The organism is Salinisphaera sp. LB1 (assembly GCF_003177035.1).
GTDB lineage: Bacteria > Pseudomonadota > Gammaproteobacteria > Nevskiales > Salinisphaeraceae > Salinisphaera.
In genome coordinates this window covers 2,985,726-3,042,170 of sequence record NZ_CP029488.1, presented here as the reverse complement: position 1 = coordinate 3,042,170, position 56,445 = coordinate 2,985,726, and the positions used below count along the sequence as shown (strand labels likewise).

Here is a 56,445-nt window from a genome sequence, read left to right as displayed (position 1 = left end):
CGGGTGCGGCCAGCGCGCTGGCCCTGGCTTGCGTCGCCGCCCAGCGACCGGGGCTGACCGTGGCCGTGGTCGCCGACGAGCATCGCGCCTACCGGCTGGAAGACGAACTGAAGTTCTTCGCGGCGGCGGACCTGCCCGTGCATCATTTCCCGGACTGGGAAACGCTGCCCTACGACGTGTTCTCGCCGCACGCCGACATCGTCTCGCAGCGACTGTCGCTGTTGTTCCGGCTGCCGTCCATGGGCCGCGGCATCGTGATCGTGGCCGCGGATACCCTGCTCCAGCCCCTGCCGCCGCACGCCTTCGTGGATGGCCGCGCGATGGCGTTCGCGGTCGGCGAACGGCTGGACTTCCATGCCCTGCGCGAGCGCCTGGAAGCCGCCGGCTATGCCGCAGTGTCCGAAGTCCGCACGCACGGCGAATTCGCCATCCGCGGCGCGGTGATGGATCTGTATCCGACCGGGTCGGACCAGCCCTACCGGCTGGATCTGTTCGACGACGAAATCGAGACCATCCGCGCCTTCGACCCCGAAACCCAGCGCTCGACCGACAAGATCGACTCGATCCGCCTGCTGCCCGCGCGCGAGTTCCCGCTCGATGACGACGCCATCAAGGCATTCCGCCAGCGCTATCGACAACGGTTCGACGGCGATCCAGGCGCGAGCGCCATCTATCGCGACGTCTCCCGCGGCCTGCCACCGGGCGGGATCGAATCCTATCTGCCGCTGTTCTTCGATCAGGTCTCGGCACTCACCGATTACCTGCCGGGCGACGCCTGCGTGGTGGAACTCGGCGATGTCGCGACCGCGCTGGACTCGGCCTGGCGCGCGATCGCCGATCGCTATGAACAGCGCGGGGTGAATCCGGAACGCCCGATCCTGCCGCCCGATGAAGCATTCATCGAACCGGCCACCCTCAAGTCTGCGTTCGACGCACTCACCGGCGCGCGTATCGTTGACGACGATGATGGCGATGCCGTATTCGCCGCCCAACCCGTACCCAGGCTGGCCGGCGCCGACGTCGCGGCGACCGGGCGTGCATTGCAGACGTTTTTCGAATCGTTCGAAGGCCGCGTGCTGATCACCGGCGATTCCGCCGGCCGCCGCGAAGCCATGCGCGACTGGCTCACCCAACTCGGGCTGGCCCCGGCGCGCGTCGAGGACTGGGACGAATTCACCCGCGGCAACAAGCGCATCGCGGTGACCGCCGCGCCGCTGGAGGCCGGTTGCGTGCTGACCGCCGATGGCCTCGCGGTGATTGCCGAAAGCCAGCTCACGGGTGCCAGGCCGCCGGCCAAGAAACGCCGCCGGGCGCCGGTGCGCGACCCGGAAACCGCAATCCGCGAGCTCACCGATCTCGCGCCCGGCGCGCCGGTCGTGCATCAGGACAACGGGGTCGGGCGCTATCAGGGCTTGATCAAGCTCGCCGCCGGTGGCGTCGAGAATGAATTCGTCACCATCGAATATGCCGGCGGCGACCTGCTGTACGTGCCGGTGGCCTCGTTGCATCTGGTGCATCGCTTCACCGGCGGCGATGCCGAAACCGCGCCGCTGCACCGGCTCGGCAACGACCGCTGGTCCAAGGCGCGCAAGAAAGCGGCCCAGCAGGCGCGTGACACCGCCGCCGATCTGCTCGAGATTCAGGCCAAGCGCGAATCCGCCCCCGGCGTCGCGATGACGCCGGACGAGGCCGATTACGCCAAGTTTGCCGCCCAGTTCCCGTTCGAGGAAACGCCGGACCAGCAGCGCGCCATCGACGAGGTCATGGCCGATCTGTCGCGCGCCACACCAATGGACCGGGTGGTCTGCGGCGACGTCGGCTTCGGCAAGACCGAGGTCGCGCTGCGCTCGGCGTTCGTGGCCGTGTCGTCCGGCTACCAGGTGGCAGTGCTGGTGCCCACCACCCTGCTCGCCCAGCAGCATTACCAGAGTTTTGCCGACCGCTTCGCCGACTGGCCGGTGAGAATCGGCGCGCTGTCGCGCATGCGCACCTCCAAGCAGCGCGACACCCTGCTTGAGGAGATGACCGACGGCAAGCTGGATATCGTGATCGGCACGCATCGCCTACTGGCCAAGGATATCCGCTTCAAGAAGCTGGGGCTGTTGATCGTCGACGAGGAGCATCGCTTCGGCGTGCGCCACAAGGAGCGCATCAAGAGCCTGCGTGCCCAGGTCGACCTGCTCACGCTCACCGCGACGCCGATTCCGCGCACGCTCAACATGAGCCTGTCGGGCCTGCGCGATCTGTCGATCATCGCCACGCCGCCCGAGTCGCGGCTGGCGATCGAGACATTCGTGTCGAAATACGACGGCGTGCTGCTGCAGGAAGCCGCGCGCCGCGAGATGCGTCGTGGCGGCCAGATCTATTACGTGCACAACAAGGTGGCCGATATCGAGCGCAAGGCCCGCGATCTGGCCGAGCTGCTGCCCGAGGCGCGCATCCGCATCGCCCACGGCCAGATGCACGAGCGCGAACTCGAACAGGTGATGCTCGATTTCTATCACCGCCGCTTCGATATTCTGCTGTGCACCACGATCGTGGAGTCCGGCATCGACGTGCCGAGCGCGAACACCATCATCATCGACCGGGCCGACACCTTCGGCCTGGCCCAGCTGCATCAGTTGCGGGGCCGGGTCGGGCGCTCGCATCACCGGGCCTATGCCTATCTGCTCACGCCCGACGATGTCTCAATGACCGCCGATGCCCAGAAGCGGCTCGACGCCCTGGCCTCGCTGCACGATCTGGGCGCCGGTTTCGCGCTCGCCACCCACGATCTCGAGATCCGCGGCGCCGGCGAATTGCTCGGCGAAGGCCAGTCCGGCCAGATCCAGGAAATCGGCTTCGATCTGTATCGACAGATGCTGGAGCGCGCGGTGGCAGCCTACAAGCGCGGCGAAGTGCCGGATGCCGATGCCGACGAGCTCATGGGTGCCACCGAGGTGGAGTTCAGTGCGGCCGCCCTGTTGCCCGAAGACTATATTCCGGATGTGCACATGCGCCTGGTGTTGTACAAGCGCATCAGTGCGGCCAAGGACGGCGCCGCCCTGCGCCAGCTCAAGATCGAATTGATCGATCGTTTCGGATTGCTGCCGGAGCCGGCGGAGAATCTGTTCGCGGCGACCGAACTCAAGCTCCAGGCCGCGCCGCTGGCCCTGTCCAAGCTCGAGGCCGGCCCGGACGTGGGTCGCCTGCATTTCGGCAAGGCCAGCAAGGTCGACCCCGGCACGCTGATCACGCTGGTCCAGGCCGACCCGAAGGCCTACCGGCTGGAAGGCGACGCCAAGCTCGTGTTCTTCCGCGACATGCCCGATATGGCCACCCGCGTCGAGCGCGTGGCCGAACTGCTGGAGAAACTGGGTGCGCCGCGGGTCAACGAAACCGAGGAAGCGGTCGCCGGTTAGATCGCTTGTTGCGCAACGAAAAAGTCCGCAAATGGACGCCGATAACCGCCAATAAGCACGCTTTTATTTTCGGCTTGAACAGGACAGCAGCCGTCGACGCGCCGTACACACAGACACGCCAGAGGCGGATTCAGCGCCGAACTCCGGTCATCATTCGCGGGCTTGATTATGTACGATATTCAGCCGGCTCAATAAGCAAGGACATTCTGTCCGCAAATGCACGCGAATGAGCCCAAATAAAAGGAAGATCAAGGCACCGCGGCTGCAGCTGCGTGAACAATCGCGGCGTCAAGCCTCTGACTGAACTTTGTACATAATTTAAGTTAGCGCGCATTTGCGTTTATTTGCGGACTGCCTTCCGAAACAGCCGCGACAAAACCGTCTAGAGCGCCGGCAGCACGGTTTCCAGCAGGCGCTCGATATCGTGCATGCCCTGGGCCAGGGTCGCCTCGATCTCGGCATGAATCGCCAGCCCGCCGGTCCGGCCGGCGGCCTTGTTCACCACCACCGCGGCGCAGGCATAGTCCAGCCCGGCCTCACGCGCCAGCCCGGCCTCCGGCATGCCGGTCATGCCGACGATGTCGCAGCCGTCGCGCTCCATGCGATCGATCTCGGCGGCGGTTTCCAGGCGCGGGCCCTGGGTCACACCATGCACGGCCTGCTCGGCAGGGTCGAAGCCGAGTTCTTCGGCGGCGCGGATCAGCGCCCGGCGCAGCGCTGGCGCGTAGGGATCGGTGAAATCGACATGATCCAGCTCGCCGCGCGCCGGGTCCTCGTAAAAGGTGTGCGTGCGCCCCCAGCTGTAATCCACGATCTGGTGCGGCACCACGATCCGCCCCGGCCTCATGGTGGCGGTAATGCCGCCCACGGCCGCGACGGCGATCACCTGGCGACAGCCGGCATCCGCCAGTGCGCGGATATTGGCGCGATAGTTGATGGCGTGGGGCGCGATCCGATGGCCGGGCCCATGACGCATGACAAAACAGACCTCGCGACCGGCGAACCGGCCGGCGACCCGCGGGCCCGAGGCCCGGCCGAAGGGGGTGTCCGGCGCGTTTGCGTCGGTCGCCGCGCCCTCAACGCCAGCGAGGTTGGCCAGCGCGGTCCCGCCGATGATGCCGATCGGTGCGCTCATCGGGTGTCGTCCGCCTGACCAATCGCCCAGACCCCGGGCAGCTGGCGGTAATAGCCCTTGTAATCCATCCCGGAGCCGAAGACATAGCGATCGGCCACGGTGCAGCCGACATAGTCGGCGCTCAGTCCGGGGACCCGGCGATCGTGGTCTTTCAGCAGCAGCATCGCCGTGCTCACCGAGGCCGCGCCCTGACTGCGGATGGCCTCGAGAATCGCGGCCAGGGTATGGCCTTCGTCGATGATGTCGTCCACGATCAGCACATGCCGGCCGTTCAGGCGCAGGCTCGGGCTGACCTTCCACACCAGTTCGCCGCCTGCGGTGGCGCCGCGATAGCGGGTGGCGTGCAGGTAATCGAGTTCGAATGGAAACGCCAGGCGCTTGCCGAGTTCGGCGGTAGCCTGCAGCCCGCCCAGCATCACGCACATCACCACCGGGTCCAGCTCGGCCAGATCGCGGGTAATCTCGGTGGCCATGCGGTCGTAGGCCGCGTTGATCTCGGACTCGGAGATCAGACAGTCGGCCCCGGCGTACACGGCTCTGGCCTCGTCATAGCGCTGTCGGTCAAAACCGCTCATCGTCATCCTTGGTTCATTGTTCGCCGGCATCGTCCGGCCCTACCTTGCCCTGGTCGCTGGCGCGTTCGCGGGCGACGTCTTTTTTTTCCTCGGATTGTACCTTCTCGGCGTCGATCTCCTGCTGATCGTCATCCGCGCCGCCAGCCCTGCGCGTACGCGCGACCACCAGTTCGTCCGGCACATGAAGCGTCCGGGTCGGGAACGAGATCGCGCCGCCGTGTTCACGGATACGGTCCTGGACACGCTGCAGCACGCCTTGCTTGACGGCCAGATACTCGGCCCAGTCGGTGGTGTGGGTATAGCAGTAGACCAGCAGATCGAGCGATGAGTCGGAAAGCGAATCGAGATAGGTGAGGACGACCTGGTCCGAATCGATGTTCTCGTCCGCCGCCAGCATGGCGCGGATATCCTCGACCAGATCCGGCACGATGGCGGCGTCCTGATAGCGCAGGCCGATCGTCTCGTTGATCAGGCGATGGCTCATTCGCGACGGATTCTCCAGCGCCACGCTGGAGAACACGGCATTGGGCACGTACAGCGGCCGCATGTCGAAACGACGCACCGTGGTCGCACGCCAGCCGATGGATTCCACCGTGCCCTCGATGTCGCGGTCCGGCGAGCGGATCCAGTCGCCGACGGAGAAAGGCCGGTTCATGTACACGGTCATGCCGCCGAAGATATTGGCCAGCATGTCGCGTGCCGCGAAACCGACCGCAATACCGCCCACACCCGAGAACGCCAGCAGGCCCGAGGGGGATACGCCGAACTGATCCAGCAGCACCAGCCCGGCAATGATCAGGGTCACGGCGCGGGCGAGCTTGGCAATGGCGTCGGCACTGGTGGCGTCCAGCTTGTTGTTGCGCCGCGCGGCGCGCGCCAACGCGTTCTTCTCGATCGTGCCGACCAGCCGGAAGAAGAACCAGACCATGGTCAGCGTAATCAGAATGCCGCGGGCGTTCGGCAGGTAGGCGCGCCAGGCCTGGTCCGAGGCGGTGGCCAGCACGATGGCGATGGAGACGCCGCCGATCCAGATGAGAACCTGAAGCGGACCGTTAACGCTGCGATAGAGCGCGTCGTCCCAGAGGTTGCGGGTCTTGAGCACCTTGCGGTGCAGCCAGGCGAACAGGCCGCGCGTGACCAGATCGAGCAGCCCGGTGAGAACCAGGATGCCGGCCACATCGATCACCGTACCCCAGTCGTTACGCAACGACAGGTAGTGCGACATGAACGCCTGATAGGTGCCGACCACATCCATCAGGCGGCGCTCATCAGCTGTGCTGCGGTCTCGCGCGCGGCGTCCAGGCGCACCGGGTCCGGTGCCGACCGCGACGCGGACCGGCCCAATCGGGTTGCCAGTGCTTCGCGCCGTGCCCGGCCACGATCGGGTGCACCATCGGCCACAGCGCGGCGCGCGATCAGCGCCGCATCGCGATCGTTGCACACGGGCAGATAATCGCAGCCGGCCGCCAGGGCCAGCCGTGTGCGATCGGCAAAATGACCCAGTGCCGCCGCACCGCCCATACTGAGATCGTCGCAGAATACGCAGCCCTCGAACCCCAGCCGCCCGCGCAGGATCTCCTCGATCCAGCGCGCCGAAAGACTGGCCGGACGCGCATCATCCACCGCGGGGAAGCGTACGTGGGCCATCATCACCGAGGCCACCCCCTGATGAATCAGGGCCGCAAAGGGCGCCCAGTCGTGCTCCAGGTCTGCAAGCGCGCGATGGTCGACCGGCAATTCGCGGTGCGAATCGGCGGGCACATAGCCGTGGCCCGGGAAATGCTTGGCCGTTGCCGCACTGCCGGCATCGGCCAGGGACGCGGCAAACGCGCCCGCCAGATCGCTCACGCTCTGCGGCGTCGCGCCGAACGCGCGGCTGCCGATGACCTCGGACACCCCGTAGTCGAGATCCGCCACCGGGGACAGCGGCATGTCCACCCCCACGGCCTGCAGCTCGGTGGCCACCAGCCAGGCCAGTTCACGGGCCGCGGCGCGCGCCCGGACGGGATCTTGCTGATAAGCCCGGCCGAGTGCGCGCATGGGCGGAATGGGGGTAAATCCGTCACGAAAACGCTGCACGCGACCGCCTTCGTAATCGGCCACGATCAGCAGATTCGGACGCACGACACGCATGTCCGCGGTCAAATCGGCCAACTGTTCGCGGCCGGCGAAATTGCGCGTGAACAGGATCGCCCCGCCCACGGCCGGATCAGCGAGCAATTCGCGATCGGCGTCCGTGAGCGTCGTGGACTCGATATCGACCAGCAGCGGGCCGGGCGGCGCCAGTGGGCTCATTGTCCGTCACCCCACTGGCTGTACGGTGCAAATGCCAGCGCATGGTTGTAGTACCGCACGTCGTCGGTAATCTCGGCCCCGAGCCAGTCGGGGCGCGCGAACGCCTCGTCGGGGGCGTCAAGCTCGATTTCGGCAACCACAAGCGGTGCATTGGCGCCCACGAATTCGTCGATCTCCCAGACATGCCCGGCATGCTCGAGCCAGTGGCGAGTCTTTTCCACCGGCGGCGTCAGGGTCAGCTGATCCAGGATCTCGCGGGCTTCAGCCAGCGGTATCGGATATTCATATTCGGCGCGCGACGAACCGACGCGGGCCGCCTTGAGATTGAGGTTCGCCTGCTCGCCCTCGATGCGCACGCGCACCGACGCCCGGCCGGTCTGGTTCAGATAGCCCTGGGCGAAGAACTGGCTCGCATGAGCGGCATCCCGCCAGGCATCGCCAACGACGAGAAACTTGCGTTCGATTTCCACTGCCATGGAGGATCCATTGTTTCTGTCGGGAATTCTATCGCACGAATACCGCCATCGATTCGATGTGCGCGGTATGCGGAAACATGTCCATCACGCCGGCGGCGAGCAGACGATAACCATGACGCTCGACCAGGGTCGCCGCGTCGCGCGCCAGCGTCGCCGGGTGGCATGAGCAGTACACGACGCGGGATGCACCGGTCGCGGCCACGTGATCCAGCACCTCGGCCGCGCCCGAGCGCGGCGGATCGAGCAGTACCTTGTCGGCCCGCTCGGGCCGCCATGCCGGCTGCCTCGCCGGCTCGAACAAATTGTCGACATGGGCCGTGACGTTGGTTGCGCCGTTGCGCGCGGCATTGGCCCTCGCCCGCGCGACCAGACCGGCGTCGCCTTCGACCGTGATCACCGCGCCGGCGCTGCGCGACAAGGGTACGGAGAAATTGCCCAGCCCCGAAAACAGTTCGAGCACCGTATCGTCGGGCCGCACGTCCAGCTCCGCGATCGCGGCATCGATCATCCGGCGGTTGATATCGCCGTGAATCTGCACGAAATCGTTCGGCTCGAAATACAGCCGCGCATCGTAGGCCGGCAGATCGTAGTACAGCGGTTCGGGCGCGCCGGCGAGCGGCGCGATCGTGCTTTCGTCACCGGGCTGCAGGTAAATGACGAAGCCCGTGGCCTCGGCGTAGGCCGATAAACGTTGTCGATCCGCCGGCGTCGGCTCTTCCAGCACACGAAAGACGAGCGCCACGTGATTGTCGCCGGCCGCGACCTCGATCTGCGGCACGGCACTTCGAATCGACAGCTCGTCGATCAGCCGGCCGAGTTCGGCCAGCCGCGCGCCGACTTCCGGCACCAGCACCTCGCAGCGTGACAACTGGGCGATGAACGGGGCACCGCGCTCGCGAAAGCCCACCAGCGTACCGCCCTTCTTGGGCACGTGTTTCACGCCGAGACGCGCGCGCCGACGATACCCCCAGCGGGCCCCGGTCAACGGTTCCAGCACGTGTTCCGGCGCCACGCCGCCCACGCGCGCCAGGGCATCGAGGAGCTGGCGCTGCTTGAATGCCACCTGCGCTTGCGGCGTCGCATGCTGCAGGATGCACCCACCGCAGACGCCGAAATGCGCGCAGCGCGGGGTGGCGCGCTGGCTGGACGCCGAGAACAGTGTCGCCATCTCGGCCTGTTCGTAATCGCGCTTGACCTTGACCGGTTTGTACAGCGCCCGTTCCCCGGGCAGCGTATCGGCCACGAAGATCGCCTTGCCGTCGACATGCCCGACGCCGCGGCCGTTGCTGGCCAGATCGGTGATCTCGACCACGCCGTGCTCGGGCGCTTTCCTGCGCTTGCGCCGACGGCTCATGCGCCGTCCCCGATCCTGAGCTCGGCCAGCCGTGCCTCGCGTGCGGCCCGGTCGCCGGCGTCGACCGTGCCGGTCACATACTGCCAACGCAGCCAGAGTCGATAGCGGGCAATCGCCCGGGCCGCCGGCGCTGGCTGATCCGTGGCGCCGAGCCCCGCCATCAAGCGCAGGCATTCCAACTCCAACCGCGCCGATGGCGCTGGATGATCGGCCGGCGCCGGTGCGACGCGCTCGCCCAGCGCACAGGCAGCGGTTGCCGAAAACCCGGCAGGCAACGGCATGTCGTGGATCAGCGCCCGGGCCGCGAGCAGGGCCCGGGCGACCCCGTCCCAGTCCACCACGGCCACCGCTCCCGATGGCCAGGCGTCGAACAGCGCGCCCAGCCGGTCGCGCTCGTGCGCGCCGGCCGGGCCGATCAGGGACAGGGCGTAACCGTCATCGACGACCGCCGCCAGCCGCTCGATCCGACAGAGATGCCCCGGCAGATCAGCCCGGCCCCAGCGCTGCATGTGGACCTGTTCCAGCGCGCGCGCCACGCCGGCATCGTCCAGCGCGCCGTAATCGGCCAGCCGGCGTGCCGCATCCACGTCCAGCGCGGTATGCGCGACCAGTACGACCGTGGCGGTCGTCACGGTTTGTCGTAGACGCCGGTCGACAGATAGCGGTCGCCGCGATCGCAGATGATCATGGCGATGGTGGCGTTGTCCACCTCGGCGGACACCGTCAGCGCGGCAAACACGCTGCCGCCGGATGACGGCCCGGCGAAGATGCCTTCCTCACGCGCCATGCGCTTCATGGTCGCCTCGGCGTCCGCTTGCTCCACATCGATGATGCGATCCACGCGCGCCGGCTCGAAGATCTCGGGCAGATAGGCCTGTGGCCAGCGCCGGATGCCGGGAATCTTCGATTCACCGGCCGGCTGCACGCCGATGATCTGGATGTCCGGATTCTGTTCCTTGAGATAACGCGAGCAGCCCATGATGGTCCCGGTCGTGCCCATGGTGGCCACGAAATGGGTGATCTGCCCGTTCGTGGCCTGCCAGATCTCCGGGCCCGTGGTTTCGTAGTGCGCGCGCGGATTGTCCGGGTTGGCGAACTGATTGAGCAGGTGGCCTTCGCCGTCGTCGTGCATCTGCTGCGCCATGTCGCGGGCGCCTTCCATGCCCTCGGACTCGGAGACCGACACGATCTCGGCGCCATAGGCGCGCATGGAAGCGCGCCGTTCCTCGCTCATGTTCTCGGGCATGAGCAGGCGCATCCGGTAGCCTTCCATCGCGGCCACCATCGCAAGCGCGATGCCGGTATTGCCGCTGGTGGCCTCGATCAGCGTGTCGCCCGGCCTGATCTCGCCGCGTTCGGCCGCGCGCCGGATCATCGAGAACGCCGGCCGGTCCTTGACCGAGCCGGCGGGATTGTTGCCCTCGAGCTTGGCCAGCAGCGTGTTGGAGGTGTCGCCGGGCAGACGCTGGAGCCGCGTGAGCGGGCTGTTGCCGACGTAGTTCTGGAGCGTGGGATAACTTTTCATGAGACGAGTCTAGCAGTCGCGAGTTCCTGGCTTAACCGGACTTGATGTCAATGCAGGTTGCGACGCGCGGTTTCCATCGCCGCACGCATCTCGCGCACCGCTTCGGCCAGCCCCACGAACACTGCCCGCGCGACCAGCGCATGGCCGATATTGAGCTCGACGATTTGCGCAATCCCGGCGATCCGGCCGACGTTGTCGACGTGCAGACCGTGTCCGGCATGGACTTCGATACCGTGCCGGCCCGCCCACTCGGCGGCCTTGACGATGCGCTCGTGTTCGCGCCCGATCACGCCTTCATCGGGCGCATCGGCATAGGCGCCGGTATGAATCTCGATAAAGCGCGCACCGGCCCGGGCGGCAGCGTCGATCTGCTCGATCTCGGGATCGATGAACAACGCCGCGTTGATGCCCGCGCCATTCAGCGCATCCAGCCCCTGGCGCACGCGCTCGACCTGGCCGGCGACGTCCAGCCCGCCCTCGGTGGTCAGCTCCTCGCGCGATTCCGGCACCAGGCAGCAATCGCGCGGCTTGTGCCGCAGCGCGATCTCGACCATCTCGTCGGTGAGCGCCATTTCCAGGTTCACGGGCACATCGCCCGCCGCACACAGGGATGCGACGTCGGCATCCTGAATGTGGCGGCGATCCTCGCGCAGATGAATGGTGATGCTGTCCGCACCTGCGGCCATGGCCTGCCGGGCCGCGTCGGCCACACTCGGATAACGCGTGCCGCGCGCCTGGCGCAACGTGGCGACATGGTCGACGTTCACGCCGAGGCGCAGGTCCGATGGCTGAATGGTGGTGCTGGCGTTCATGACGGGGCTCCCGAATCGGGTTCGCCGCGGCGGCCGCCGGCGGCGAATTGTTGCATCGCTTGTAGAGTCTGCACGGATTTTAACGGCTTGGCGCCGATGTGCGGGGCCATGGCCGCCTGCATCAGGTCCCGCGCCTGGCGCACCGCTTCGCGATCGGGCAAGCGGCCATGCACCAGGCCGATCAATGTGCGCCCGCCGACGGCGATCTCGTTCGCGGCGGCGCGCGCCGGGCCGCGGCGCAGTCCCTGCTCCGGATGCCAGGCGTAATCGGCCTCCGCCACAACCGGATCGCCGCCCTCGGTTGCAACCAGATTCAGGCCATAGCCCAGCTCTTCCAGCAGGTCGCGCTCGAAAAAACGCAGCCCCACGATTGCCGGTGCGCCCTCGCCCATGGCATCGAGCAACGCCGCCAAGCTGTCGTGAATACGCGGATGCGGATCGTCCCGCGCGGTCAGGCGCATCACCAGCTCGGCCGCGTACAGCCCGCCCATCAGCGCATTGCCTGACAGTACATGCGCGCGCATGTATTCGACCCCGGTGAGCGTATACAACTCGCCCCGGCCGGACCAGGACAGCGCCACCGCGGACAGCGGCTCGAGCAAACCGCGCCAGCGCGATTTGGCCCGGCGCGCGCCCTTGGCAATCGCACCGACGCGCCCGTGCTCGCGCGAGAACGCCTCGACGATCAGGCTGGTGTCGCGCCAGGGCCGCCGGTGCAGCACCAGCGCGGGCGTCAAGTCGACGCGCATGGTCCGCCACGCGGGGCGCGTGCTTCACGGCGATGGCGACACGCAAGAATGTTTTTGTCCGCAGATGCACACAGATGCACGCCGATAAAAGAAGAAGCCCTTATCGTTTCTCCCTTGCTATGCCATCGGCGTCTATCGGCGGTCATCTGCGGACGTCTTCCGTTCGGTCCCGCCCGATCAGTGGCCGAGATCGCGCACGCTGGTCTCGGAATCGATCCAGTTGTCGCGCACCTTCACCCACAGCCGCAGATCCACGCGCTGGCCGAGCCGATCCACCAAATCGAGCCGTGCGGCCCGGCCGATCTTCTTGAGCATGGCGCCGCCGCGACCGATCACCATCGCCTTGTGGTTGTCGCGCGCGACCCAGATGCAGGCATGGATCTCGATCTGCTCACCCGAGCTGTCGAAGCGCTCGATTTCGATCGCGATCGAATACGGCAGCTCCTGCTGGAGGTGCATCATCAGTTTCTCGCGCACCGCCTCGGCGGCGAGAAAGCGCATGTTGCGGTCGGTGTATTCGTCTTCGGGAAACAGATACGGCCCTTCCGGCATGCGGGCGCGGCATTCGTCGATGAGCGCGTCGAGATTGTCGCCGCGCTGGGCCGACAGCGGCACCACGAATTCGAACTCACGGCGCGCGATCATCTGCTCCATGAACGGCAGCAGCTCGGTCTTGTCGGGCACGCGATCGGTCTTGTTCACGACCAGGCCAACCGGTGCCTGGATGCGCTCGAGCCGGGCCAGCGCCGCGGCATCGTCATTGCGCCATTGACCGGCCTCGACCACGAACAGGACGAGATCGATTCCGGCGAGGCTGGCCACGGCGGTCTCGTTCATCACCCGGTTGAGCGCGGTCTTGGCGCCGGTATGCAGGCCCGGCGTGTCGACCAGCGCGACCTGCACATCATCGCGCGTGAGCACGCCGATGATGCGATGCCGCGTGGTCTGCGGCTTGGGCGTGACGATCGAGACCTTCTCGCCGACCAGCGCATTGACCAGCGTGGACTTGCCCACGTTGGGCCGGCCGACCAGCGCCACCATGCCGCTCTTGAGGGAAGAGGATTCGCTCATGTCTGTTTGCCTTCCAGGCGTTGCAGCATCCGCTGGGCGGCGTTCTGTTCGGCCTTGCGCCGGCCGCCGCCCTCGCCCTCGACCGCCTCGCCGCTATCGGCCAGACGACAGCGCGCCACGAAATGCTGGGCGTGGTCGGCGCCGGAGACGCTGACCACTTCGTATTCCGGTCGGGACCGGGCGCGGGCCTGCAGCCATTCCTGCAGGCGAGTCTTGGCATCCTTGAGACTGTCGGCGGTGGGCAGTTCGGCCAGACGCCGACGGTACAACGACAGAATGACATCGCGCGTTCGCTCGAAGCCGGCGTCGCAGTAGATCGCGCCGAGCACGGCTTCCACCGCATCGGCCTTGATCGAGGCGCGCCGACGGCTGCCGGCCCGGTTTTCGCCCGGGCCCAGCACCAGCAGCTCGGCCAGACCCAGTTCGTCGCAGATCTCGGCGAGCGTGCGCTCGCGTACCAGTGACGCGCGCAGGCGCGACAGGTCGCCTTCCGGGGCCGCCGGATTTTGCTCGAACAGGGCAGCTGCGATGACGAAATTGAGAACGCCGTCGCCAAGGAATTCCAGCCGTTCGTTATGATTGGGGCCGGCGCTGCGATGGGTCAGGGCCTGGGCGAGCAGCGCGCGCGCGCTGAAATCGTGGCCGATACGGCGTTCGAATTCGTCGCGCGCCTGGGCGCGGTTGACCGATTCACCCCCGCTCATGCCGGATCAGCCGCCGCCGGGCTGCATGACGGCCTTGTCGTCGAAGCTGTAGACCAACGCCATATTGAATGCCAGCGGCCGACGCACTTCGTAATGCAGGCCCAGCACCCGGGTTGCGCCGTCGTGGCTGATGGTCACGTCATGCGACGACACGCCGGACGCGTACCCCGCTTCGAAATGACGCGCCACGGCGCGCTGGATCGCGATCGCATCGGCATGCTGCAGTGACGGCTTGCGGGCCACTTCGGTCAACGCGTGCTGAATCTCGCGGTTGTTGAGATACACCGGCACGCTGCGTATGGCGATGAACACGATGAGACCGAGCGTGATCAGCACATACAGACCCGACCACAGGGTAAAACCACCCTGGCGCCGCGCCGAGGCGGCCTGCGACATGTCGTTCAATCCAGCCATGTACCGATTCGCGAGAAGCGCACGTTGAAGTCCGAGAAATCGACGCTGAGCCAGATCATGACGGCCCGGCCGACAAGGTCGTGCTCCGGCACGAAGCCCCAGATACGCGAGTCCGAGCTGTTGTCGCGATTATCGCCCATGGCGAAGTATTCGCCCTGGGGCACGGTCACGCTCGCCTGCGGGCCCTGCCGCCCGATCACGTGCAGCATCTTGTGCGGCTTCGCGCCCGGCAGCTTTTCCATGAACAACCGCATCTGGTCGTAAACATCCGCATCCGGCCCGTGATACAGGCCAAGACTCTTCCTGGGTACGGGCTTGCCGTTGATGTACAACTGCTCGTTGCGGTAAGTGATCTTGTCACCGGGCAGGCCCACGATGCGCTTGATGTAATCCTCACTGGTATTGTGCGGATAACGGAACACGGCCACATCACCGCGCTTGGGCTCGCCGGTATCCAGAATCTTGGTGTGCGTCACGGGCAGGCGCAACCCGTACGAGAACTTCGACACCAGCACGAAATCCCCCACGAGCAGGGTCGGCACCATCGATTTGGAGGGAATACGGAACGGCTCGAACACGAAGGCGCGCAGCACCAGAACCGCCAGCAGCACCGGAAAGAACGAACGACAGAACTCGATCGCCCAGTTGCCTTCGGCCCCCGCCGGCCGGCGCCTGGACAAGACCAGCCGATCCACCAGCCAGACGATGCCGGTGATCAGGCAGGCCAGCGTCAGCCAGGCTTCGAAGTTCATGTCGATATGGCTCATGGGGTCGGAATTCCTGGCTAGTCTTTGTCGTCCGTGGAAAGCACGGCAAGGAAGGCCTCCTGGGGAATCTCCACACTGCCGAGTTGCTTCATGCGTTTCTTGCCTTCCTTCTGTTTTTCCAGCAGCTTGCGCTTGCGCGACACGTCACCGCCGTAGCACTTGGCCGTGACGTTCTTGCGCATGGCCTTAACCGTCGAGCGCGCCACGATACGCGTGCCGATGGTCGCCTGAATGGCCACGTCGAACATCTGCCGGGGCACGATGTTCTTGAGCTTCTCGACCAGCGCCTTGCCGCGATCGTAGGCCTGCTCACGGTGCACGATATGGGCGAGCGCATCGACCGAGTCGCCGTTGATCAGCACGTCCAGACGCACCAGGTCGGCAGCCTGGAAACGCACGAAATCATACTCGAAGGACGCGAAACCCCTTGAAACGGATTTCAGACGATCGAAAAAGTCGAGGACGACTTCCGACAGCGGCAGCTCGAAATCCATCTGCACGGAATTGCCCATGTAGGCCATGTTCTTCTGCACGCCACGCTTTTCCATGCACAACTGCATGACCGGGCCGACGAACTCCTGCGGCATCAGGATCGAGGCCTTGATGATCGGCTCCCGGATTTCGTCGATCTCACCGGTAGGCGGCAGTTGCTGCGGATTGGAGATCGCCAGCTCCTCGCCCGCGTGATTGAGCACCTGATAGACTACCGTCGGCGCGGTAGTGATCAGCTCAAGCCCGTATTCGCGCTCCAGGCGTTCCTGCACGATCTCCATGTGCAGCATGCCGAGAAAACCGATGCGAAAACCGAAGCCGAGTGCGGCCGACGTCTCGGGCTCGTAGTTGAGCGAGGAATCGTTCAGGCGCAGCTTGGCCAGTGCGTCGCGGAAATCCTCGTAGTCGTCGGCATTGACCGTGAACACGCCGGCGAACACGCGCGGCTGAATCTGCTTGAAGCCGGGTACGCGCTCGGCGCAGGGGGCGTAGGCATGGGTCAGCGTATCGCCCACCGGCGCGCCGTCGATGTTCTTGATGCCGGCGACCACATAGCCGACCTCGCCCACTTCCAGCGCGGGGCGCGGTTTCTTCTTGGGCGTGAACACGCCCACGTCGTCGACCTCGTATTCCCGTCCGGTCGACATGACCTTCATCCGGTCGCCCTTGGCCAGCCGACCGTTACGGATGCGAACCAGCGAAACCACACCCAGATAGTTGTCGAACCAGGAATCGATGATCAGCGCCTGTAACGGCGCCGCGGCATCGCCCGCCGGCGGCGGCACGCGGCGAATGATCGCCTCGAGCACCTCGTTGACGCCCTCGCCGGACTTGGCCGACACCAGCAACCGCTCGGTGGCCTCGAGGCCGATCACGTCCTCGATCTGCTGGGCAACGCGCTCGGGATCGGCGGCCGGCAGATCGATCTTGTTCAACACCGGCAGCACTTCGAGATTCTGCTCGATGGCGGTATAGGTATTGGCCACACTCTGGGCTTCCACGCCCTGAGAGGCATCCACGACCAGCAGCGCGCCCTCGCAGGCGAACAGCGAGCGCGACACCTCATACGAGAAATCGACATGCCCGGGCGTATCGATGAAATTGAGCGTGTAGGTCTCGCCGTTGGCCGCGGTGTAGTCGAGCGTGACGGCCTGCGACTTGATGGTGATGCCGCGCTCGCGCTCGAGGTCCATCGAGTCGAGTACCTGGTCCGCCATTTCGCGCTCCGTCAGCCCGTTGCAGGCGCCGATGAAACGGTCGGCCAGGGTGGACTTACCATGGTCGATGTGCGCGATAATGGAAAAATTGCGGATATGTGACTGCATTCAGTGGGCCAGCGCCGACACAAAACAATCGCCCCGGCAAAGCCGGGGCGATACGGATTACGATGCGCAGTATACGCGCACGGGCGGGGTTTTTTTAGCCGCCCTGGCTGGGCTGGCCGGTCGCCATGGGCAGATAGAGGCGCACCCCGTCCCGCAGGACCAGTAGCGCGACCGGCCCGTTCGCGTGGCGCAATGCGTCCAGCAACGTCCGCCGATCCTCGACATCGGTCGCACCCACGCTGAGGATCACGTCACCCGCGTGCAGCCCCGCCTGAGCCGCCGGCCCGGGCGCAACGCCGGTCACGCGCACCCCGCCCCGGTCGAGGCCGAGCGCGCGGCGTTGCTTGGTGTTCAGCGATTCGAGCGTCAGGCCGAACGGCGGCTTGTTCGGCCTGGCCTGCTCCTTCGGCGCCCCAGGGCCACCCGCACCGCCCTGCAGACGCGCCGGCAGGGCGGCGATCGTCACCTGCTCGGTACGCGTCTTCCCGTTGCGCAGGATTTTGAGCTTCGCCTTCTCGCCCGGCGCGACCGAAGCCACCAGCGGCGGCAGATCGGACGCCGAATCCACGGTTTGGCCGTTGAAGGCGAGGATCACATCGCCGACATCGATATCGGCTCTGGCGGCCGGGCTGCCCTTGAGAATCTGCGTGACCAGTGCGCCTTCGGGCCGGCTCAGCTGGAATGACTGCGCCAGCTTGCGGTCAACATTCTGGATCTGGACGCCGAGCCAGCCGCGCGTGACATGGCCGGTCGTGCGCAATTGCTTGGCCGCCCGCATGGCGATATCGATCGGGATCGCGAACGATACGCCCTGATAACCGCCGGTCTCGCTGTAGATCTGAGAATTGATGCCGACGACCTGGCCGGCCATGTTGAACAGCGGCCCCCCGGAATTGCCGGGGTTGATCGCGACATCCGTCTGCAGGAACGGCACATACTGATCATCCGCCAAGCTGCGGCCCTTGGCCGAGACAATGCCGGCGGTGACCGACGTCTCGAACCCGAACGGCGAACCGATCGCGACCACCCAGGCGCCGACATCGAGCTTGTCCGGGTTACCGATCGCCACTGTCGGCAGATGCTTCGCCTTGACCTTGAGCACCGCCACGTCGCTGTCCGGATCGGCACCGACCACGCGGGCGATAAGCTGACGGCGATCGTTGAGCTTGACCACGATCTGGCCGGCGCCAGCGATGACGTGGCGGTTGGTCAGAATATAGCCGTCCGGCGAGATGATGAAGCCGGAACCCAAGGAGACATGTTCGCTGTCATCGGGCATTTGCGGCGCACGCGGCCCCTTGCCATCGTCATCGCCGAAGAAATGGCGCAACCAGTCACCCAGCGCACCATCCGGCCCCGGGCTCTGCTGCCCCTGCGACGGCGAGGCGTGGTCGGAACCGGAGCCGGCGGCGTTGCCGGGCGGTTGGCCGGCCTGGGCAGGCAACGCGCTAATGTTGACCACCGCCGGCGAGACGTTCTTGACCAGCCGGGTGAAGTCCGGAAGCCCGGACACCAACGGCTTGTTTTTATTGCCCGCGTGGCCCCCTTGTCCATCCGGGCCCGCAGATGCGTGGTCGGCCCGGGCCTGGTTGCTGGATTGCGAGTCATCACGGCCGCAACCGCCAAGTACCAGCGCGCAGCTCACGACCAGGATGACCCATCCCGCGCGTGTGCAAAGCATTTGCATTGCATCGTCCCCTTGTTTGTTGTGGACGCCGTGTCTCCCTGACGTCTTCGCTCAGTCTACCGCGCCAGCGAGCGATTGGGCCGTTGCGCCCGGCTCCGCAGCACGGTCCCCGGGGCCCTCAGTGACTGGGCGATGCCTTGTTTGCGGCCTTTTTCGTCTGTACCAGATTTTCGGCAATACGGCGCGCGGTGATGGCCGGGACTTCGCCCACGACCGTGATCTGCGTGTGATTCACGATGTCGCCGTAGGCATTGACTGCCCCCATGCGGGTTGCCCCCTTGAGCGGAGCGCGCAGTCCGGCGGGCGCAATGAAGGCCGAAACCGTGGCCACGCCATCGGTGAACAACATCTGCCGCACCGAGGCCTTCGACGTCAATTGCCGCACGCCATCCTCGGCGAGCTTGAAACCGGGCGGGAGATCGGTCGCCTTCCATTGTTCCTCGGGCGCGTCCGAGGCGCTCTCGGCCACGTGAACCGCCTGATGGCGCACGATGCGAAAACCGTGCACATCATAGCTCGGCACGAATTCCGAGTCGGAAATCTTCTTGGGAAAGGAGACTTCGGTGAACATCATCTGCTCGAGCCGCTTGCCGTGGTCGAGCAGGTCGAGCTTGAGCGGCAACTCCGTCTTACTGTCGATCAGCATCTTGTAGCCATAGCGAAACTTGTCGCGTGGCCGGATGGCGATCACCCGGCACGCCCGGCCCGCCGAGCGCGTGGTGCCCATGTCGACGACCTTGTAGTTCGCCTTGAGCTGCTTCGGGGAGAAGTGCGACACGCTGCCAAGCAGGCTCTTCGGCGGGTGCTCGGAGACCAGCACCAACCGATGGTTGGGCAGGATCGACGTCACCTTGTTGCCCTTGCGGATCACCTCTCGCGCCTCGCCGCTCAGCGAAATCAGGCGTTCCTCTTCCATGTGGTCGTGGTAGCGATGCACCACCTTGAGTGTGTCGGCGTCGCCGCTGCGCAGGTACACGATAACGCCGCGATAGGTTTCGTGGCGTACGGCGTCGGAAGCCTGACTGAGGAGGTCGATGGCCTTCGCGCTATCACTGTCATGCTGATGCGGCGCCGCGACGGCCGGAGCGATCAATCCGAATGCAAGGAGGAACGCAGTTAGCGCTCTCGTCACTGCGGCACATCCTGTCCGTACGCGGCTACCCGCACCAGTGCCGGCGTCGTGCTCGACATCCCGTAGCCGCGGGCCATGCCGTTGTGGTCGACAAGATAGCCGTTGAGCTCGTCGCGCACCGCGGGGTCGGACACCGACCAGTGGTCAGCCGGGCCATCCGACGACGACAGGCCGCGCGAGCGCGCCCCGGCCGCCGCGCCGTCCGACGCGACCGTCTGCGCATGCGCCGATTGCGCGTGTACCGAACTGAAGTCGGCCAAGCGGTTATTCCAGCCGCCGCTGGCAAAGCCCTGGCGCTGACTGCCGGCCGCATCCCGGGTACGCGTGGCCGCCGGACCGTCATTGGCGCTCGCCATGCGGCCTTCCGAGCCCGAGGTGCCGCTACGCACGAATGGATTACCGGCAAGCAGCACCACGCCGGCCACCGAAGCCGCCGCCGCCATGCCGGCCACGCCGCGCCAGCGACGTGTGCGCCGCCGCGGCGCCATGCGCACGATGTGATCGCGCGGGGCCACGGTTTCGGGACGCTCATCCGCAGCAATTGCCGCCATCACCCGATTGGCGAAACCGGTATCGACATGGACGGCCGGCTCGGCGCTGTGAGAACGCAGTGTCGTCCGAATCCAGTGCTGGCGCGTCCAGCTATCGCGCAGTGACTCGTCACGCAGCAACGCATTGACCACCGCATCGGCCTCGTCTCGCGTGGCCTCGTTATCCAGAAAAGCGGACAACTGCTCGTTCATAACAACCTCACTTGTCCGAAAGGGACACCAGCTTTTCCTCGATCGCCGCACGCGCCCGGAATATTCGCGACCGTACCGTACCAACCGGACAATCCATTGACTCTGCGATCTCGTCGTAACTCATGCCATCCAGTTCGCGCAACATGATGGCCGTCCGCAGATCCTCGGGCAGTTCGCGTATGGCCGTGATCACCGCATCGCGGATCTCTTCGCTTTCCAGCAGGGCCTCGGGGGTCGCCTGCTCGGAAAACCGATCCATATGCCCGAACGCCTCGGCATCCGCCACGTCGATGTCCTGGCTTGCCGGTCGTCGCGACCGGGCCACCAGGTAGTTCTTCGCGGTATTGATCGAAATACGATAAAGCCATGTATAGAACGCGCTATTGCCCTTGAACCCGGCGAGCGCGCGGTAAGCCTTGATAAAGGCTTCCTGCGCGACATCGGGCGCTTCGGCCGGACTGACGTACCGCGCGGCCAGCTTGACGACCTTGTGCTGATACTTGCGCACCAGCAAATCGAATGCGCGATCATCGCCGGCCTGTGCCCGCGCAACGAGCTGATCGTCGGAAGCGTCTTCGCTCATCTAAACGCGGCACGCGCCCGGACTACGGATTGTCAGGATAGATCGACGTACATTTGCCTCGCTTTGCCAAAGCACCGTGTCGGCGTTATTCCCATAGACCGCGGCGACCGGGAATAGTTCGGCAATTTTTTGAAGACGTTGGCAAATCACCATGCGGGTGAGGTCCATCCAGCTGACGGCAATAACAGCGCCCTAGTTTAGCGGCGCAGCGGCTCGGCGTCATTCGGGCCTCGTTCATTGACCCGTCGGGGTGTTCGTGAACCGCCGTTCGCCGACCCCGCGCACGACACCGCGCCCAGCCAGGCCCCTTGGCTTGCGATAAAGCGGGCCGCGACCCGCTGTGCGCAGGCGTTGCCCCGGATCACCCCATGCCCGGCCCCGAGCACCGGCAGCAATTGCCAGCCCGGATGCGCCAACGCGGCCCGCGCCGCCGCCGCGGCAGGCGTCAACACATCCCGGGTGCCGGCAACCAACAATGTCGGCAGGTCCCCGGCATGGCTGACCGGCGCCAGCCGGGGAACCGGCCACTGGCGGCAGGCGGTCGCCGCGGTACGCCCGCCCCGGTCCGTCGGCCGGGCCGCGAACTGACAGCGGGTGCTCCAGTACACCGGCGCAGTACGCGATCTGCGTTGCCTGAGTGCAAGCAACGGCCCGGCGAGCGCGGCCAGCGCGCCGGGGTTTTCCACTGCGCGGCGCAGCATTCGAACGACGCGCGCATCGTCCGGACGGCCGTACGCCGACAGCAGCAGCAGCGCACCCAATGTCCGGCCGTCGATGGTCACCGACCGCGCCGATCGCGGCGGCTGCGCGACCGCGATCGTCACCGGATGCCGTGCCCGGGCGGCTATCAATCCGCGGATCGTCGCGCGCAACGAAGGCACTGCCAACCGGCAAGACAGTGTGCGCGCGCACGCCCGGCGCAGCTGACGTCGGCGTCGCCGCAAGGCCGCCGCTTGCCTGTCGCGTTCCGGGCGCGGGCGCAACACCGGCGAATCCAGAATCAACAGGCGCACGTCGCCGGGGTGCTCGGCCGCCAGGCGACGCGCGATCAACGCACCGTAGGACTCGGCCCAGATCACGGCCCCGCCCGGGGCCAGCGTCGTAATCAGCCGATGCAGATCCGCAACCTGCGCCGCGGCGCCGAGCCGGTCCGCGGTGCCGGCACCCAAGCGCTCGAAGCACGCGGCAAGACGGCCAGTGCCGCTCGCATCCGGCCGGCGCGGACAGACGGGGCGTGGCGTACTCATGCCAGTGCCGCGCGGGTCGAAGATGACCAGATCGCGCGGCCAGCCCGCCGCCTGCTGGAAACGACGCCAGGCCCGCAGCGCGGGCGCTCGCTGTCCGCCGGCATCGCCCGGGCCGCCGGGCACATAGATTACCGGGTGCCGCGTCGGCCCCTCGGGGCGTGCCTGCAGGCGGGTTATCCGCAGACGCACGCGCCGCCCATGGATGCGGTCACCGGGCATGAAATCGCCGCAGCGCATGACGGCGGCGCTATAGCCGCCCCGGGCGCCCGACGGGCAATCGTGCCAGCGAATAACGCCGCCGAACGCGGCGCCGGCCGCCATGACGCCCCCGAAGAGCACGCCACACCGCAGCAGGCGACGCGCCGCACGGCGGCCGCGAGTCACGTCCGGCGCGCGGGCGGCATCACGCGGCACCGGGCGCGCAGGCGCCGATGCACGTCGGCGTCGACGGCATCGAACGGAATGATGATCGCGCGGGCGAATCGACGGCCCGGGATACGCATCTTCAGCCGAACCCAGGCCGCGCCCCAATGCCGGGCCTCGATGCATTCGCCGTAATGCGCGCGACCCGCCCGGTCCTGCCAATAGAGCCGGTGGTCGGCGGCCCAGCGTAACCGCACGGGTACCCCGGGACGCCGCAATCCCAGAGCCCGTTCGCAACGAATCGCGGAGAACACTACGAGCAGCGCCGGAAAACCCAATACCGGACGCGATACCGCCAACGTCGTGACAACGGCGAACGCCGCGCCATGCACGGCCAGGCTGGTGAGCCGAAGCGCCGACGATGGCCGAAAGGTGACGTGGATGGTATCGCTAAACCGCACCGGCACAGCATAAGCGCGCGCAGCGGCCGCCGGTCAAACGACGAGGGCCTATTGCCGTTTCGTACACGTGCCGCGTTGGAGACCGCAAATCCGTCGAGACAAGGCGCGCGTCGCCGGTCGTGGCGAGCCACGATCAAGACGCGCAACGCCGTATCGGCGGATTTGCGGCCCAACCCTTCGGGACAAGCGCTGTTTTGCGGCAATACAGCGTTGCAGCTCTCGTAGAACGACTACGCTACGTTCGCTACGCCTCGTCTTGCCGCAAAACAGCGCTTGGCGCGGACGCGGACGAAACGGCAACAGGCCCCCGGCAACCGTCAATCGTGGCCGCGATCAGGTGCCTGGCGGGCGCTGGAACTCCCGGATGCGTGCCAGCAGTTCGCCCTGCGCGGGATTCTCGGGTTCGGCCCGCCCCATCATGAGCACCCACAGGTCGGGATCCTCGTGATTGAGCAGATGCACGAACTCCGTGTGCTGCTGCTCGGTCAGCGTGTCGTAGTCCGAGCGGACAAAACGCTCGAGCAGCACGTCCAGTTCCTTCATGCCGCGCCGGCACAGCCAGCGCACGCGGGATTTCTCGCTCATATCAGCACCCGGACCGTAAAAGCCCCGCGCTGGCATCCAGCGCGGGGCGTCGGCGAATCGCACCGCCCATCAGGTGCGGCGTTCGACCATCAGTTTCTTGGTCTCCTGAATGGCCTTCGCCGGATTCAGGCCCTTGGGGCAGGTATTGGTGCAGTTCATGATCGTGTGGCAACGATACAGCTTGAACGGGTCTTCCAGGCCGTCCAGGCGTTCGCCGGTCGCTTCGTCGCGCGAATCCACGATCCAGCGATAGGCCTGCAACAGCACGGCCGGCCCCAGATAGCGCTCGGGGTTCCACCAATAGCTCGGGCAGGCCGTGGAGCAGCACGCACAGAGGATGCACTCGTAGAAGCCGTCCAGCTTGGCCCGGTCCTCGGGCGTCTGCAGGCGCTCACGCGTGGGCGGCGTGGTATCGGTCTTGATCCACGGCTCGATCGACTCGAGCTGGGCGTAGAAATGCGTAAGGTCGGGCACCAGATCCTTCACCACCGGCATGTGCGGCAGCGGGTAGATGCGGACATCGCCGTCGATATCGGTGATACGGGTGGTACAGGCCAGCGTGTTCTTGCCGTCGATGTTGAACGCGCAGGAACCACAGACGCCCTCACGACAGGAGCGGCGAAAGGTCAGTGTCGGGTCGATCTCGTTCTTGATCTTGATGACCGCATCGAGAACCATCGGTCCGCAGCGGTCCAGGTCGATCTCGAAGCTGTCCACCCGCGGGTTCTCGCCCGCTTCGGGCTCCCAGCGATAGATGCGGAAGGTCTTGGTGTTCTTCGCATCCTTGGGCGCCGGATGGCGCTTGCCCTTGGAGATACGCGAGTTCTTCGGCAGTCGAAATTCAGCCATGCTGAGGCTCCATTTCCAAAGTGACCGGTCGGCGCACGGCGCCGACCGCGATTATCCAACGCTAGTAGACGCGTTCCTTGGGCGGGATGTGTTCCATCTCGTCGGTCATCGGATTCATGTGCACCGGGCGATACTCGATGCGCACATCGGTCTCGCCGCTGTTGTGCCAGGTGAGCGTGTGCTTCATCCAGTTCTCGTCGTCGCGCTCGGTGTAATCCTCGTGCGCGTGCGCACCGCGGCTTTCCTTGCGGTTGGCTGCGCCGTGCATGGTACAGATGGCACAGCCCAGCAGATTCTCCAGTTCCATGGTCTCGACCAGGTCGCTATTCCAGGTCATCGAGCGATCGGTAACCGAGACGTTGGCGAACGACTCGACTTCCTTACCGATCTGTTCGACGCCCTCGGCCAGCATGTCGTCCTTGCGAAAGACCGCGGCGTATTTCTGCATCGAGGCCTGCAGGCTGTCGCGCAGCTCCGCGGTCGGCGTGCCGCCATCGGCGTGGCGCAGTCGATCGAAGCGATCCAGCGCCTTTTCCTCGGACGCCCGGGTGTCGGCCTTGTGCATCTTGCCCTTGGGCACGATCTCTTCGCAGCGATGGGCGGCGGCCCGGCCGAACACGACCAGATCGAGCAACGAATTGGAACCCAGACGATTGGCGCCGTGGACCGACACGCAGCCGGTCTCGCCGACGGCCATCAGGCCGGGCACGACGGATTCCGGATCGCCGTCCTTGAGCGTTACCACCTCGCCGAAGGCGTTGGTCGGGATGCCGCCCATGTTGTAGTGCACGGTCGGCAGGACCGGGATCGGCTCCTTGGTGGCGTCCACGCCGGAGAAGATGCGCGCCGTTTCGGTGATGCCGGGCAGCCGTTCTTGCAGCACCTCGGGGCCGAGATGCTCCAGATGCAGGAGCATATGGTCCTGCTTCTCGCCTACACCACGACCTTCGTTGATCTCCACCGTTTCGGCACGGCTGACCACGTCCCGCGACGCCAGATCCTTGGCGTTGGGCGCGTAACGCTCCATGAAGCGCTCGCCTTCCGAGTTGGTCAGGTAACCGCCCTCGCCGCGGGCGCCTTCGGTGATCAGGCAGCCGGCGCCATAGATGCCGGTCGGATGGAATTGAACGAATTCCGGATCCTGCAGCGGCAGACCGGCGCGCAGCGCCATGCCGATGCCGTCGCCGGTACAGGTATGCGCCGACGTGCAGGAGAAGTACGCCCGGCCGTAGCCGCCGGTCGCCAGAATCACCTGGTGGGCACGAAAGCGATGCAGCTTGCCGCCCTGCAGATCCCAGGCCAGCACACCCTTGCACTCGCCGTCCTCGGTCATCAGCAGGTCGATGGCGAAGTATTCGATGAAGAATTCGGCGCGGGCCTTGAGCGACTGCTGATACAGCGTATGCAGCAGCGCGTGGCCGGTCCGGTCGGCCGCGGCACAGGTGCGCTGGGCGTTGCCCTTGCCGAAATGCGTGGTCATGCCGCCGAACGGGCGCTGATAGATCCTGCCGTCCTCGGTCCGCGAGAACGGCACGCCGTCGTGCTCGAGCTCGATGATGGCCGGAATGGCTTCCTTGGTCAGATATTCGATGGCGTCCTGATCGCCGAGCCAGTCGCCGCCCTTGACCGTGTCATAGGCATGCCAGCGCCAGTCGTCCTCGCCCATGTTGCCCAGCGCGGAGGCGATCCCGCCCTGCGCCGCGACAGTGTGGCTGCGCGTGGGGAACACCTTGGTCACGCACGCCGTCTTCAAGCCCGCGTCGGCCAGCCCGCGGGTGGCGCGCAGACCGGAGCCGCCGGCGCCGACGACGACGACGTCATGCTGATGTTCGATGATGTCATAGCTTTCGCTCATCAGGCGGCTCCCACAAGAATCATGAGTACGGAAACGATGGCCGCGACGGCCATCAGGATGTTGATCAGTTGCAGCGCGATCAGGGTGGCCAGCTTGGCTCCCTCGTTATGGATGTAGTCCTCAACGATCGTCTGCAGGCCCAGTTGCGAGTGATAGAAGATCGCGGCGAGATAGATCGCCAGCAGCGACGCCTGGAACGGCGAAGACAGCCAGTCGGTCACGCTCGAATAACTGGCGCCGAACTGCGAGGCGAGGCACGCGACAAACCACAAGGTCAGCGGCACCAGCGCCACGGCACTCACGCGCTGGGCCCAGAAGTGGGCGGTGCCGGTCTTGGCGCTGCCCAGGCCACGCGCCTGGGCCAGCGAAGAACGAATACTGCTCATAGCAAAATCTCCGAAGAACGTCGGCCGTCGATCAGGCGATCAGCGCCCAGATCCAGACGAAAATAGTCAGCGCCGCGGCCACGCCGATGGCGACGAAACCGGTCATGCGGGCCGTTTCCAGATCGAGGCCCACACCGACGTCCCACACCAGATGTCGGATGCCGTTGCACAGGTGGTAAAACAGCGCAAAGGACCAGAGGAACATGATCAGCTGTCCGAACCAGGACGCGAATACACCATTGACCGCCGCGTAGGTGTCCGGCCCATTGGCCGCGGCGATAAGCCAGATCGCGAGCAGCACGGCCCCGAGCGCGAGCACGATGCCGGAGGCACGGTGAGCGATCGAGGTCAGCATGGATATCTGCCAACGATAAATCTGCAGATGCGGCGAAATCGGTCGGTTCGGCTGACTACTCATACGGTCCCCGGCAGTCGTTTTAAGGAAAAATCGGACGAAATCAGAAGTCGATGCAGCGGCCGTTCTTCTCCCAGTCGCCATAACGAACCGGATCGGGGCCATCGCGACCGCCGTATTCCTTCGGTCGAGGCTGTTCCGACAACGGTGCGCTGTCATCCGGCTCTGGCTGAACGCGATCGGACGCGGACGGGGCGTCGGACGATTCGCTCATGACTTCGGAACGGGGGGCGTCGACGGGCGTCGCAGGCTGCTTCGGCATACAAATACTCTAAACCTCGCGGGTTGGGCTGGCAACCGCGCCGCGTCGGCGAACGGCGTTGCCACACGTTGCTTTACAGTCGCTCTACAATACGCACAAATATGCTTGTGGATGCACTCATGGGCGACGATACGCCAACCGACTCCCTGCGCCTCGGCGTAATCCGCGTGACCGGCCCGGACGCGGGCGAATTCCTGCGCGCACAGCTGTCGAACGATGTCTCGCGGCTCGGCCCCGACCGGCATTTTCTGGCCGCCTGGTGCGACGCGAAGGGCCGAACCCAACTGGTACTGCGCGTGGTGGCGACCCCGGAGGCCTATCTGCTGCTGCTGCCGCAATCGCTGGTCGAGAGTGCGCTCAAACGACTGCGGATGTTCGTGCTGCGTTCGAAAGTGGAGCTGGCCGACGTCGGCGCGCGCTATGGCATCGTCGGACTGCACGACGCCGACGCCGCGCCGCAGGTCAACGAAACCGCGATCCACGACGGCCAGATATGGCTCGGGCTGCCCGGATCGGCCGAGCATCCCGGCCGCACGCTGGTGCTGCATACGGCGGACACAGCCGCGCCCGACCCGGCGCTGGCCGCTGATTCCAGCGCGTGGCTGTTGTCCGACATCGATGCCGGGGTGCCGCAAGTGACCGCCGCCACTCAAGGCGAATTCGTGCCGCAGATGCTCAACCTGCACTGGCTCATGGCCGTCGATTTCGACAAGGGCTGTTACCCAGGTCAGGAAGTGATCGCGCGCCTGCATTACCGGGGCCGGTTGACGCGCCGCGTATTCCGCCTGGCCTGGACCGGGACCTGCCCGATGCCGGGCGAGCTGGTCCACGACGAAGCCGGCGATCTCGCCGGCCAGATCCTGCAGGCGGCAGGAGACGACGCAGGCCGGGCCCTGGCGGTCCTCAAGATCGAAGCCGCAGCCCGAAACGGGCTGCGCGCCGAGAACGCCGGCGCGCTGACACCCCTGGCGCTGCCCTACCCGACACCCGATTGAGCCGCAGACCGCCCGCGGGCCGGTCGCATCAGGCCGGCTTGCGCGGGCGCAACTGCGGGAACAGCAACACGTCGCGAATTGCGCTCGCGCCGGTCAGCATCATCACCACGCGGTCGATGCCGATACCGGCGCCGCCGGTCGGCGGCAGCCCGTATTCCAGCGCCGCGATGTAATCGGCATCGTAGTACATGGCCTCCTCGTCGCCCGCCTCCTTGGCTGCGGCCTGGGCCCGGAAGCGGTCGGCCTGGTCCTCGGCATCGTTGAGCTCGGAGAAGCCGTTGGCGACCTCACGCCCGGCGATGAACAGCTCGAAGCGCTCGGTAACGCTCGGATCGTCATCGCGCCGCCGGGCCAGTGGCGACACCTCGGCCGGATAGTCGGTGACGAACGTCGGCTCGACCAGCCGATGCTCGACCGTGGCCTCGAACAGCTCGGTCAGCCACTTGCCGGCGCCCCAGCTGTGCTCGCCCTTCACGCCGGCGGCCTCGGCGACCGCCTGCAGGCGGTCCGCATCGTCCAGATCGGCCGCTTCGATGGCGTCGTTGTAGCGCAGCACCGCCTGTTTCATCGGCAGCCGCTCGAACGGCTTGTCGAGCGCGACGGCGTTTTCGTTGCGCGCTGCGGGATACTGTTCGGTCACGACCCGCGACAACTCACGCAGCAGCGCTTCGATTTCGTCCATCAGCACCCGATAATCGGCGTAGGCCTGATAGAACTCGAGCATCGTGAATTCGGGGTTGTGTCGCGTCGACAGCCCCTCGTTGCGGAAATTGCGGTTGAGCTCGAACACACGCTCCAGGCCGCCGACCACCAGCCGCTTCAGGTACAACTCGGGGGCGACGCGCAGGTAGAAATCGTGGTCGAGTGCGTTGTAATGCGTCACGAACGGCCGGGCCGCGGCACCGCCCGGGATCGCCTGCAGCATCGGGGTCTCGACCTCCATGAACCCGCGCCCCTCGAAGAAGCTGCGCACGGTCCGCAGAATCGCACTGCGCGCGGCGAATACCGCCCGCGCCTGCGGATTGATGATCAGATCGACATAGCGCTGGCGATAGCGGGCCTCGGTGTCCGACAGGCCGTGCCATTTTTCCGGCAGCGGCCGCAGCGACTTGGTCAGCAGCCGCAACGCCACTGTCTTGACCGACAACTCGCCCTTCTTGGTCCGGGTCAGCGTGCCGCGCACGCCGATGATGTCGCCGATGTCGAGTTGCTTGAACGTCTTGTAGGCGTCCTCGCCCAACAGGTCGCGCTGCACGAACAGCTGGATCTGGCCGCTGGCATCCTGAAGCGTCGCAAAGCTGAGCTTACCCATGACGCGCTTGGCCAGCATCCGCCCGGCCAGCGCGACTTCGGTCGCGTCGGTTTCGAGCGTCTCGGCATCGTCGTCCGCGTGCTGGCGCTGCAACGCGTTGGCGCTCGCGCTCGGGCGAAAATCGTTGGGGAATGCATGGCCGCGCTCGCGCCACTCGGCCAACTTCTCCTTGCGCTGGGCAACAAGCCGGTGTGTTTCCTCTGCGCCCGTCGGAGCATCACTCATGTTTAAAGACCCTGGTTAAAGACCCTGCTTGAGGCTTTCTTCGATGAACTGATCGAGATCGCCATCGAGCACGGCCTGCGTGTTCCCGACCTCGACCCCCGTACGCAGATCCTTGATGCGCGACTGATCCAGCACATACGAACGAATCTGACTGCCCCAGCCGATATCGGACTTGTCCGCCTCGGTGGCTTCGGCCTCGGCCCGCCGCTGCGCCATCTCGCGCTCGTACAGCTTGGACTTGAGCTGCTTCATCGCCGTCGCACGATTCTTGTGCTGCGAACGGTCATTCTGACACTGCACCACGATGTTGGTGGGCAGGTGGGTGATGCGCACCGCAGACTCCGTTCGATTGACGTGCTGGCCGCCGGCGCCGCTGGCACGATAGACATCCACCCGAAGATCCGACGGGTCGATTTCGATCTCGATGTCGTCGTCGATTTCCGGCGCGACAAAAACCGCCGCAAACGAGGTATGCCGGCGCGCCCCCGAGTCGAACGGCGATTTTCGTACCAGCCGGTGAACCCCTGTTTCCGTCCGCAACCAGCCGTAGGCATAGGGCCCGGTCACGGTGACCGTCGCACTCTTGATTCCGGCGACATCGCCGGCCGACAACTCGGTCACTTCGGTCTGAAAACCGCGATGTTCGCACCATCGCAGATACATGCGCAGCAGCATCTCCGCCCAGTCCTGGGCCTCCGTGCCGCCCGAGCCGGACTGGATATCGACAAACGCGTTGCTCGCATCCGCCTCGCCCGAGAACATGCGCTGAAACTCCAGCGCCTTGAGGTGGCGTTCGACGCCGTCCAGTTCGGCGTCGATCTGATCGACCACCTCGGCGTCGCTCTCGGCTTCGGCGAGCTCGAGCAACTCGTCACTTTCGGCGAGTGTTGCCGTCGCGGCGTCGATCGGCCCGACGATATCCTGCAGCCGCGCCTTTTCCTGCCCGTAGGCCTGCGCCTTGTCGGGCGCCTCGACCCAGATCTGACCTTCCGCCAGTTCTGCGTCGAGCTCGCTCAGACGGTCCTTTTTCTCAGCATAGTCAAAGATACCCCCGGAGGTCGCCCAAGCGCTCGCGCAACGAGACCATGCGGGTTCGAACAGCGTTGACATCCATATAATTCAAGCTCGGCGGCGTCGGCAAAGCGGCGAATGATTGCAGGTTAATTTTTTTTTCACAACCCGGGCGCTGGATTGCCAAAGTCACCAAAAGGTCGCATACTGACAATGCACGTCACCGGCTAGGAAACTTGCGTTTACCACTCGGTGAATGGGACCGCACAACAAACCTAAACCCGTTCAAGGGAGTTTTGAACTATGCAATTCAAGCAACCGCTTACCGCATGCGTTGCCGGCGCGCTGGGGCTCGCTGTCTCGGCCGGCGCTTTCGCACAGGATAATGGCAAGCCGCAGGACAAGCGCTTCTATGTCGCGCCCATGGTGTCCTACGGATTCTTCAATAATGACACGATCGGCAATTCCTCCGACAGCTTCGGTCGTCTGCATGTAAGCAACGACGATAGCGTCGGTACCTCGCTCGCCGTCGGTAAGCCCATCAACAGCTGGTTGAACCTTGAGCTGTATGGCTTTTATTTCAATCCGGGCCAGAAGCTCAACGGCCAGGACGCGGGTAATGCCGACCTGTATGGCTTCGGTCTGGACGCATTGTTCTTCCCGGCTCGTGACACGCTGCCGGTGTACGGCATCCTGGGTGCCGCCTGGGGCAAGCAGAACCCGGGCTACGGCTCGATCAACGGCAACAACGTCGGCAGTAATGCGGACGCGCAGTACCTGGACGCCGGTGTCGGCTACATGTACACCCTCAACGATTACGGTCTGAAGGTCCGCGCCGAATACCGCTATCGTTACACCACCGTCAGCTCGTCGGACGTGCTCGGCGCGGGTTACGAGGACGCGCGTTATAACGACAACATCGTCTCCCTGGGTCTGCAGATCCCGCTGGGTGCGCCCCCGCAGGCGCCACAGCCGGCTGCGGCTCCGGCCCCGACCGGTCCGAAGGATAGCGACGGCGACGGCGTGATCGACGCCAACGACCAGTGCCCGGGTACGCCGCGCGGCACCGAGGTCGACGCCCGGGGCTGCCCGATCGAGAAGAAGGCCCCGATCGTCCTCAAGGGCGTCACCTTCAACTTCGATTCGGCCAAGCTGACCTCGCAGGCGGAAAATCGCCTGAACAACGTGGTCGACGCACTGAAAGCCAGCCCGGACGTTGATTTCCGTATCGACGGCTACACCGACAGCATCGGTACCCAGAAGTACAATCTGGGCCTGTCGCAGCGTCGTGTGGACTCGGTCAAGAGCTACCTGACCAATCACGGCATCAGCGCCAGCCGCATCACCGGCACCAAGGGTCACGGCGAGTCCAACCCGGTCGCCACCAACAAGACCGCGGCCGGCCGTGCCCAGAACCGTCGCGTCGAGCTGCACGTCACCAACCAGGGTGACGACAACAGCACGAGCGGTAACAGCGGCATGTAATCGAAGGGTCAATACCCGTCGATCACCGCTTGATGCGGGAAAGCCCGGCCTTTTCAGGCCGGGCTTTTTTTATGTCGGCGATCCACGACTCGCGGGTATGGCCGGCCCGCCCTTGCCGCGGCAACCGCTCGACGTATTAGACTGGGAGACCCATGACTGTTCCCGATGATGTACGCCGCTGTCTGCGCGACGAGATCGAACGCTACGACACAACGCGCTGCGTTCAGATTGCCCCGACCGCCTCATTTGTCGACTGGGATGAGTTGGGCGTGAGCCGCCTCGTTCTGGATCCGGATTTCGATGCCCACCGACCCCTGTCGATGCCGACGGAACGTGCCGACCTGGCCGTCGTGCTCGATGCGCCGACGGTACTCTCGCGACAAGCCACCCGGGAATTGCTCGGACGGCTGCGCAACTATGCCGCAGGCGCGATCATCGCCGCCTTCCCCAAGGCAGAGAGCGGCCGAGACAATGCCTGGTCAACCAGCGACTTTCTCGGCCTGGGGTTTCGCCGCCTCCCCTCGCAACGAGCGATCGAATCCGCCTACTGGCTGTACCGCTACGACATCTTCGATTACAAGATCACCCCGGACTGGCTGAATTCGCGCTACTGGGCCAATCCGGAGCAATGGGGCAAGCGTCGCTGGTAGGCACTGTCGATGTCGTTAGCGCGCGATGGATCTCGCCGGTCTGTGCATGCCGGGCCCGGCCCAGCCACGTTCCATATCAGCCGGATACAGCGCATGGCGCACATGCGCCTGTGCGAAAGGTCGCGCAAGCGGCAACGCCGTCAGTTCCCGGCTGCGGTGGCAGCGTTCGCTCGACGGCATGTTCTTCGCCGCGGCACGCGATCCGCATCCCAGTGGTCGACCGCCCAGTCGATCACGCCACCCACCGAGCGCGCCGCAAGCGCGGCAGGCGGCCCCTGCCCGAGCAGCGAGAGGCATTGGACCAGCTGCTCCTGAGGTCGAACCGAATCCAGCGCTAGCGCGCCCGTGCTCTTGCCCAGCTTCTCGCCGGCCGCGTCCACGATTACCGGAATATGACCATAGGCCGGGGGGCAAAGATCGAGACAGCGATGGATCCAGATCTGACGAGGCGTGGACGACAATAGATCGGCGCCCCGTATCACCTCGGTTATCCCCTGCTCGGCGTCATCGAGAACGGTCGCCAGCTGATACGCCGCTACGCCATCGGCACGGCGTATCACGAAATCGCCGATGTCCGCCGCCAGATTCTGCGCATAGCGCCCCTGAATGCGATCGGCCACGGCGACGACGCCGGCATCGGCGCGTAACCTGACCGAACGCGCACATCGCCCTTCCGGAATCCCGTCCCGGCACGTGCCCGGGTAGATGGGACCCTCGAGCCCCGCCGGCCCACTCTGCGCTTCACGGCGGCTGCAAGCGCAATCAAAGGCCAGCGAAGCGTTACGCAGGCGTGCCACAGTGGCAGCGTAGGCCGCGTGGCGTTGCGACTGGTACAGAATCGGGCCATCGTGCGTCAGACCGAAAGCCGCCAGTGTGTCGATGATGGCGCGATCGGCGCCCGGCACCACGCGGGGCGCGTCGAGATCGTCGATACGCAGGAGCCAGCGGCCACCCTGGCTGCGGGCGTGGCAGAAGCTGGCCAGCGCGGCGATCAGGGAGCCGAAATGCAACGGCCCGGTGGGCGATGGTGCGTAGCGTCCGACAATCTGGATCATATGCCGATCCCGTAATCGTACCCGCATTCGCGGCCAAGCGCGCCAAGTCCGCGGCCGCGCGCCCATCAGCCACAAAAAAACCCTGCTCGGAGGCCGATGCAAGGCATTGCTCTGACGGTAAAGTGGTCGGGGTAGCAGGATTTGAACCTACGACCTTCTGCACCCCATGCAGACGCGCTACCAAACTGCGCCATACCCCGACGAGCTGCGCATCATAGCAGACTCTGCGCCAGTGACAAGACGCGGATCACGGCGTCAGCAATTGCACGATCGATTCGAGCTCCCGCCTCACCGCGGCCAACGAATCGGCCGCGACCGCGCTGTCGTTCAATGAGGCGAGCGCCCGGCCCTTGCCGGCTAATTGGTGGCGCGCCCCCTGAATGGTGAACCCCTGGTCGTAAAGCAGATGGCGGATATCGCGCGCAATCTGGATATCGCGTTGCTGATAGTAGCGACGATTACCTCGCCGCTTCACGGGTTTGAGCTGCGAGAATTCCTGTTCCCAGTAACGCAACACGTGCGACTTCACCCGACACAGATCGCTGGCCTCGCCGATCGAGAAGTAGCGCTTGTCGGGAATGGGCGGCAGTGCCGCAGCCTCGGTTGTCGGTTCGGGACTCGACCCGGGCTCGCATTTTCTGTCCGGGCTTGAAGCTGACGACTCGCCGTGCCGAGATTGGGATTTCTTCACCGGTTTTAGGGTTTCGCCCTGGCCGCTCGTTCTTGTCGCGGAGTTCGAAGTTCCCGAAACCGGAGAGTTTGACGTAATCGCCGTTTTCGAGGGTGATTCGAAGTTCTTCGAAGAAGAGATCGACAAATTCCTTGGATTCTCGCTTGTTGAAGCCGAGCTGTTCGAACAGCCTTTCGGTTAGATCCGCTTTCGTAAGCGCCACGTCATTCCCCCCTGAGTCTGGCGTCGCAACGCGCGCGCAGAGCGTCGGTTACGTCAGTTATGATTCGATCCACCGTCTCATCATTAAGCGTGCTCGTTTTATCTTGGAAAATCAAGCTCAAAGCCACGCTTTTCAGGCCGCTTTCCAGATCGTGGCCACGGAACACATCAAATACCTGGACGGACTGAATCAGGTCATTGTCCAACGCGTCAACGGCGGCGATCAGGTCCCCGACGGCCACCGTTTCGGGCACCACCAGCGCCAGGTCCCGAGTCACCCGCGGCTGATCGGATGGCGCGGTATAACGCACGACCTCGGTGGCTTCCAAAGCGCTGCGATCGATTTCGAACAGATAGGGCAACGCCTGCCCCTTGTAGCGGCGAGCGAACCCGGGCGCCAGCTGCCCGATCCAACCCACGGGCTGCCCCCCCACGTAGATCCGTGCCGATCGGCCGGGGTGCAGCGCCGGGTGCGTCTCGGGCTGCAGTACGGGAGCACTTCCGCCGCGCGCGAACAGCGCCTCGACATCGCCGCGCACGTCAAAGAAATCCACTTCGCGCGCGGTCTCGTCCCAATGCGGCGGGTGTGCTGCGCCGGCGATCAGGCCCGCGATCGTGTCAACCTGCGCCATCCCGTTCTCAGCCCCGGCTGCGGGCCAGAAGCGCAGGCCCTGCTCGTATAGGCGCACCCGTGACTGCTGCCGGCGGCTGTTGTGCGCCCATGCGCCCAGCAGGCCGGCCCAGAGCGTGCGCCGCATCACGATCATCTGCTCTGAAATCGGATTGTCCAGGGCCAGGGCCGCGGCATCGCCGGTGAGTTCGGCGTGCAGCTCGGGGTCGACGAAACTATAGGTGATGGCCTCGTGGTAGCCGCGCTGGCGCAGCACCTCGCCGGGCAAGGTCGCTTCCAGCAGCGCATTGCCCACCCGCGCGGGCGGCAGAACGACGCCGGCGGCCTCGGCGGTTAACCGATCATAACCGTAAACGCGCGCGACCTCCTCGACCAGATCCGCTTCGATCGCCAGATCGTAACGCCAGCTCGGCGGCATGACCCGCCACGCCTGATCGCCGACCGGCTCGCAGCGTGCGCCCAGGCCGACGAGTGCCGCCGCGATGAAGTCCCCGGGAATAGGCTGCCCGAGCAGTCGCGTCATCTGCTCGCCGCGCAACTCGATGGTCCGGTCTCCGGGCCATACCGGCCGACCCTCGACGATTGCCGCCGGGCCGCAGCGACCACCGCCGAACGCCACCATCAGGGCACTGGCACGGTCCAGCGCGCGCGCATGCAGCGCCGGGTCCACGCCACGTTCAAAGCGGTGCAGTGAATCGGTATGAATCTTGTAGCGACGCCCCTGGCCGGCGACCGCCGCGGGGGTGAAACATGCCGCCTCGAACAGGATATTACAGGTGTTCGGGTCGACCGCCGTGCGTTGGCCGCCAATCATCCCGGCGATCGCGACCGGGCCCTCGTCGTCGGCGATGACGAGCGTATCCGCCTGGAGTTCGACGTCCTGGCCATCCAGGGTGGTGATCGACTCCCCGGCACGCGCGCGCCGGACGCAAATGCCACCCACGAGCTTGTCGGCGTCGAAGGCATGCATCGGCTGGCCGATATCGAGCATGACGTAGTTGCCGATATCGACCGGCAGGTTGATCGAGCGAATACCGGCCCGGCGCAGGCGCTCGCGCATCCAGACCGGCGCCGCCGCGACCGCATCGACGCCGTCGATACGGCGACCGGCATAGGCCGCGCACAGGTCGGTCGCCTCGATGACGATGTCAGCAGCGCCAGCGCTAACCTCAGCGGGCGGGTCCGCCGGCGTATCCATTAGTTCCGCGCCAAAGGCCACCGCCACTTCGCGCGCGACGCCGCGCATGCTCAAGCAATCGCCGCGATTCGGCGTGAGATCGATCTCGACCACCGTATCGTTGGTTTCGAGATAGTCGGCCAGCGCGCAACCCACCGGGGCATCCGACGGCAATAGCCACAGGCCACCGGTATCGCTACCGAGCCCGAGTTCGGCCACGCTGCACAGCATGCCGTTGGAGGCGACACCGCGCAGCTCGGCCGCCTTGATCTTCATCCCGCCCGGCAGCCGCGCGCCGACTGTCGCCACCGGAACCCGGACACCGGCGGCGACGTTGGGTGCGCCACAGACGATCTGCTGGCGCGCCGCACCGGTATCGACCTCGCAGACGCGCAGTTTATCGGCATCGGGATGGGCCTGGCAGCTGACCACCTCGCCCACCACCACACCGCTGAGATCGGGCGCCGCCGGCTCGATGGCATCGACTTCCATCCCTGCCATCGTCAGCTGTTCGGCGATCGCCTCGATGCTCGCGTCCACGGCCACCCATTCACGGAGCCATTGCTCGCTGATTCTCATAGCGCGTCCTTAAGCGAACTGCGCGAGCATGCGCAGATCGTTGTTGTAGAACTGGCGCAGATCGGTCACGCCATAACGAAGCATGGCCAGCCGCTCAATCCCCATGCCGAAGGCGTAGCCGGTGTAGCGCGACGGGTCCACACCGGCGGCTTGCAACACGTTCGGGTGGACCATGCCGCAACCCAGCACTTCCATCCAGCCGGACCCGGTGCCGAGTCCCAGGCCGTCGATATCGACCTCGGCCGAGGGTTCGGTGAACGGGAAATACGACGGCCGGAAGCGCAGCGTGAGTTCCGTATCGAAAAACGCCTGAAGAAACGATTGCAGTTCCGCGCGCAACTCCGCGAAGCTCACGTGCTCGGCGACGTACAGGCCCTCCACCTGATGGAACATCGGGCTGTGGGTGCGATCGGAGTCGTGCCGATAGACACGCCCCGGCGCGATCACACGGATCGGCGGTTGCCGCTGCTCCATGGTGCGGATCTGAACCGGCGAGGTATGGGTGCGCAGCAACAGACGACCGGCGTCGAGGTAGAACGTGTCCTGCATGGCGCGCGCCGGGTGATCCGGGGGCACGTTGAGGGCTTCGAAATTGTGATAGTCGTCCTCGATCTCGGGACCTTCGACCACCTCGAAGCCGCGCTGGACGAACAATGCCTCGATGCGGCGGCGGGTGAGCGTGATCGGGTGGATCGCTCCGGGCGTCTCGCCGCGCCCGGGCAACGTCACGTCAACCGACTCGCGCGCCATGCGCTCGGCGAACTGACGCTCCTCGAGCGCGTGGCGCCGACGTTCGATGGCCTCGGCGAGCTCGCGCTTGAGCGCGTTGATCTCCGCGCCGGCCGACTTGCGTTGTTCCGCGGGCAGCGCGCCCAGGGACTTTAGGCGCGCGGTGATCTCGCCTTTCTTGCCGAGCAGCGCCACGCGCTGCGCATCAAGGGCGCGCAGATCCTCGGCCGCTGTGATATCCGACATCGCGCGTTGGCGCAACTGCTCGAGTTCACTCGTCATGCGCTCGGCCCTCCCGGCCATCTCCGAACTACGGTTTTTTTGACGCCCACAAAACAAAAGGGAAAGGCCACGGCCTTTCCCTTTAATCGCCATCCATCAAACAGCGCGCGACGGGCGCGCAGCGATCACAGCTATTGGGCGGCCTTGGCCTGCGCCAGAACGGCGGCAAACGTCGCCTTGTCGCGCACGGCGAGATCGGCCAGGATCTTGCGATCGAGCTCGATGCCGGCCTTCTTCAAGCCGTTCATGAACGTGCTGTAGGACATGCCCTGGGCCTTGGCGGCGGCGCTGATTCGGGTGATCCACAGCGAGCGGAAATCGCGCTTGCGATTGCGACGATCGCGGTAGGCATACTGGCCCGCCTTGATAACCGCCTGGTTCGCTACCCGGAACGTGCGGCTGCGCGCGCCGTAGTAGCCCTTGGCCTTTTTGAGAATCTTTTTGTGACGGGCCTTGGCCGTCACGCCGCGACTGACTCGTGCCATTTTCGCGCTTCCTGTTGTAAATCTAATGGAAAGCGCGCCGAATTCGGCGCGCTATGAATATCCGAGTGCCGGCAACGCCCTATTTATAGGGCAGCAGACGCTCCATCGGGCGCTGGTCCGCCTTGTCGACGAGGGCGCTCTTGGCCAGGCGCTGCTTACGCTTGGGCGCCTTCTTGGTCAGGATGTGATTCCCGAAGGCGCGAGCGCGCTTGAGCTTGCCGCTGCCGGTGCGCTTCAAGCGCTTGGCGGCGCCGCGATTAGTCTTGATCTTAGGCATACGACTCTCTTCTCGACTCGAACTGTAGGCGGTTACGCCGCTATTTCTTGCTGTTTCGGGGCACGCCCTTGATCGGGGACATCACCATGGTCATCAAGCGGCCCTGCATTTCCGGCCGCTGTTCAACCGTCGCCCATTCCTCAAGATCGGACTGGACGTGCTCCATCAATTCCATGCCAAGTTCCTGATGGGCCATTTCACGACCCCGGAAACGCAGCGTGATCTTGATCTTGTCCCCGTCTTCCAGAAACTCTTTCAGCTTGCGCAGCTTGATGTTGTAGTCGCCCTTGTCGGTGCCGGGGCGAAACTTCACTTCCTTGAGCTGCGTTTGCTTCTGCTTCGACTTGCCGGCTTGCTGCGTCTTCTTCTTTTCGAAGACGTGCTTGCCGTAATCCATGATCCGCGTTACCGGCGGGCTCGCATTCGGCGACACCTCGACGAGGTCGAGATCATATTCGCCGGCTTTCGCCAGCGCTTGCTCGATTGGCATAATGCCAACCTGTTCACCTTCGGGATCGATGACTCGAACTTCCCGCGCAGTGATCGCCTCGTTTCTGCGATCTTTTTGGGCAGCAGCGATTGTCGACATCCTCCTTGCTAAGCCAGCGTCACACCCGGTCGACCGGTCCGACGGGCGTAAAGCGCGCGATTATATATAAAACACCGCGCGAATTCTACCAGCTTGTTGGGTTCATTCTCGGTTTTTGATCTGGGTCGTCGCCCGTTCCACGAAATCGGCCACCAGCATGGCGCCGAGATCCTCACCATTTCGGGTGCGAACGGCCACCGTGCCATCAGCCATCTCGCGATCGCCGACTACCAGCAAATAGGGCACACGTTGCATTGTGTGCTCCCTGATCTTGTAGCCGATCTTTTCATTTCTCAAGTCCGTATCGACTCGTATGCCGGCATCCCGCAGGGTATGCGCCAGCGCCGATGCGTATTCGGCCTGGGCATCGGTAATGTTGAGAACAACCGCTTGCGTCGGCGACAGCCAGACCGGCATCGAGCCCGCATGGTGTTCGATGAGAATACCAATGAAGCGCTCGAGAGAACCTAGTATCGCACGGTGCAGCATGACCGGCACCTGCCGATCGCCGTTTTCGTCGACATATCCCGCGCCCAGGCGCTCGGGCATGGAGAAATCCAGCTGCATGGTGCCGAGTTGCCAGACGCGATTGAGACAGTCGCGCAGCGAGAACTCGATCTTGGGGCCGTAGAACGCGCCCTCGCCCGGCTGCAGCTCGAAATCCAGGCCCTTGTCCTCCAGACATTTCTGCAGCGCGGCCTCGGACTTGTCCCAGATCTCGTCGGAGCCGACACGCTTGTCCGGGCGCGTCGACAGCTTGATCAGCACCTCGTCGAAGCCGAAGTCGGCATAGACCTCGTAGAGCAGGTCCGTGAACCTGGACACCTCTTCGCCCACCTGCGCCTCGGTGCAGAAGATATGCGCATCGTCCTGGGTAAAACCGCGCACGCGCATCAACCCGTGCAGCGTGCCCGAGGCCTCGTTGCGATGACAGGAGCCGAACTCGGCCAACCGCAGCGGCAGATCGCGATAGCTCTTCAGGCCGCGATTGTAGATCTGCACGTGGGCCGGGCAATTCATCGGCTTGACCGCGAACTGGCGATCCTCCGAACCGGTGATGAACATGTCGTCGGCAAACTTCTCGGCGTGGCCGGATTTCTCCCACAACGACAGATCGATCAGCGACGGGGTATGGACTTCTTTATAGCCCTCGCGATCCAGGCGCGCGCGGATGTAGTCGGTGATCTGTAGATAGATCTGCCAGCCGCGATCGTGCCAGAAGATCATGCCCGGCGCTTCTTCCTGGATATGAAACAGATCCTGCTTGCGGGCGATCAGCCGATGATCGCGCTTCCTGGCTTCCTCGAGGAAGGCCAGATGCGCTTTCAGCTCCTTCTCACTGGCCCAGGCGGTACCGTAGATGCGGGTGAGCATCTCGTTGTCGGAGTCGCCGCGCCAGTAGGCGCCGGCGACACTCATCAGCTTGAAGTGGCGCAAGTGCCGCGAGTTGGGCACGTGCGGACCGCGGCACATGTCCACGTAGTCTTCGTGGTGATACAGCGCAATGGTCTCGCCTTCCGGGATCTCGCGCACGATCGCCTGCTTGTAAGGTTCGTTGCGATCCACGAACGTCGCCAACGCCTTGTCACGCGTGACCACTTCGCGGATTACCTCGTGATCGCGCTTGGCCAGTTCGTGCATGCGCGCCTCGATCGCCTCGAGATCGTCGGGCGTGAGCGCGCGGCCGATGTTGATGTCGTAATAAAAACCGTCATCGATGACCGGCCCGATGGCCATCTGCACGTCGGGATACATCGTCTTGAGCGCCTGGCCGAGCAGATGCGCACAGGAGTGGCGGATGATGTCGAGCCCGTCCGGCTCGCGTGCCGTGACCAGTTCGACTTTCGCGTCATGATCGATGGGCACGGAGGCATCGGCCAGTTCGCCATCGATGCGCGCGGCAAGCGTGGCCCTGGCCAGGCCGGCGCCGATCGACTCGGCGACCTGCATGCCGGTCACAGCCTGATCGAACTGTTTGACGGTACCGTCGGGAAGCGTGATGGCGGGCATCGCGATATCCTACTCAGTGGCGGCCGATACGAAGAGCCGCGTGCATGGCCGACCCGAGCGGGCCGCTGAAAGCAAAAAAGCCGCCGGCGAGAGCCGACGGCTGATTCTTCGATTCTGGTAGGCGCGGCCGGATTCGACAACACCGCACCAGCGGTGTAGCGCGACCGCAGGGAGTCCGAAGGATCGCCTTCGCGAGAAGGCGACAACCGCGACCCGAAGGGTCGCTGGTGAGAATCCCACGATCTATCGCCACACTACAATCCACGGCTTTCACCGCGAATCAGCGAAAGTGGTAGGCGCGGCCGGATTCGAACCAGCGACCTCTACCATGTCAAGGTAGCGCTCTAACCAACTGAGCTACGCGCCTGCTGAGGTGCGAAAAGATACCGGCATCCGTCGGTTTCGGCAACCCCTTGCTGGAAAAATTCTCGAAAACCCGGACTTGGCGTACCTATCGCCGCCAGCGGCGAAGCAGCCGCGGCGACTACCCCGCCTTCGCCGGCAGTTCCAGCGCATACTCGCGGATCTTGCCGATGCGGTCGCGGATCCGGCCGGCCTCCTCGAATTCGAGATTCTCGGCGTGCTTGAACATCTGCTTCTCGAGCTTCTCGATCTCCTTGGCCAACTGGCTTGCCGACATCTTGGCGTAGTCGGCGCCGACCTCGGCAACTTTTTTCTTCTCCTTGACCTGGCTGTAGTCCTCGTAACCGTGGCGCATCACGTCGGCGACCGCCTTCTGGATGGTCTTGGGCGTGATGCCATGCTCTTCGTTGAAGGCGATCTGCTTGGCGCGCCGGCGTTCGGTTTCGTCGATCGCCCGACGCATGGAGCCGGTGATCTGATCGGCATAGAGAATCGCGCGGCCCTCGACATTGCGGGCCGCACGGCCCATGGTCTGGATCAGCGAACGCTCGGCCCGCAGGAAGCCTTCCTTGTCGGCATCGAGCACGCCCACCAGCGCCACTTCCGGGATATCCAGCCCCTCGCGCAGCAGGTTGATCCCCACCAGCACGTCGAACTCGCCGAGACGCAGATCGCGAATGATCTCGCTGCGCTCGACGGTGTCGATGTCCGAGTGCAGATAACGCACCGCCACCCCGGCTTCGTGCAGGTATTCCGTCAGATCCTCGGCCATGCGCTTGGTGAGTGTGGTCACCAGCACACGCTGCTTTTTCGTGACCACGGTCTGAATCTCGGACAGCAGATCGTCGACCTGGGTCTCGGCCGGGCGAATCTCGACCTCCGGATCCACCAGGCCAGTCGGCCGCACCACCTGTTCAACGGTGTTGTCGGTGTGTTCGAGTTCATACGGCCCCGGCGTAGCCGAGACATAGATCCGCTGCGGCGCCACCCGCTCGAACTCCTCGAACTTGAGCGGGCGATTGTCCAGCGCCGATGGCAGGCGGAAACCGTATTCGACCAGTGTCTCCTTGCGCGCGCGGTCGCCCTTGTACATGCCGCCGATCTGCGGCACGGTCACATGCGACTCGTCCAGCACCATAATCGCGTCGTCCGGCAGGTAATCCAGCAGACACGGCGGCGGCTCGCCCGGCGCCCGCCCCGACAGATAGCGCGAGTAGTTCTCGATACCGGAACAGAAGCCGATCTCGTTGATCATCTCCAGGTCGAACAGCGTGCGCTGCTCGATGCGCTGGGCCTCGATCAGCTTGCCCACCGACTGGAAATACTTCACGCGCTCCTGCATCTCGGCCTTGATCGAATCCATCGCGCCCACGATGCGCTCACGCGGGGTCACGTAATGAGTCTTTGGATAGATCGTCAGGCGCGGCACCTTGCGGTTGACCGTCCCGGTCAACGGATCGAAGAACGACAACCGCTCGATCTCGTCATCGAACAGTTCGATGCGCACGGCCTCCTCATCCTCTTCGGCCGGAAACACATCGATGATCTCGCCGCGCACGCGATAGGTGCCGCGCTCGAGCGTCATGTCGTTCCGGGTGTACTGCAGCTCAGTCAGGCGCTTGACCAGATCGCGCTGACCGATCTGCTCGCCTTCGTCCAGATGCAGGACCATGGCGAAATAAGCCTGCGGGTCGCCCAGGCCGTAGATTGCCGACACCGAGGCCACAACGATCGTGTCGCGGCGCTCGATCAGCGCCTTGGTCGCCGACAACCGCATCTGCTCGATGTGCTCGTTCATCGACGAATCCTTCTCGATGAAGGTATCCGACGACGGCACATACGCCTCGGGCTGGTAATAGTCATAGTAGGAGACGAAGTACTCCACGGCGTTGTCCGGGAAGAACTCCTTCATCTCCCCGTACAACTGCGCCGCCAGCGTCTTGTTCGGCGCCATGATCAGCATCGGCCGGCCGGCCTTCATGGCGACGTTGGCCATGGTGAAGGTCTTGCCCGAACCGGTCACGCCCAGCAGCACCTGATGCGCAAGGCCATCGTCCAGCCCTTCCACCAGGCCCTCGATCGCAGCCGGCTGATCGCCGGCGGGCGCCCAATTCGCTTTAAGTTGCAGTCCGTTGCTCATAGCTCCAACCATTGGCCCGGAAACGGGCGATTACAAGGCGTTGCGATACGCGCCGCGCCGCGTCGTCGAGGCACCGGCGGGCGAGCTCCAAGCGCATGCATACAACCGGATTCCCGGCGCGACAAACGATTTGCCGACACAGGCTTGCCAATCGGGATTTCATCGCCTAGGATACGCGTCCTTCGCCGCCGTGCGGTGAAGAAATTCCCCGGTAGCTCAGTTGGTAGAGCGGGTGACTGTTAATCACTAGGTCGGCGGTTCGAGCCCGTCCCGGGGAGCCAGACAGCAAGGGCATGGAGCGTTCTCCATGCCCTTTTTTATTGCGATAGCCAAGGTCTCACGGCCCATACGCGCGCGCCGGCGCCACCACTCGATCGATACGATTTCGTGCGCTGGCCCGGTCATCACTGTTTAAACTGGCGCCTCCGGCCCCGGCCCATCGGAACAGCGATGCCCGACCGCCCTGAACGAGCCTGCATGACCGATCGCAATCACATCTTTCCGGTGCATACCGACTTTCCGGACGACAATGCGTCCGCCCGGCTGATTCTCGAGCATCTTTTCGAAGACCTGCCCGAAGCCGTCATGATAGGCAGCCCGGATCGCCGGCTGGCCATGGTCAACGCGGCGGCCGCGCGCTTGTTCCGCTGCGGCAAGGCGGATCTCGTGGGCCAGCCGGCCTCGCTGCTCTACGCCAACGAGACCGACTTCCGCGAGCAAGGCGAGAAGCGCTTCAACCTGCATGGCGGCCACGCGCGACACGATCAATACCTCGTGCGCTACCGGCGACACGATGGCAGCGTTTTCACCGGCGAAACCATCGGCGGCCCAATCAACGACAGCCAGGGCCGGGTGACGCTGTTCATGGTGATCATCCGCGATGTCACCGAGAAGCTGGCCAGCGACAACGTGCTGGAACGGCTGTATACCATCAGTTCCAACCCGGAGCTGTCGTTCGAACAATCACGCGGCGCCATCCTTGAGCTCGGCTGCGAATACTTCGGCATGCCCGTGGGCATCGTCAGCCGAATCCACAACAACCGCTATGAAGTAGTGGACGTGGTGGACGCCCACGGTTCCGTCCAGCCGGGCCAGGTTTACGATGTACGCGACACGCATTGTTTCGAGATCGTGTCGCGACGCGGCCCGTACGCGGCGGATCGATCGACGCATCCGGAGATCTGCGATCACCCGGCCTACCAGCGCTTCGGTATTGCCTCGTATATCGGGGCACCGCTTAATATCCGCGGCCAGTTCGTCGGTGCGATCGGGTTTTCCAGCTCGGAATCGACCAAGGCATTTACCGATCACGATCTCAAGCTCGTGAGCATGTTCGGGCAATGGCTCAGTCACGAGATGGATCGCAACGAGACACTGCGCGAATTACGCCAGGCGCATGACCAGTTGCAGCGCGTGGCGAGCCAGGACGAGCTGACCGGCCTCGGCAATCGGCGCGAACTTACTGACCGCATCCGGCGCGAACTCGACCGTGGGCGCCGCCAGGGTCGATCCCTCGGCGTGGCGCTGTTCGACTTCGATCATTTCAAGCAGATCAACGACCATTACGGTCATGCCACCGGCGATGCTGCGCTGCAGTTGTTCGCAAGACGGGCGACGGCGCGGCTGCGCGGGACCGACGTGCTCGGGCGTTGGGGCGGTGAGGAATTCCTGTTGCTGCTGCCCGACGCAACCGCGGAGACGGCGACCCGTGTGGTCGAGCGTTTGCTCGAAGCACTGCGCTCCGCCGATTTCCGACCCGGGCCGGACCGGATTGCGCTGTCGGTCAGCGCTGGGCTCACGCTGACAGACTGCCACGAGGATATCGACGATATCCTCAAGCGGGCCGATCGCGCGCTCTATCGGGCCAAGCGTGCCGGCCGCGATCGGTTCGTTCTACTGGAACGCGATGCCCGGCCCGACGCTCAGGCCAGAAACGCGAAGTAGCCGACGAAGATCACGAACAGCGCATAAAGAATCGGGTGCAACTCGCGCCCTCGCCCACTGACCACCATGGTCACCGGATACACCACCAGGCCGAGCGCGATACCGTTGGCGATGCTGTAGGTCACGGGCATCGTGATCAAGGTCAGGAACGCGGGCACCGCGATCTCGAGACGCTGCCATTGGATCTCGCCGAGCGACGACACCATGAGCACACCGACGATGATGAGCGCCGGCGCGGTGACACTCGACGTCACCACGGAAAGCAAAGGCGAGAAGAACAACGCCAGCACGAACAACGACGCCGTGACCAGCGAGGCAAAGCCGGTGCGCGCGCCGGAGGCGACACCGGCGGTGGATTCGATATAGGACGTCGTCGGCGAAGTCCCGATCACGGCGGAGGCCACGACCGAACCCGAATCCGCGAGCAGCGCCTGGCGCGAGCGCCGGATACGGTTGCCGTCGATCAGCCCGGCCTGGGTTGCCACGGCCATCAGCGTGCCCGCGGTATCGAAGAATTCGACGAACAGGAACGTCAGCACCACCACGAGCAGTTTGAGCGTGAATACATCGCCCGGCGCGTGGAACAGCTGCGTGATGGCTACCCCGAATACCGGCGCCACGCTGGGCACGTGGCCGACGATGGCGTGCGGCGTCGTGATCACGCCCGTGGCCATCCCGAGCAGCGCGGTCAGCACCATGCCGAAGAAGATCGCGCCCGGCAGGCGACGCAACATCAGCACGATCGACGCAAACAGACCGAAGACCGTCAGCAGCGTACCCGGCGTGGTCAGATCGCCAAGGGTGACCAGCGTGGCCTTGTTGTTCACGACGATCCCGGAATCCTCAAAGCCGATCAGCGCGATGAACAGGCCGATGCCGCATGCGGATGCCATCTTCAGATCGACGGGGATGGCATCCAGAATCATCTCGCGCAACCGCAACACGGTGATCAGCACGAAAATCAGGCCCGAAAACAGGACGCCGACCAGCGCCGTCTGCCACGGAACACCCATGCCCAACACCACCGAGTACGCGAAAAAGGCATTGAGCCCCATGCTCGGTGCGATTCCGACCGGGTAACGCGCCACCAGCGCCATCAGCACGCAACCGACGATCGAGGCCAGCGCCGTGGCCGTGAACACCGCGCCCCGGTCCATGCCCGCCGCCGAGAGAATGCTCGGGTTGACGAACATGATGTAGGCCATGGCCAGGAACGTCGTCACACCGCCGACAATCTCGCGCCGGTAGTCGGTGCCCTCGCGACCAAACTCGAAGAAGCGTGCGACCGGATCCCGGTCGGTGGCAGCGGCTGCGGCATCGTCGCCGGGCTGGGTCATCGGTACATGCTCCTGTCACGGCAGCCACGGCCGCTGGCGTAATGGGGCACGGCCGTGACCGCGCCGCTTGCGTGCCAGGCCGATCCGCACCCGCCACCGGCGCGCGACGCCCCGGGCTCAGTCTTCGGCCAGCGGATGCCGGAGAATAATGGTGTCGGCCCGGTCCGGCCCGGTCGATACGATGTCGATCGGCACGCCGGTGATCTCGGCCAGCCGATCCAGATAGGCACGCGCGTTGGCCGGCAGCGCCGTGTAATCGCGCAGGCCGACGGTGGATTCCTTCCAGCCCGGCATTTCCTCATAGATGGGCTCGCAGCTGGCCAGCGCCTCGGCCCCCGCCGGCGGCACACTCAATGTTTCATCACCGCAGCGATAGCCGGTGCAGAGTCGGATGGCGTCCAGCCCGTCGAGTACGTCGAGCTTGGTGATGCACAGGCCCGACAGGCTGTTGTTGAACGCCGCGCGCCGCAGGCCGACGGCATCGAACCAGCCGCAGCGACGCGGTCGGCCCGTGACCGCCCCGAACTCGGCGCCCTTGTCGGCGAGATGCTTGCCGTAATGATCGTCCAGTTCGGTCGGGAATGGGCCGGAACCGACCCGCGTGGTATAGGCCTTGACCACGCCCAGCACATAATCGAAATACGTCGGGCCGACGCCGGAGCCCGTCGACGCCCCGCCGGCGGTAGTGTTCGACGACGTCACGAACGGATAGGTGCCGTGGTCGACGTCGAGCAGCGCCCCCTGGGCCCCCTCGAACAGAATGGACTCATCGGCCACATAGGCCCGGCGCAGCAACTCGACGACATCGGCGACCATCGGGCGAATCTGCTCGGCGTGTTCGAGTGCCTGGTCGAGTGTCTGCTGAAAATCGACCGGCGCCTGGCCGAGATAATTCTTGAGCACGAAATTATGGAAATCGAGCGCCTCGCCCAGCTTGGATGCCAGCAGCTCGCGCCGGAACAGGTCGGACACGCGTACCGCGCGCCGGGCGACCTTGTCCTCGTAGGCCGGGCCGATACCCCGCCCGGTCGTGCCGATGGCGGTCTTGCCGCGCGCGGCTTCGCGCGCCTTGTCGAGTGCGATGTGATACGGAAGGATCAGCGGACAGGCCGGGCTGATGCGCAGTTTGTCGCGCACCGGCACGCCGCGGGCGTCAAGCTCGCCCATCTCCTCCAGCAACGCGTCCGGCGACAGCACCACACCGTTGCCGATGTAGCACGTCACCCCGTCGTGCAGAATGCCGGACGGAATCAGCCGCAGGATCGTCTTCTCGCCGTTGATGACGAGCGTATGCCCGGCGTTGTGGCCGCCCTGAAAGCGCACGACATGCCGGGTGCGATCGGTGAGCAGATCGACAATCTTGCCCTTGCCCTCATCGCCCCATTGGCTGCCGATGACAATGACCCGTTTACCCATGTTGCCTATCCCCTAGCGGACGGACCTGCCAGGTGCCGTCGATCTGTTCCAGAATGCGATCGCAGCCCGAACCGGTGGTTTCGGGATGTGCGGGCGTGGCGACCACCACGCGCTCGCCGCACGCCCGCAGGCGCCGGATTTCGGCGAGTAATGATTCGTCGTCGTTGTCGGACGGCGCGAAAATGCCGCCGGCCGGCCGATCATCGGTGAAATCGCCGAGGGCAGCCAGCAGATTGAGATCGGCCGAGAAGCCGGTTGCCGGCCGCGGCCGGCCGAAAGCCGAGCCGACATCGTCGTAGCGACCGCCGCGCGCCAGTTCCCGGCCGAGCCCGGGGGCGAACGCGGCGAACAACAATCCGGTCTTGTAGCGATAACCGCGCAGCTCGGCCAGATCGACGAACAATGGCATGTCCGGATAATGCGCCTCGATCAGCGCGACCATGGCGGCCGTTTCGTCCAGCGCATGATCGATGCCTTCATCGATCCCACCGAGCGCGGTGCGTGCCGCATCCAGTACCGACGCCGGACCGTTGAGCCCGATCAGCGTGGCGAGACGGTCGTGCAACGATGCCCCGAGCCGCCCGTCCGCGGCCAGGCGGTCGAGATCGGGCCGCGACTTGCGCTGGACCACGTCGAACAGCGTGGGCTCGAAATCGGCCGAGACGCCGGCGAGCGCCACCAGTCGACGGTAGATGGCCACGTGACCGAGATCCAGATAGGCCCGCTCGATACCCATGCCGTGCAGCGTCTCCAGCATCAGCGACACGATCTCGAGATCGCTGTGCAGATGGGCGTCGCCGAATTTCTCCACCCCGACCTGCAGCGGCGAGCGCGAGCCGCCCGGTTCGTCCGGGCGGGTGCGCAGCACGCTGCCGATATAGCAGTAGCGCGCGGGGCCGGTCGCAGCCAGCCGGTGCGCATCGATGCGCGTGGCCTGGGTCGTCATGTCGGATCGGACGCCCATCATGCGGCCGTTGAGCTGATCGGTCAGCTTGAACGTATGCAGATCCAGCTCATGCCCGGCGCCGGTGAGCAAGGAATCGAGATATTCAATCAGCGGCGGCCGAATGAGTTCGTAGCCCCAGCGCCAGTAAAGATCAAGCAACGCCCGGCGTGCCGCCTCGAGCCGCCACGATTCCGGCGGGACCGTCTCCTGAACGCCTTCCGGCAGTAACCAACGTTTGGATTGCATGGCTCTAAAAATGGTGTAGAAACTGCAGCGCCACGACGCCGACGGCGATCATCACGGCCCCAAAGATACGCAACTGGCGTGGCGCGACATCGGCCAGCCGCATGACCGTCTCACGCCAGCGCTCCGGCGCGATGAAGGGCATCAGCCCCTCGATCACGCAGACGAGCGCCAAAGCGCGCAACAGGTCGGCCCACATCGTCGGCGGCTGCTATTTCTGGTGGCCGGCGCCCGCGGCGAGCGCGGGATTGAAGTACTTGAAAAGCTTGCCATCGGGCTTGAGCAGCAGGACATCGTTGTCGCCGATGTTCTGCCGGTAGACCTGCAAACTGCGATAGAAGCTGTAGAAGCCCGGGTCCTTCTTGTAGGCATCGGCATAGACCTGTGCCGCCTTGGCATCGCCCTGGCCCCGGATCGACTCGGCCTGCTTGTAGGCCTTGGCCAGCACCACCGTACGCTCGCGCTCGGCATCGGAACGAATTTCCTTGGCCGCCGCGTCGCCCTGCGCGCGCAGCGTACGGATCACTTCCTGGCGCTCCGAGCGCATGCGCTCGTAGACCGTGTCGCTGACCTTGGACGGCAGATCGAGCTTCATGATGCGCACATCCCTCACATCGATGCCGAGCTGCTTGGCCGCCTGGTTCACCTGTACCTGAACCGCGGCGACGATCTCGTTCCGGTCATCGCCGACGGCCTGCCGGATGGTGCGCTTGGAAAACTCGGCCAGCAAATCGTTCTGCACGGACTCGGTCAACAGGCTGCGTGCCCGGTCGGCGTTGCCGTGGGTCGACAGGTAGTACTTCACCGGCTTGGCGATCTGCCATTTGACGAAGTAATCCACCGACAGGTTCTTGTTCTCCGAGGTCAGCACGCGGTGGATATCCCCGGTCAGCGTCATCACGCGGCGATCGAAACGATGCACCTGCTGCACGAACGGCATCTTGAAATGCAGGCCGGGCTGGTACTGGGAACCGATGATTTTACCCATCTGCACCACCACCACGCGCTGGCGTGGCGTCACCACAAACACCGAGTCATAGGCCACATAGGCCGCGATGACGACGACGATCAGAGCAAAAATCTGCTTGCCATTCATGAGTTGCGGCTCCGGCTGCGCAGGTTGTCGACGTTCGAGCCGGAGTTGCCGCTCGTACTCGAACCGTTGCCGCTACCGTTGTCACCCGACTGACTGGGCAGGGGCGGGGACGCGTTAGCGCTGCCGCTCGAACCGGATTCGCCGGTGTTGGCAGATTTCTTCGAACCCGTCGACTTGCCGAGAATCTTGTCCAGCGGCAGATAACTCATCGAATTCGACGACCCGTCGTTGAGGATCAGATGAGAGGCCGACAGCACGTCGCCCATGGTCTCCAGATACAGCCGCTCGCGGGTCACCTGGGGCGCCTTCTGGTACTGAGCGAGCAAGTCGGAGAAGCGGGCCGCCTGGCCCTCGGCGCGGTTGATCTTGCGCTGCTTGTAAGCGCGCGCCTGGGCAATGATCTGCGCCTTGTCGCCCTGGGCGCGCGCCACGATATCGCGGGCGTAGGCACGGGCGATGTTCTTGGCGCGCTCTTCTTCCTCACGCGCCTTGATGGCCTCCTGGAAGGCGCCCTGCACCTGCTCCGGCGGCTGGGCGTACTGCACGTTGACCGCAAGAATGTGGATACCCGCGTTATATTTATTCAGCGTGTACTGCATGATCCGGCGCACGTTGTCCGGCAGCTTCGCACGCGAGCGATCGGTAATCTGCGGGTATTCGTTCTGCTTCTGCTTGATCTGGCTGGCCAGCTTCTTGTCCATATTCTTCAGCCCGTTCTTCTTCTTGGGCTGACCGGAGTTCTCCTTGAGGTCGACATGGGCCAGCGCCTTGTTGTCGAGCTGGTTGACCTGAACCCCTTCCTGGATCACCTGATTCATGTCCGAGGTGCCGACGATCTCGCGCACCGCCGAACGCAGCACCTGCTGCACGGTGTTCTCGGGATCCTGCAACTGGAACAGATAGCTCATGGCATCCGCAATGCGGTACTGCACCGAGACCTCGACATCGACGATATTCTCGTCCTTGGTCAACATGACCGCGCGATTGCTGGTCCGACGCACCTGGTGCGTGTCGACCTTGGACACCGTGCTGATCGGGTACGGCAAATGCCAGTGCCAGCCGGCGTCGGCGGTGTGTGTATACGCCCCCAATCGCAGCACGACGCCCTTCTCGCCCGGCTGCACGACGTAAAGCCCGGTGGCCAGCCAGATCACGAGGACGACCGGGACGAGCGCGACGAATACCCCGCCGCCGATGCCGCCCCCGCCATTGCTGCCGCCGCCGCCGGAGCCACCGCCGCCGCGCTTGCCGGAAAAGCGCTCACGAAAGCGCTTCCAGATCTGGTCGAGGTCCGGCGGTCCGCCGCCGTTGCCGCCACTGTTGTTGCGGTTGCCCCCGCCCCACGGATCCTTGCCCTTGCCGGGCTCGTTCCACGCCATGCTAGAAAGCCTCTGATCGAGTCGATGGCACGGCTTGCACACTGCCGCGCCCCTCGCGTTCACATCGGGCGGCCGCTTCAGGGCGCCCGCCCGTTTTCGCGCGCACGCGCATCGGCCGTTTGCCGGTCAATCCCTGAGTGAACAAGCCGCTCTCCTTGACTGTCACCGATCGCACACAGGGCCGTGGAGCGGCCCGCAGCAGCGCAACCCGGCATAACGATGCGTGAACGGCCTGCGATTTTCCCGCAAGTCTATAGTCCGCCCGAAACCCTGTCGAACGTTGTGCCCCGGAAACACGCACATCAAGCCGGCCGGCGGGGGACGCGCGCTTCGGCGAGGCGCTCGACGTCCGGGCGTACGGGGCGGCGATCGATGAGCACGTCACCGAATACCAGCCCGGCCTGGGCCACCACACGCTCCAGATCCGCCTGCGATGCGGTCACCGAGACCAACGCATCGCCGTTGTCGGCATAACGTTCCTCGCCGACCACGCCGAGCTCATAGAGCTGGGAGCGCAACCAGCCGGCGGCCGGTGGCACGCGTAGCGTTCCGACCACCGTATCCGGGTAGCAAAAAGCAGCCAGTGCATGGCGAAGCTCATCCAGGCCTTCGCCGGTCACCGCCGAGACATAGACCCGCACCGGCCGCCCATGAGCGTCGTATTCAACGCGGGGCGGCTCATCGTCGAGCAGATCGACCTTGTTGAAGACCTCGAGCTGCGGCACGTCGCCCGCGCCGATATCGCCAAGCACACCGTTGACCTCGCGGGCATGCGCCCGCCGCTCGCTGTCGGCCACGTCGATCACGTGCACCAGCACGTCGGCCTCGCGTGTCTCCTCGAGCGTCGCGCGGAACGCAGCCACCAGTTCATGCGGCAGATCGCGGATGAAGCCGACCGTATCGGCCACGATCAGGGGCTCGCCCACCGGCACGTCCATGCGTCGCAGGGTCGGATCGAGGGTTGCGAACAGCTGGTCGGCAGCATAGATCGTCTCGCCGGTCAGTCGATTGAACAGCGTCGACTTGCCGGCATTGGTATAACCGACCAGCGACACCACCGGGGTTCGCGTGCGCCGGCGCGACGCCCGGCCCTGGTCACGCCGGGCCAGCACCTTGTCCAGACGGGAGCGCAGCAGCTTGATACGGTCATTGAGCAGGCGACGGTCGGTCTCGAGCTGGGTCTCGCCCGGCCCGCGCAGACCGATACCGCCCTTCTGCCGCTCGAGATGGGACCAGCCGCGCACCAGGCGCGTGGCCAGGTGTTGCAACTGGGCCAGCTCCACTTGCAGCTTGCCCTCGTGAGAGCGTGCCCGCCGCGCAAAGATATCCAGGATCAGACCGGCACGATCGAGCACCCGCGCGTTCATGCGCTTTTCAAGATTGCGCTCCTGGCTGGGCGACAGATCGTGGTTGAACACCACCAATTCGGCGCCGTATTCAGCCACGGCGGCGGCAATTTCGTCGGCCTTGCCGCCGCCGATGAAGAAACGCGGATCCGGAACCCGGCGCGAGCCGCCGACATGACACAACACATGGGCGCCCGCGGATTCCACGAGTTCACGAAATTCCTGATCCGCGGCCTCGTACTCGTCGATGCCGAAGGCGATATGGACGATCACGGCCGCCTGGCCGGTGGGCGGCCGCTCAAACATGCGCTTGAACCCTAGCTATCGTCGGACTCCTGCGACATTTCGTCGCGCACTTCATTGCGGACGTTGCGCGACGGCACGATGGTGGAAATCGCATGCTTGTACACCATCTGATTGACGGCATTACGCAACAGCACCACAAACTGGTCAAAAGATTCGATCTGCCCCTGCAGCTTGATGCCGTTGACGAGATAGATCGACACCGGCACACGCTCTTTGCGCAAGGCGTTGAGGAATGGTTCTTGTAATGTTTGGCCTTTTGCCATGGAACAGACTCCACAAAGTCGGGGGGACAAAAAAGATCAAGAAAATATTAGCATGATTTCAGGTCGCACCGGCCGCCGTTTCGACGAGCCGCCGCGCCCGGATTTTCATTGTGTCGTCGTCGCTCGCGAGCCAGGGCGCATCGTCGAGAGAACGCAGCCAGGTGAGCTGTCGCTTGGCCAGCTGACGTGAGGCGATCACGGCCCGGTCCACGGCCTCGTCCAGGCCGAACATGCCGTCCAATGACTGCCACAGCTGACGATAGCCAACGGCTCGCATCGCAGGTTGCGCTAGATCGAGATCGGGACGAGCATGAAGCTTTTCAACCTCTGCAAAAAATCCCGCGGCCATCATCAGGCCAAAGCGCTTGGAAATATTGCGATGCAAGCGTTCGCGCGTGCTCGGCGCGACGATCATTTTGTGAATCGACCACGGCAGATCGGCCGCGCCGCTGCTTGCGTGCAGCACGCTCGGCGCCTGCCCGGTCAGCGCATGAATCTCCAGCATGCGCTGAATGCGCTGGGCGTCGTTGGGATGGATGCGTGCCGCGGTCGGCGGGTCGATACGCGCCAGGCGCGCGTGCAGCGCCGCCCAACCCCGTTCCGCGGCCTCTTGGGTCAGACGGGCACGCAGCGCGGGGTCGCGTCCCGGCATGTCGGACAGGCCATGCTCGAGCGCCCGGAAATACAACGACGTGCCGCCGACCAGAAGCGGCAGACGCCCGGCGGCATGAATCCGCTCGATCTCGGCCCGGGCGTCGCGGACGAAATCGGCCGCCGAGTAGGCCTCGGCCGGGTCGCGGATATCGATCAGCGCATGCGGCGCGCGCGCCAGGGTCGCCGCGTCCGGCTTGGCCGTGCCGATGTCCATGCCGCGATAAACCATGGCCGAATCCACCGACACGATCTCGGCATTCATCGACGCGACCAGATCGATGGCGAGCCCGGTCTTGCCGGACGCGGTCGGGCCCAGGATGAAGACAACCGGCGGTTTATCCGACATCGCTACTGGCCACGCATGAACAGCCGATCCAGCCCCGCGCGGTCGACGCTGACCCAGCTCGGACGGCCATGATTGCAGTGCCCGGCCCGGTCGGTGTGTTCCATGTCCCGCAGCAGCGCGTTCATCTCGGCAATCGTTAGCCGTCGCCCGGCCTTGACCGCCGCCTTGCAGCCCATGTCCGCGAGGATGTCGTCGAGGACATCACGCACCGCATCCGCCCCGCGCGGGCCGCCGTCCAGCTCGGCGATCACGTCGCGCGCCACGGCCAGATAATCGCGATCGGCCAGCAGCGCCGGCACCCCACGCAGCATGGCGCTGGTCGGCCCGCTGCGCCCCAGCTCGAAACCCACCTCGGCCAGCAGTTCGGCGCGACGCTCCACGACCGCCGCCTCGCTCTCCGACAGCGACAGCGTCTCGGGCACGAGCAGACGCTTGCACTGGATGCGCCCGGCCGAGAACTCGGCCTTGAGCTGCTCGTACAACACCCGCTCGTGGGCGGCATGCATGTCGACCAGAACGAGCCCTTCGGCGTTCTGGGCCAGAATATAGATGTCGTGCAGCTGGCCGATCGCATAACCCAGCGGGGGCGTTTCCTCCTCATTCGCCGGCGCGCGGGGGG

The 56,445-nt window shown here is 65.0% G+C and carries 53 protein-coding genes, 3 tRNA genes and 1 pseudogene (2 of these 57 running past the window's edge); 6 read left to right on the top strand and 51 right to left on the bottom strand.

Features of this window, described 5'->3' with window-relative positions:
* Positions 1 to 3,401, top strand: partial view of a transcription-repair coupling factor gene (gene mfd, locus SALB1_RS13655; protein ID WP_109994362.1) — the 3' portion only. Its footprint begins 91 nt before the window's first position; only the last 3,401 of its 3,492 coding nucleotides appear in the window; the start codon falls outside the window, past its left edge; it ends in the stop codon at positions 3,399 to 3,401.
* A 382-nt stretch (positions 3,402 to 3,783) separates the two neighbouring features.
* On the opposite strand, the gene SALB1_RS13650 is transcribed toward mfd, so the two are convergent.
* The 27 genes from SALB1_RS13650 to SALB1_RS13525 form a co-directional block, all read right to left on the bottom strand.
* The gene (locus tag SALB1_RS13650; RefSeq protein WP_109994361.1) at positions 3,784 to 4,536 is read right to left on the bottom strand and encodes an S-methyl-5'-thioinosine phosphorylase; all 753 of its coding nucleotides are present in this window, start codon (positions 4,534 to 4,536) and stop codon (positions 3,784 to 3,786) included.
* Complete coding sequence (locus tag SALB1_RS13645) at positions 4,533 to 5,111, bottom strand: hypoxanthine-guanine phosphoribosyltransferase (protein ID WP_109995446.1); 579 nt, start codon at positions 5,109 to 5,111, stop codon at positions 4,533 to 4,535. The genes SALB1_RS13650 and SALB1_RS13645 overlap by 4 nt, the downstream gene beginning before the upstream one ends.
* A 13-nt stretch (positions 5,112 to 5,124) precedes the next feature.
* Positions 5,125 to 6,366 (bottom strand): mechanosensitive ion channel family protein, encoded by a 1,242-nt coding sequence (locus SALB1_RS13640; RefSeq protein WP_109994360.1) that lies wholly within the window; start codon positions 6,364 to 6,366, stop codon positions 5,125 to 5,127.
* Positions 6,366 to 7,406, bottom strand: a complete 1,041-nt coding sequence (nagZ, locus tag SALB1_RS13635; RefSeq protein ID WP_255414402.1) for a beta-N-acetylhexosaminidase — start codon at positions 7,404 to 7,406, stop codon at positions 6,366 to 6,368. Before nagZ ends, SALB1_RS13640 begins: the two co-directional genes overlap by 1 nt.
* Complete coding sequence (locus SALB1_RS13630; RefSeq protein WP_109994359.1) at positions 7,403 to 7,882, bottom strand: CYTH domain-containing protein; 480 nt, start codon at positions 7,880 to 7,882, stop codon at positions 7,403 to 7,405. The genes nagZ and SALB1_RS13630 overlap by 4 nt, the downstream gene beginning before the upstream one ends.
* A gap of 28 nt (positions 7,883 to 7,910) precedes the next feature.
* Entirely contained in the window at positions 7,911 to 9,236 is a 1,326-nt protein-coding gene (rlmD, locus tag SALB1_RS13625) for a 23S rRNA (uracil(1939)-C(5))-methyltransferase RlmD (protein ID WP_109994358.1), read from the bottom strand.
* The gene (locus SALB1_RS13620; RefSeq protein WP_109994357.1) at positions 9,233 to 9,868 is read right to left on the bottom strand and encodes a hypothetical protein; all 636 of its coding nucleotides are present in this window, start codon (positions 9,866 to 9,868) and stop codon (positions 9,233 to 9,235) included. Before SALB1_RS13620 ends, rlmD begins: the two co-directional genes overlap by 4 nt.
* A complete protein-coding gene (cysM, locus tag SALB1_RS13615; protein WP_109994356.1) occupies positions 9,865 to 10,761 on the bottom strand; it encodes a cysteine synthase CysM in 897 nt (298 codons plus the stop codon). Before cysM ends, SALB1_RS13620 begins: the two co-directional genes overlap by 4 nt.
* 47 nt (positions 10,762 to 10,808) lie before the next feature.
* Positions 10,809 to 11,573 (bottom strand): pyridoxine 5'-phosphate synthase, encoded by a 765-nt coding sequence (locus tag SALB1_RS13610; RefSeq protein ID WP_109994355.1) that lies wholly within the window; start codon positions 11,571 to 11,573, stop codon positions 10,809 to 10,811.
* Complete coding sequence (gene recO, locus SALB1_RS13605; protein ID WP_109994354.1) at positions 11,570 to 12,322, bottom strand: DNA repair protein RecO; 753 nt, start codon at positions 12,320 to 12,322, stop codon at positions 11,570 to 11,572. Before recO ends, SALB1_RS13610 begins: the two co-directional genes overlap by 4 nt.
* 177 nt (positions 12,323 to 12,499) lie before the next feature.
* Positions 12,500 to 13,393: a GTPase Era gene (era, locus tag SALB1_RS13600; RefSeq protein WP_109994353.1), complete on the bottom strand. Its 894-nt coding sequence runs from the start codon at positions 13,391 to 13,393 to the stop codon at positions 12,500 to 12,502.
* A complete protein-coding gene (gene rnc, locus SALB1_RS13595) occupies positions 13,390 to 14,097 on the bottom strand; it encodes a ribonuclease III (RefSeq protein WP_109994352.1) in 708 nt (235 codons plus the stop codon). The genes era and rnc overlap by 4 nt, the downstream gene beginning before the upstream one ends.
* A gap of 6 nt (positions 14,098 to 14,103) precedes the next feature.
* Positions 14,104 to 14,511 (bottom strand): DUF4845 domain-containing protein, encoded by a 408-nt coding sequence (locus SALB1_RS13590; RefSeq protein WP_109994351.1) that lies wholly within the window; start codon positions 14,509 to 14,511, stop codon positions 14,104 to 14,106.
* Positions 14,499 to 15,278, bottom strand: a complete 780-nt coding sequence (lepB, locus tag SALB1_RS13585; RefSeq protein WP_109994350.1) for a signal peptidase I — start codon at positions 15,276 to 15,278, stop codon at positions 14,499 to 14,501. The genes SALB1_RS13590 and lepB overlap by 13 nt, the downstream gene beginning before the upstream one ends.
* A 17-nt stretch (positions 15,279 to 15,295) precedes the next feature.
* Complete coding sequence (gene lepA, locus SALB1_RS13580; RefSeq protein ID WP_109994349.1) at positions 15,296 to 17,095, bottom strand: translation elongation factor 4; 1,800 nt, start codon at positions 17,093 to 17,095, stop codon at positions 15,296 to 15,298.
* 94 nt (positions 17,096 to 17,189) lie between these two features.
* Positions 17,190 to 18,782: a DegQ family serine endoprotease gene (locus SALB1_RS13575; RefSeq protein WP_255414401.1), complete on the bottom strand. Its 1,593-nt coding sequence runs from the start codon at positions 18,780 to 18,782 to the stop codon at positions 17,190 to 17,192.
* Positions 18,783 to 18,900: 118 nt separating this feature from the next.
* Positions 18,901 to 19,914 carry a MucB/RseB C-terminal domain-containing protein gene (locus SALB1_RS13570; RefSeq protein WP_109994348.1) on the bottom strand — a complete coding sequence of 338 codons (1,014 nt, stop codon included), beginning with the start codon at positions 19,912 to 19,914 and terminating at the stop codon, positions 18,901 to 18,903.
* Entirely contained in the window at positions 19,911 to 20,657 is a 747-nt protein-coding gene (locus tag SALB1_RS13565; RefSeq protein ID WP_109994347.1) for a sigma-E factor negative regulatory protein, read from the bottom strand. Before SALB1_RS13565 ends, SALB1_RS13570 begins: the two co-directional genes overlap by 4 nt.
* A 7-nt stretch (positions 20,658 to 20,664) precedes the next feature.
* Complete coding sequence (gene rpoE, locus SALB1_RS13560; protein WP_109994346.1) at positions 20,665 to 21,240, bottom strand: RNA polymerase sigma factor RpoE; 576 nt, start codon at positions 21,238 to 21,240, stop codon at positions 20,665 to 20,667.
* A 197-nt stretch (positions 21,241 to 21,437) separates the two neighbouring features.
* Entirely contained in the window at positions 21,438 to 22,808 is a 1,371-nt protein-coding gene (locus SALB1_RS13555; RefSeq protein WP_158590743.1) for an alpha/beta hydrolase, read from the bottom strand.
* A 59-nt stretch (positions 22,809 to 22,867) separates the two neighbouring features.
* Positions 22,868 to 23,311: a protein YgfX gene (locus SALB1_RS19065; RefSeq protein WP_158590742.1), complete on the bottom strand. Its 444-nt coding sequence runs from the start codon at positions 23,309 to 23,311 to the stop codon at positions 22,868 to 22,870.
* Positions 23,312 to 23,644: 333 nt separating this feature from the next.
* Entirely contained in the window at positions 23,645 to 23,896 is a 252-nt protein-coding gene (locus tag SALB1_RS13550; RefSeq protein WP_158590741.1) for a succinate dehydrogenase assembly factor 2, read from the bottom strand.
* A 69-nt stretch (positions 23,897 to 23,965) separates the two neighbouring features.
* Positions 23,966 to 24,745: a succinate dehydrogenase iron-sulfur subunit gene (locus SALB1_RS13545; protein WP_109994343.1), complete on the bottom strand. Its 780-nt coding sequence runs from the start codon at positions 24,743 to 24,745 to the stop codon at positions 23,966 to 23,968.
* A gap of 61 nt (positions 24,746 to 24,806) precedes the next feature.
* Positions 24,807 to 26,600, bottom strand: a complete 1,794-nt coding sequence (gene sdhA / locus SALB1_RS13540) for a succinate dehydrogenase flavoprotein subunit (RefSeq protein WP_109994342.1) — start codon at positions 26,598 to 26,600, stop codon at positions 24,807 to 24,809.
* On the bottom strand, positions 26,600 to 26,986 hold the full coding sequence (sdhD, locus tag SALB1_RS13535; protein ID WP_109994341.1) for a succinate dehydrogenase, hydrophobic membrane anchor protein: 387 nt from the start codon (positions 26,984 to 26,986) through the stop codon (positions 26,600 to 26,602). The genes sdhA and sdhD overlap by 1 nt, the downstream gene beginning before the upstream one ends.
* 31 nt (positions 26,987 to 27,017) lie before the next feature.
* A complete protein-coding gene (sdhC, locus tag SALB1_RS13530; RefSeq protein WP_109994340.1) occupies positions 27,018 to 27,404 on the bottom strand; it encodes a succinate dehydrogenase, cytochrome b556 subunit in 387 nt (128 codons plus the stop codon).
* Positions 27,405 to 27,444: 40 nt separating this feature from the next.
* The gene (locus SALB1_RS13525; protein WP_109994339.1) at positions 27,445 to 27,663 is read right to left on the bottom strand and encodes a DUF1674 domain-containing protein; all 219 of its coding nucleotides are present in this window, start codon (positions 27,661 to 27,663) and stop codon (positions 27,445 to 27,447) included.
* A 101-nt stretch (positions 27,664 to 27,764) separates the two neighbouring features.
* Between SALB1_RS13525 and SALB1_RS13520 the strand changes: the two genes are divergently transcribed.
* The gene (locus SALB1_RS13520; protein ID WP_109994338.1) at positions 27,765 to 28,658 is read left to right on the top strand and encodes a folate-binding protein YgfZ; all 894 of its coding nucleotides are present in this window, start codon (positions 27,765 to 27,767) and stop codon (positions 28,656 to 28,658) included.
* Positions 28,659 to 28,686: 28 nt separating this feature from the next.
* Here SALB1_RS13520 and lysS read toward each other — a convergent pair whose 3' ends face one another.
* On the bottom strand, positions 28,687 to 30,195 hold the full coding sequence (gene lysS / locus SALB1_RS13515; protein ID WP_109994337.1) for a lysine--tRNA ligase: 1,509 nt from the start codon (positions 30,193 to 30,195) through the stop codon (positions 28,687 to 28,689).
* Positions 30,196 to 30,210: 15 nt separating this feature from the next.
* Positions 30,211 to 31,309, bottom strand: a protein-coding gene (prfB, locus tag SALB1_RS13510; RefSeq protein ID WP_109994336.1) for a peptide chain release factor 2 whose coding sequence is annotated in 2 segments (ribosomal slippage) — positions 30,211 to 31,236 and positions 31,238 to 31,309 — 1,098 coding nt in all. Because the reading frame shifts where the segments join, the coding sequence is not laid out codon by codon here.
* A 200-nt stretch (positions 31,310 to 31,509) separates the two neighbouring features.
* On the opposite strand from prfB, the gene SALB1_RS19230 reads away from it, so the two are divergent.
* Both SALB1_RS19230 and SALB1_RS13500 read left to right on the top strand, forming a co-directional pair.
* Positions 31,510 to 32,691, top strand: coding sequence for an OmpA family protein (locus SALB1_RS19230; protein ID WP_199678809.1), 1,182 nt, complete (start codon positions 31,510 to 31,512; stop codon positions 32,689 to 32,691).
* A 152-nt stretch (positions 32,692 to 32,843) separates the two neighbouring features.
* A complete protein-coding gene (locus SALB1_RS13500) occupies positions 32,844 to 33,341 on the top strand; it encodes a DUF6231 family protein (protein ID WP_109994335.1) in 498 nt (165 codons plus the stop codon).
* A 140-nt stretch (positions 33,342 to 33,481) separates the two neighbouring features.
* Here SALB1_RS13500 and gluQRS read toward each other — a convergent pair whose 3' ends face one another.
* The 12 genes and pseudogenes from gluQRS to uvrB form a co-directional block, all read right to left on the bottom strand.
* The gene (gene gluQRS, locus SALB1_RS13495) at positions 33,482 to 34,396 is read right to left on the bottom strand and encodes a tRNA glutamyl-Q(34) synthetase GluQRS (RefSeq protein ID WP_109994334.1); all 915 of its coding nucleotides are present in this window, start codon (positions 34,394 to 34,396) and stop codon (positions 33,482 to 33,484) included.
* A 123-nt stretch (positions 34,397 to 34,519) separates the two neighbouring features.
* Positions 34,520 to 34,596, bottom strand: a tRNA-Pro gene (locus SALB1_RS13490).
* A gap of 47 nt (positions 34,597 to 34,643) precedes the next feature.
* Positions 34,644 to 34,985, bottom strand: a complete 342-nt coding sequence (locus SALB1_RS13485; RefSeq protein WP_109995442.1) for a MerR family transcriptional regulator — start codon at positions 34,983 to 34,985, stop codon at positions 34,644 to 34,646.
* Positions 34,986 to 35,010: 25 nt separating this feature from the next.
* Positions 35,011 to 35,289, bottom strand: a pseudogene (locus SALB1_RS13480) (integration host factor subunit alpha); the annotation flags it as partial.
* 1 nt (position 35,290) lies between these two features.
* Positions 35,291 to 37,675, bottom strand: coding sequence for a phenylalanine--tRNA ligase subunit beta (pheT, locus tag SALB1_RS13475; RefSeq protein ID WP_109994333.1), 2,385 nt, complete (start codon positions 37,673 to 37,675; stop codon positions 35,291 to 35,293).
* Between the two features lie 9 nt (positions 37,676 to 37,684).
* Positions 37,685 to 38,686, bottom strand: coding sequence for a phenylalanine--tRNA ligase subunit alpha (gene pheS / locus SALB1_RS13470; RefSeq protein ID WP_109995441.1), 1,002 nt, complete (start codon positions 38,684 to 38,686; stop codon positions 37,685 to 37,687).
* A 131-nt stretch (positions 38,687 to 38,817) separates the two neighbouring features.
* The gene (gene rplT / locus SALB1_RS13465) at positions 38,818 to 39,171 is read right to left on the bottom strand and encodes a 50S ribosomal protein L20 (protein WP_109994332.1); all 354 of its coding nucleotides are present in this window, start codon (positions 39,169 to 39,171) and stop codon (positions 38,818 to 38,820) included.
* 79 nt (positions 39,172 to 39,250) lie between these two features.
* A complete protein-coding gene (gene rpmI / locus SALB1_RS13460; protein ID WP_109994331.1) occupies positions 39,251 to 39,448 on the bottom strand; it encodes a 50S ribosomal protein L35 in 198 nt (65 codons plus the stop codon).
* Between the two features lie 40 nt (positions 39,449 to 39,488).
* Positions 39,489 to 40,037 carry a translation initiation factor IF-3 gene (gene infC / locus SALB1_RS13455; protein ID WP_109994330.1) on the bottom strand — a complete coding sequence of 183 codons (549 nt, stop codon included), beginning with the start codon at positions 40,035 to 40,037 and terminating at the stop codon, positions 39,489 to 39,491.
* Positions 40,038 to 40,139: 102 nt separating this feature from the next.
* Positions 40,140 to 42,047, bottom strand: coding sequence for a threonine--tRNA ligase (gene thrS / locus SALB1_RS13450; RefSeq protein WP_109994329.1), 1,908 nt, complete (start codon positions 42,045 to 42,047; stop codon positions 40,140 to 40,142).
* 290 nt (positions 42,048 to 42,337) lie between these two features.
* A tRNA-Val gene (locus SALB1_RS13445) sits at positions 42,338 to 42,414 on the bottom strand.
* A 117-nt stretch (positions 42,415 to 42,531) separates the two neighbouring features.
* Positions 42,532 to 44,550, bottom strand: coding sequence for an excinuclease ABC subunit UvrB (gene uvrB, locus SALB1_RS13440; RefSeq protein WP_109994328.1), 2,019 nt, complete (start codon positions 44,548 to 44,550; stop codon positions 42,532 to 42,534).
* Between the two features lie 205 nt (positions 44,551 to 44,755).
* Between uvrB and SALB1_RS13435 the strand changes: the two genes are divergently transcribed.
* Positions 44,756 to 44,831: transfer RNA gene (locus SALB1_RS13435), tRNA-Asn, on the top strand.
* Positions 44,832 to 45,027: 196 nt separating this feature from the next.
* A complete protein-coding gene (locus SALB1_RS13430) occupies positions 45,028 to 46,494 on the top strand; it encodes a diguanylate cyclase (RefSeq protein ID WP_158590740.1) in 1,467 nt (488 codons plus the stop codon).
* On the opposite strand, the gene SALB1_RS13425 is transcribed toward SALB1_RS13430, so the two are convergent.
* From SALB1_RS13425 to mutL, 10 genes are all read right to left on the bottom strand, one after another.
* On the bottom strand, positions 46,473 to 47,831 hold the full coding sequence (locus tag SALB1_RS13425) for an NCS2 family permease (RefSeq protein WP_109994326.1): 1,359 nt from the start codon (positions 47,829 to 47,831) through the stop codon (positions 46,473 to 46,475). The two genes, SALB1_RS13430 and SALB1_RS13425, sit on opposite strands and share 22 nt — an antisense overlap.
* Before the next feature lie 117 nt (positions 47,832 to 47,948).
* Entirely contained in the window at positions 47,949 to 49,247 is a 1,299-nt protein-coding gene (locus SALB1_RS13420) for an adenylosuccinate synthase (protein ID WP_109994325.1), read from the bottom strand.
* Positions 49,240 to 50,439 carry an ATP phosphoribosyltransferase regulatory subunit gene (locus tag SALB1_RS13415; protein WP_109994324.1) on the bottom strand — a complete coding sequence of 400 codons (1,200 nt, stop codon included), beginning with the start codon at positions 50,437 to 50,439 and terminating at the stop codon, positions 49,240 to 49,242. The genes SALB1_RS13420 and SALB1_RS13415 overlap by 8 nt, the downstream gene beginning before the upstream one ends.
* 4 nt (positions 50,440 to 50,443) lie before the next feature.
* Complete coding sequence (locus tag SALB1_RS13410; protein WP_109994323.1) at positions 50,444 to 50,635, bottom strand: DUF2065 domain-containing protein; 192 nt, start codon at positions 50,633 to 50,635, stop codon at positions 50,444 to 50,446.
* 12 nt (positions 50,636 to 50,647) lie between these two features.
* Positions 50,648 to 51,532, bottom strand: a complete 885-nt coding sequence (gene hflC / locus SALB1_RS13405; RefSeq protein WP_109994322.1) for a protease modulator HflC — start codon at positions 51,530 to 51,532, stop codon at positions 50,648 to 50,650.
* Entirely contained in the window at positions 51,529 to 52,911 is a 1,383-nt protein-coding gene (hflK, locus tag SALB1_RS13400) for a protease modulator HflK (protein ID WP_109994321.1), read from the bottom strand. Before hflK ends, hflC begins: the two co-directional genes overlap by 4 nt.
* Positions 52,912 to 53,213: 302 nt before the next feature.
* Positions 53,214 to 54,563: a ribosome rescue GTPase HflX gene (gene hflX / locus SALB1_RS13395; RefSeq protein ID WP_109994320.1), complete on the bottom strand. Its 1,350-nt coding sequence runs from the start codon at positions 54,561 to 54,563 to the stop codon at positions 53,214 to 53,216.
* 11 nt (positions 54,564 to 54,574) lie between these two features.
* Positions 54,575 to 54,826, bottom strand: a complete 252-nt coding sequence (hfq, locus tag SALB1_RS13390) for an RNA chaperone Hfq (protein ID WP_109994319.1) — start codon at positions 54,824 to 54,826, stop codon at positions 54,575 to 54,577.
* Positions 54,827 to 54,884: 58 nt separating this feature from the next.
* The gene (miaA, locus tag SALB1_RS13385) at positions 54,885 to 55,826 is read right to left on the bottom strand and encodes a tRNA (adenosine(37)-N6)-dimethylallyltransferase MiaA (protein ID WP_109994318.1); all 942 of its coding nucleotides are present in this window, start codon (positions 55,824 to 55,826) and stop codon (positions 54,885 to 54,887) included.
* Positions 55,827 to 55,828: 2 nt separating this feature from the next.
* On the bottom strand, positions 55,829 to 56,445 hold the 3' portion of the coding sequence (gene mutL / locus SALB1_RS13380) for a DNA mismatch repair endonuclease MutL (RefSeq protein ID WP_109994317.1). Its footprint extends 1,216 nt past the window's final position; only the last 617 of its 1,833 coding nucleotides appear in the window; its start codon lies beyond the right edge, outside the window; the stop codon is at positions 55,829 to 55,831.

Excerpts from the sequence above, each read along its gene's own strand:
- SALB1_RS13650 (WP_109994361.1), bottom strand. The coding sequence starts at position 4,536 with ATGAGCGCACCGATCGGCATCATCGGCGGGACCGCGCTGGCCAACCTC.
- SALB1_RS13645 (WP_109995446.1), bottom strand. The coding sequence starts at position 5,111 with ATGAGCGGTTTTGACCGACAGCGCTATGACGAGGCCAGAGCCGTGTAC.
- SALB1_RS13640 (WP_109994360.1), bottom strand. The coding sequence starts at position 6,366 with ATGGATGTGGTCGGCACCTATCAGGCGTTCATGTCGCACTACCTGTCG.
- nagZ (WP_255414402.1), bottom strand. The coding sequence starts at position 7,406 with ATGAGCCCACTGGCGCCGCCCGGCCCGCTGCTGGTCGATATCGAGTCC.
- SALB1_RS13630 (WP_109994359.1), bottom strand. The coding sequence starts at position 7,882 with ATGGCAGTGGAAATCGAACGCAAGTTTCTCGTCGTTGGCGATGCCTGG.
- rlmD (WP_109994358.1), bottom strand. The coding sequence starts at position 9,236 with ATGAGCCGTCGGCGCAAGCGCAGGAAAGCGCCCGAGCACGGCGTGGTC.
- cysM (WP_109994356.1), bottom strand. The coding sequence starts at position 10,761 with ATGAAAAGTTATCCCACGCTCCAGAACTACGTCGGCAACAGCCCGCTC.
- SALB1_RS13610 (WP_109994355.1), bottom strand. The coding sequence starts at position 11,573 with ATGAACGCCAGCACCACCATTCAGCCATCGGACCTGCGCCTCGGCGTG.
- recO (WP_109994354.1), bottom strand. The coding sequence starts at position 12,322 with ATGCGCGTCGACTTGACGCCCGCGCTGGTGCTGCACCGGCGGCCCTGG.
- era (WP_109994353.1), bottom strand. The coding sequence starts at position 13,393 with ATGAGCGAATCCTCTTCCCTCAAGAGCGGCATGGTGGCGCTGGTCGGC.
- rnc (WP_109994352.1), bottom strand. The coding sequence starts at position 14,097 with ATGAGCGGGGGTGAATCGGTCAACCGCGCCCAGGCGCGCGACGAATTC.
- SALB1_RS13590 (WP_109994351.1), bottom strand. The coding sequence starts at position 14,511 with ATGGCTGGATTGAACGACATGTCGCAGGCCGCCTCGGCGCGGCGCCAG.
- lepB (WP_109994350.1), bottom strand. The coding sequence starts at position 15,278 with ATGAGCCATATCGACATGAACTTCGAAGCCTGGCTGACGCTGGCCTGC.
- lepA (WP_109994349.1), bottom strand. The coding sequence starts at position 17,095 with ATGCAGTCACATATCCGCAATTTTTCCATTATCGCGCACATCGACCAT.
- SALB1_RS13575 (WP_255414401.1), bottom strand. The coding sequence starts at position 18,782 with ATGCAAATGCTTTGCACACGCGCGGGATGGGTCATCCTGGTCGTGAGC.
- SALB1_RS13565 (WP_109994347.1), bottom strand. The coding sequence starts at position 20,657 with ATGAACGAGCAGTTGTCCGCTTTTCTGGATAACGAGGCCACGCGAGAC.
- rpoE (WP_109994346.1), bottom strand. The coding sequence starts at position 21,240 with ATGAGCGAAGACGCTTCCGACGATCAGCTCGTTGCGCGGGCACAGGCC.
- SALB1_RS13555 (WP_158590743.1), bottom strand. The coding sequence starts at position 22,808 with ATGGCGGCCGGCGCCGCGTTCGGCGGCGTTATTCGCTGGCACGATTGC.
- SALB1_RS13550 (WP_158590741.1), bottom strand. The coding sequence starts at position 23,896 with ATGAGCGAGAAATCCCGCGTGCGCTGGCTGTGCCGGCGCGGCATGAAG.
- SALB1_RS13545 (WP_109994343.1), bottom strand. The coding sequence starts at position 24,745 with ATGGCTGAATTTCGACTGCCGAAGAACTCGCGTATCTCCAAGGGCAAG.
- sdhA (WP_109994342.1), bottom strand. The coding sequence starts at position 26,600 with ATGAGCGAAAGCTATGACATCATCGAACATCAGCATGACGTCGTCGTC.
- sdhD (WP_109994341.1), bottom strand. The coding sequence starts at position 26,986 with ATGAGCAGTATTCGTTCTTCGCTGGCCCAGGCGCGTGGCCTGGGCAGC.
- sdhC (WP_109994340.1), bottom strand. The coding sequence starts at position 27,404 with ATGAGTAGTCAGCCGAACCGACCGATTTCGCCGCATCTGCAGATTTAT.
- SALB1_RS13525 (WP_109994339.1), bottom strand. The coding sequence starts at position 27,663 with ATGCCGAAGCAGCCTGCGACGCCCGTCGACGCCCCCCGTTCCGAAGTC.
- SALB1_RS13520 (WP_109994338.1), top strand. The coding sequence starts at position 27,765 with ATGCTTGTGGATGCACTCATGGGCGACGATACGCCAACCGACTCCCTG.
- lysS (WP_109994337.1), bottom strand. The coding sequence starts at position 30,195 with ATGAGTGATGCTCCGACGGGCGCAGAGGAAACACACCGGCTTGTTGCC.
- SALB1_RS19230 (WP_199678809.1), top strand. The coding sequence starts at position 31,510 with ATGCAATTCAAGCAACCGCTTACCGCATGCGTTGCCGGCGCGCTGGGG.
- SALB1_RS13500 (WP_109994335.1), top strand. The coding sequence starts at position 32,844 with ATGACTGTTCCCGATGATGTACGCCGCTGTCTGCGCGACGAGATCGAA.
- gluQRS (WP_109994334.1), bottom strand. The coding sequence starts at position 34,396 with ATGATCCAGATTGTCGGACGCTACGCACCATCGCCCACCGGGCCGTTG.
- pheT (WP_109994333.1), bottom strand. The coding sequence starts at position 37,675 with ATGAGAATCAGCGAGCAATGGCTCCGTGAATGGGTGGCCGTGGACGCG.
- pheS (WP_109995441.1), bottom strand. The coding sequence starts at position 38,686 with ATGACGAGTGAACTCGAGCAGTTGCGCCAACGCGCGATGTCGGATATC.
- rplT (WP_109994332.1), bottom strand. The coding sequence starts at position 39,171 with ATGGCACGAGTCAGTCGCGGCGTGACGGCCAAGGCCCGTCACAAAAAG.
- rpmI (WP_109994331.1), bottom strand. The coding sequence starts at position 39,448 with ATGCCTAAGATCAAGACTAATCGCGGCGCCGCCAAGCGCTTGAAGCGC.
- infC (WP_109994330.1), bottom strand. The coding sequence starts at position 40,037 with ATGTCGACAATCGCTGCTGCCCAAAAAGATCGCAGAAACGAGGCGATC.
- thrS (WP_109994329.1), bottom strand. The coding sequence starts at position 42,047 with ATGCCCGCCATCACGCTTCCCGACGGTACCGTCAAACAGTTCGATCAG.
- uvrB (WP_109994328.1), bottom strand. The coding sequence starts at position 44,550 with ATGAGCAACGGACTGCAACTTAAAGCGAATTGGGCGCCCGCCGGCGAT.
- SALB1_RS13430 (WP_158590740.1), top strand. The coding sequence starts at position 45,028 with ATGACCGATCGCAATCACATCTTTCCGGTGCATACCGACTTTCCGGAC.
- SALB1_RS13425 (WP_109994326.1), bottom strand. The coding sequence starts at position 47,831 with ATGACCCAGCCCGGCGACGATGCCGCAGCCGCTGCCACCGACCGGGAT.
- SALB1_RS13420 (WP_109994325.1), bottom strand. The coding sequence starts at position 49,247 with ATGGGTAAACGGGTCATTGTCATCGGCAGCCAATGGGGCGATGAGGGC.
- SALB1_RS13415 (WP_109994324.1), bottom strand. The coding sequence starts at position 50,439 with ATGCAATCCAAACGTTGGTTACTGCCGGAAGGCGTTCAGGAGACGGTC.
- SALB1_RS13410 (WP_109994323.1), bottom strand. The coding sequence starts at position 50,635 with ATGTGGGCCGACCTGTTGCGCGCTTTGGCGCTCGTCTGCGTGATCGAG.
- hflC (WP_109994322.1), bottom strand. The coding sequence starts at position 51,532 with ATGAATGGCAAGCAGATTTTTGCTCTGATCGTCGTCGTCATCGCGGCC.
- hflK (WP_109994321.1), bottom strand. The coding sequence starts at position 52,911 with ATGGCGTGGAACGAGCCCGGCAAGGGCAAGGATCCGTGGGGCGGGGGC.
- hflX (WP_109994320.1), bottom strand. The coding sequence starts at position 54,563 with ATGTTTGAGCGGCCGCCCACCGGCCAGGCGGCCGTGATCGTCCATATC.
- hfq (WP_109994319.1), bottom strand. The coding sequence starts at position 54,826 with ATGGCAAAAGGCCAAACATTACAAGAACCATTCCTCAACGCCTTGCGC.
- miaA (WP_109994318.1), bottom strand. The coding sequence starts at position 55,826 with ATGTCGGATAAACCGCCGGTTGTCTTCATCCTGGGCCCGACCGCGTCC.